Origin of the sequence: Streptomyces sp. NPDC059008, from assembly GCF_042749045.1 — a bacterium.
GTDB lineage: Bacteria > Actinomycetota > Actinomycetes > Streptomycetales > Streptomycetaceae > Streptomyces.
Map to the genome: position 1 here is coordinate 394,472 of NZ_JBHYJC010000002.1, position 55,415 is coordinate 449,886.

Here is a 55,415-nt window from a genome sequence, read left to right on the forward strand (position 1 = left end):
CGGCGGCGTCCTCGTCCCGCGCCTGCCGGGACTTCTTCTCGCCGCCCGTACGGTCGGCCGCCACCGACCGCTCGTCCAGGAGCAGATCGATCGCGTCCGGGACCGGCTCGGGCGTGCTGGACGGCTGGAGACCGAGCGGGCCGACCTCCGCCTCGTCCGTCAGGTCCAGCAGCCGCTCGTACTCGGGCGACAGCAGACGCACTTCGAGGCGGTCGAGGACGGAGTCCTGCAACTCGGGACCCATGCGGGCGAGTTGCATACGGACACGTCCGGACAGGTCGGCCGGGTCGCCACGCAGTGACCTCAGGACCCCGTTGGCCAACCGGTCCACCAGCGTCGCCGGGTCCACCTGCTCCATCCGGGAGCGGTCGGCGTCGACCGTCGCATACCGCAGCCAGCCGGGGGAGGCCTGCCCCTCCTCGACCTCGGCGGCCGGCTCCTCCTCCCCCCGTAAAGCCCCTTGCAGCGCCCCCAGCACCGACTCCCGCGCCGCCGACTCCGCCTCCCGCTCGACCGCCTCCTGCGGAAGGCTGACCGCACCCAGGTCGCGGCCCGCCCGCAGCGCGCCCAGACCGTGCGGGTTCTGGACCGTGTGCAGCAGCTCATGGGCGAGCAGGCGCTGCCCGTCGGCCGTGCCCGGGCGGTACGTGCCCTCGCGGAAGAAGATGTCCTGGCCGACGGCGAAGGCGTCCGCGCCCATCATCTCGGCCAGTTGGCCGGAGTCGCGGTCGGTGTGCAGGCGGACCCGGCTGAAGTCGTGGCCGAGCTGCTCCTCCAGCTCGCGGCGGACGCTCAGGTCCAGGGGCTGGCCGGCGCCGCTGACGATGTCCTTCGGCTCCGGGGTGCGGGCCTTGGCCGAGCGCTCCCTGCGCTTGCGGCGCTTGTCGTCGGTCGTCGAACGGGCGTTCTGGGCGGTCTGCGAGGTACTCATCGCACCTCCCCCCGCCCGGTCAGACCCGCGTGCACCGCCCGTGCCAGCGCCTCGCCCAGTCGTACGGGAGAGGTCGTCGAGGGCAGCGGCGGCAGGCCGCTGAGGGTGTCCAGCGACGCGCCCGACCCGTCCGCCGCCAGCGGCACCCCGCGCTCGTGCACCAGACGCGTCAACTCGGCCCGGAAGGCCGCCGACACCCGGTCCGGGTCGACCCGGGCCGCGTCGAAGCCGTCCAGGACCAGCTCGCCGATGTCGATACGGAAGGAGCGCGGCGGCGGCTCGGCTGCCGGCTCCCGCGCTGTGTTCCCGACCTCGTTCAGACCCATCCGTGGACCTCCGACGGCGTCAAGGAGCGTTCCAGCTTCAGGTATTCGGTACGGGCCGCCGCCAGCATGTGACGCATCTGGAGGCGGTCGCCCTCCTCGGCGGCGAGGAAGGCCCCGGACAGGGCGATGTTGCGGATCGAGCCGCCGGCCACGGTGAGCTGGGCCAACAACGACGGATCGATGCCCTTCACGGGGGCCTGGGCGGGCAGGACGCGGCTCCAGATCTCCGCGCGCTCCTTCTCGCCCGGGAAGGGGAAGTCGACGACGAAGCGGATACGGCGCATGAAGGCGGAGTCCAGGGCCTTCTTCATGTTCGTCGTCAGGACGGCCAGGCCGCGGTACGCCTCCATGCGCATCAGCAGATAGCTGACCTCCAGGTTGGCGTAGCGGTCGTGGCTGTCCTTGACCTCGCTGCGCTTGCCGAAGAGGGCGTCCGCCTCGTCGAAGAGGAGCAGGGCGCCCCCGCGTTCGGCGGCGTCGAAGACGCGACTGAGGTTCTTCTCGGTCTCGCCGATGTATTTGCTGACGACCTGGGAGAGATCGATGATGAACAGGTCCAGGCCCAGTTCCTTGGCCATGACCTCGGCGGCGAGGGTCTTTCCCGTGCCGGAGCCGCCCGCGAAGAGCGCGGTGACGCCCAGGCCGCTGCGCAGCGCCTTCGCGAAGCCCCAGTCCTGGTAGACGGTGCTGCGCTGGCGTACGTGGGCGACGATCTCCTGGAGGATGCGCAGCTGCCGGTCGGCCAGGACCAGGTCGCCCCAGCCGGCGCGCGGCTCGATGCGGCGGCCCAGCTCGTCCAGGCCCATCCGGGCCTCGGTCAGGCCCGCCTGCCAGGCCAGTTCGGCGGCGTCGAGCACGTCCGAGTCCGGCAGGTCGCGGCGTACGGCGGCGGCCGCCGACCGTACGACATGCGGCGGCAGCTGGAACTGGGCCACCAGCGACTGGATATGGCGATCGGTCACCTCCGGGACATCCGCGAAGGCGTGCGTCCACAGCGCCAGCTGCTCCTCGTCGGAGAGCTTCGGGACGGTCACCCGCTCGCCGCGCGGGTGGCCGGTCTGCCGCGGGTCCGGACTCGACACCACCAGCGGTACGGCCGCGCCCGCGATGAACGCGTCGGCGGCGGCGTGCTGGTCGCGGTCCATCTCGCCGACCTCGACGAGCAGGGCGGCGGGCAGGAGTACGGCCTCGCGCTGCCAGAGGCGGGCGAGGCGGTCGCGTTCGGCGGCGTCGGTGGGTATGTCGTCGGCGGCCATGGAGTACAGGCCGAGGCCGGCGCGGCGGGCCGCGGTCGCCGCGATGTCGGCGCGGGAGCGCAGATCGCCGCCGACCAGCTCCACCCGCAGCGGCGCATCCGGCCCGGCGCCCGCCCAGCCCGCGGCGACCCGGTGCGCGGCCGTGTCGTACGAGGGCGGCAGGGAGCCGGGCGCGGTGGTGCGGCGCAGCAGGCCGTGCAGCTTGGCGTCCAGGTACGGCGAGCCGACCAGGAAGTGCAGGATGCGTTCGTCGAGGCGGAGGCGGCTGGTGGTCAGGCGGGTCTCGTCGTCCAGGTCGATCAGGCGCCAGCGACGGAGCGGGGCGACGGGGGTCAGGGCGCTCCAGTGCGGGTCGCCGAGCGCGGCCAGGGCGAGGGCGAAGGTGGGGTAGGTGTGGCCGGGGTCGGTGCTCGCGGCGGCGCAGCGGGCGCCGGTCGTCGGGTCCAGTTCGGCCGCCGCGGCGAGCAGGACGATCTCCCGCTCGAAGGGGCTCAGGCCGAAGCAGGAGGTCAGCGAGTCGAGCGTGGCGACGGCGGGGAGCGGGCGGCCGGGGGAGGGGAGGACGGTCGCGGTGGCGGTTCGGGCCGGGGCCACGGGGGAGCCGGGGGCGGCCGTGGGAGCGTCGGCCGGAGCCTCGTCCGCTTCGCCGCCGTTGTTGCCGACCCGCGCGGCGTGCGCGTCCAGGCGGGCCAGTACGGACCGGACGGCGGCGGCCAGCGCGCTGCCGTCCGTGCCGTCGGCCGCCATGCCCGCCCCCGCTCCCTTGCCGCTGCTGCTGCCGCCGCTGCCCATGCCCTCGACTCCCCCCGTTGCCCGCACCCTGACTCAGCTCTCCCCGCCGGCGTCCGTACGGTCCGAGCCGCCCTTGCCGCCGGGGCCGGTATCCGAGCCGGTACCGGAGCCGGACCGTTTGGCCTGCTGCGCGGCGGCCGCACCGGTCGCCTTCCGGGCCCGCGTGGTGCGTGAACGTGCGGGCGCGGCACCGGACTTGGCATCGCCCCGCGGCTTGGCGTCGCCCCCCGGCTTCCTCTCGGCGGCAGGGGTCTTCGCCGTCGAAGCCTTCTCCTGTGGGGCCTTCTCCCGCGGAGCCTTCGCCGCAACGGCCTCGGGCGCGGGGGCTTCGGACGCCGTGGCCTTCGCCGCAGGCGCCCCGGGCCCGGCAGCTCGGCTGCCGCCGCCGTCCGCGACGGCCGGCCGCTCCGGCGCCCCCGCCGCCCCGAACGGCAGCACCGTCACCTCCGGCCGCTCCACCGGCTTCGCCGGCTTCGGCTTCTGATGGCCGTCGAGCAGGACCAGCGACGCCTGGTACACGACCGACAGCGAGTACGGCGTGTTGTGGAGCATCCCCCAGAGCTTGGAGGTCTCGTCGACGTCCATCTGGGTCGGTGTGAAGCGGACCCTCTGCAGCGACTCGGCGAGGTCGCTGCCCGCCAGATACGGCCGCTGCACCGCCTCGGCGATCAACTCCGTTGGCAGTACGGGTATTTCGTGCAGGGTGCGCACCACGCTCCCGATCAGCCGCTGCCCGACCAGCTCGGTCTCCTCGCCGTACGCGCTGATCACGAAGTGCAGGTCGAGCGCGGCCGCCGGCCGCTTCAGCAGCGTGCCGTCGGAGGCGCGGGTGACCAGGTCGTTGTTGCGCATCGAGGGGTTGTGGGTGACCTGGTAGAGGAAGACCGTGATCGTCGGGTCGGTCGGCGGATCGGCCGGTGGTTTGCGGGTCTCCACCGAGACCGCCATATCGATCTCGGGGTGCAGATTGTGCTCGATCAGCAGCGCAAGGGCCTGGGTGACCGTCGCGACGGCGAGTGCGTTGCTCATGAAGTCCGTCCCCCTGAGATCCCTGAAATCCGCGCCGGCCACATCGCCCTGTGCACCACCGTCAGCTCGTCCTTCCCCCGCGCGCCAGATAGTCCGCGAGGCTCAGCGACGGCTCCCGGCGCTCAGTGCGGGCCGGTCGGCCGCCCGGCGCGGGGCGCTCGGCACCGGCCGCGCTGACCTCCAGACGTCCGATCTGTACGTGCACCACCCGCTCGGCGCTGCGCTGCCCGCGCCGTCCGGCGGCCGCGGCCCGGGTGGCGTTGCGGGCCGCCGGCACCGCCTCGGTACGCGGGCGCAGCGCCGGGGCCACAGTGGGGGCGGCGATGTCCCTGCCGGGCGGGTGCGGTGCGCCCGCCGCCCGGCGTGCCGATCCGTCCTCCCTCGAAGCCCGCGCCGCGCGCGGTGGCCGCACGGTCTCGGCGGACGCGGCCGTACGCGGCCCGGTCTCCACCACCGCCGCGGGCCGCAGCAGCGGTGCCGCCGGCCGCGCCACCGGATCGACGAGGTCCGCGGGGGCGTCCCGCATGGCCTCGGCGCGTACCACGGTCTGCCGCTCCGTGGTCCTGATCTCCCGCTCGTACCGGACCTGTTCACCCCCGAAGGGCGAGGTCCCGGGCGCCTGCGGATACAGCGGAGCCGGTTCGTCCGCCTCCGCGGGCGCGCCGCGCAGCGCCTCGACGCGCTCGAACGGGCCCGGAAGCCGGGGCTGTACGAGCATGCGCCGGGCTCCGTCCGCACGGCCGCCGCCGGGCACGCCGGGGACGGCACCCCCGGTGGCCGGCGCATGCCGCGCCAGCAGCCGGTCGAAGTAGTCGGCCAGGTCAGGCATCTGCGCACAGCTCCAGGTAGTAGCGGCGCCGCAGCGGGCTCAGCGCCAGGATCTCCGGCTCGCTCCAGCCGTAGGCGGAGGCGAGCAGATGGACGTCCAGGAGCACATCGCGCGCCCAGGCGTCCAGTTCGGTCCACAGGTACGCGGCGATGTCCAGCTCAGCCGGGGTGGCCGCACCGCACTGTGGGCAGGCGATGTTCAGCGTCACCTCGGCGGCCGGATCGGCTTCCTCGGCCGCCTCGGCGAACCGTTTGAGCACCGGCTCGGGCAGTGCGGCCAACTCCTCCTGCGCGGCCGCCCGGCCGCCCCGCCGAGCCGACAGCACGCACCGGGCACCCAGCAGCCGCCGGGCGTCGACCGCATCGTCGGCCGGGGACGGGACCGCGGCGAGGTCGGCGACGGCGGCGAGATCGGCGGGGCTGGGCAGCCGGAAGTACACCACCCAGTCGCCCTCCGCCACCCGCAGACCGCCCTCCGGCAGCCGCGGCCGGGCGCCCATCGCCGTCGCGTCCAGCTCGAACTCCATCGCCTCGCCGCAGTCCGGATCGGCGCAGTCGAGCGTGACCTGCATCCGGTCGCCGAACAGCGCCCGGCGCAGCGCGAAGAGATCGGCCGCCCGCTCCCCGAGCGGCACCGACAGCAGTGCGTCGGTGCCGGCCCCCGGGCGGGCCGCCCGGTGCAGCAACAGGGCCCGGCCGCCACCCTGCTGGGCCAGCCCGGCTTCCCAGGTGGCCAGCAGTTCAGCGGGCCCGGTGACCGCCATTCCTCACCTCATCCGGTGCTTCGGTGCCGTGGTGGCCCGCCGTCGAGGCCGCCTCACGCCGGATGCGTGAACGACGGCTCCTCCGGCTCCGGGACCTCGTAGTCGCGCTCCCAGCCCTCGCACTCCAGCTTCAGACTCTGGATGGCGACGGCGTTGGCGTTGGCGTCCAGCTCGCCCAGGACCTGGTACTCGCTCGGCCAGGAGCGGTAGATCTTGTGCGAGACGGCGACCTGCCCGGCCTCGTTGAGGACCTGGATGACGATGTCCTTGCGGAAGTCGGCCAGTGACACCTCGGAGCCGAGACCGGCGCCGACCTGCCAGACCTTGTTGGCCCAGCGGTCGAACTCCGGGTCGTGGGTGACACCGCGCTCCAGGGTGATGCCCTCGAACTCGGAGCGCCCCGGGGACTTGCGCGGTGAGCTGGGGTCGCCGCCGTGCCGGTGCTTGACGACCTCGGTGGTGCGCTTCAGCGGACTGATCTTGCTGACGCCCGCGACCGTACGACCGTCCCACAGGACCAGGAACTTGAAGTTCTTGTACGGGTCGAAGCGATGGGCGTTGATCTGGAACTCAGCCATCGGATTCCTCCACTTCTCCTTTCCTGCTTCCGGTACGCCGCTAGAGGTCGAACTGCCCGGCCATCTGCTGGATCTTGACGATCACGAACTCGGCGGGCTTGACGGGCGCGATGCCGACCACGACGTTCACGACTCCGTTGTCGATGTCCGCCTCCGTCGTGGTGTCCTTGTCGCACTTGACGAAGTACGCCTGGCGCGGAGTGCCGCCCTTGAACGCGCCCTTCTCGAAGAGGGAGTGCAGATAGGCGGAGGCGTTGAGGCGGATCTGCTGCCACAGCTGCTCGTTGTTGGGCTCGAAGACGACCCACTGCAGCCCGCGCAGCAGGCTCTCCTCCACGTGCAGGGCCAGCCGCCGCACGGGGACGTACTTCCACTCGCTGTCCAGCCCGTCGGCGCCCTGCAGCGTACGGGCGCCCCACACCAGCGGGCCGGCCATCGGCAGCGTCCGCAGGCAGTTGATGCCCAGCGGGTTGAGCAGCCCGTTCTCGCGGTCGGTGAGCCTGACCGTCAGGGAGTGCACGCCCGCCAGCCGGGCCTCGGTTCCCGCCGGCGCCTTCCACACCCCGCGCTCACCGTCCGTACGGGCGATGACGCCGGCGACCGCACCGGACGGCGGGAAGGAGCGCAGCCGGCCGGAGAGCGGGTCGGTGAGCTGCAGGTGCGGGAAGTACAGCGCGGAGTGGTTGCCGCGGACCGGGTCGAAGGCGGTGATACCGGCCCGGGCGGCGTCGACGCTGCCCCAGGCGGCGGGCGCGTCGACCAGGAGGAAGATCCGCCGCTCCTTGCAGAGGCGCTCGGCCGCGGAGAGGACGGTGACGATGTCCCCGGTGTCGGGGTACGAGGCCAGCTCGGGCAGCGCGAGCAGGTTGACGTCGTGCACGTCGCGCAGCGCCTGGATGCCGCTCTTGCGGGCCTCGCTGCCGATGATGTCCCGCGGGCCGGGCGGATCGCCGTCCTCGCCGCCGCACAGCGGGAAGACGGGCGGGTTGACGGAGGCCTCCAGGCCGAGGTCGTTGGCGCACTCGCCCAGGAAGCGGACCACGTCGTCGGGGTCGGTCGAACCGGCGACGACCTGGATGCGGCGGCCGAAGGCGGTGACCTCGGCGCCCGCGAAGGCGTGCTTGCCGGGGGCGTCCGGCAGCGCGCGCAGCTTGTGCTCCAGCAGCAGCGCCAGCTCGGTGACGTTGCAGGGCGCCTCGCCGTCGCAGTCCGGGTCGTAGAGCGTGAACTCGCGCTCCACCTCGCCGATCTTGACGGTGAGGTCGACGGCCAGGTCGGGAAGCTCGTGGTGGAAGGCCTTGGAGACGGTGCCGGACGGGTCCGGGCGGCCCTCGCCGACGACCTCGACGCGGATCAGCGCGGACCCGGCGTTGATCACCGTTTCGGCGTAGCGGCCGTGGCCGGAATCCATGGACAGGCCGGAGAAGGACTCGCGGGCGGTGCCGCGGGCGTCCAGGACGTGCAGGTTGAAGGTGTCTTCCGGGGGAGAGGGGTGGCGCGAAGCGCCTCCTGCCGGGGTGGTGGTCGGGCGACGGGCGGGCGTGTCGTGGTCGACGGCCACCCGCAGGCCCGAGCCCCACACGCCCGGCTCCTTGGCGTGCACCTCCAGCACCGGGCACTGACTGTGGCCCTCGGTGGACTCCAGGGTGACGTGGGCTTCCTTGCCGCTGCCGGCCTTGGCGACCCGTACGACCACGGCGACCGTGCCACCGTTGCCGAAGAACTGGTGGACGGCGTAGGCGACCGGGCTCTGCGAGGTCAGCCCGCCGAAGCGGCGCTCGAAGTCGGCGAAGCTGGTGATCCGCACCGGCTGGTTGAGCGGGCCGCGCCGGGTGTGACCGACGAAAGCGGTCACCGAGGTGGTGACGGTGGTGATGCTGCGGATGCTGCTGGGAAGCTCTTCGACATAAACGCCGGGATAGGTCGTATGTGTCGGCATTCCCCCTCCAATCCCTTCAGGCACCAGGTGTGACGACACCAAGAAATCGAGAAAGCTGGGAGGGGTGGTGGGAAGAAGGGGGAGGGGCGGCGGGTACGAAAGAGCCCGCGGCCGCCCGCTGCCCGCGGCCGCGCATCCCCCCGCTACCCATCAAGTTCCCCCGTCTGCACCCGGTGCCGGGCGGTCTGCCGACCGGCCTGCACGGGACCAAGCCCGAAGCTTGTGACTCCTGATGCGTATGTGTGTGTGAGTGCTCAACGCAGTTTCTGCTGTGGGGAGTTGACGGGTCAAGAGACCTTTCAGGACACCGCCTGCGGAGGTGTTGTGACGGTGCGGCGCGGGTTTCTTCGCAAGCGGATCCCCTCGTCCGCGGAACCGGAACCACGTGAGATCGGACGCCCGGGGACGTACCAGGAGGAGCTCTCGAACGCCACCCGAAGCGGAGGTGTACGCCGAGCGGCACCGGAGCCCGCGCCCTACCAGACGGGTCACCGAAAACCGGCCGCCAACATGCGGAAATCCCACGGAGGCGTAACTCGGCCAAAAGATCTGTGACCGTAATCACCGCCAGAGTGTGATCTGCGATTTAGGGCCGCAGGTCCAGCGGCGATAACCTGCGAGACGGACATGCCGCGTATCCGGACACCGTGTACGCCTCCCTCAGTGACAGCGCCGTCACGTTGCCCTTCGCGGCACGCCCATCGCAGACAACGAACCGCGATCACTACGGCGATTCTGAGAAGACAAGGGACGGACGCGCGTGGACCTGTTCGAGTACCAGGCGAGGGACCTCTTCGCCAAGCACGGTGTACCGGTGCTGGCCGGTGAAGTCATCGACACGCCTGAGGCGGCCCGCGAGGCGACCGAGCGGCTGGGCGGCAAGTCCGTCGTCAAGGCGCAGGTGAAGGTCGGCGGCCGCGGCAAGGCCGGTGGCGTGAAGCTCGCCGCCACGCCGCAGGAGGCCGTGGACCGCGCCGGGGACATCCTCGGCATGGACATCAAGGGCCACACGGTCCACAAGGTGATGATCGCGGAGACCGCGCCGGAGATCGCCGAGGAGTACTACGTCTCGTACCTCCTCGACCGCACCAACCGCACCTTCCTGGCCATGGCCTCCGTCGCCGGCGGCATGGACATCGAGGAAGTCGCGGAGAAGACCCCCGAGAAGCTCGCCAAGATCCCGGTGGACGCCAACGAGGGCGTCTCCAAGGAGAAGGCCGCCGAGATCGTCGCCGCCGCGAAGTTCCCGGCCGAGGTCGCCGACCAGGTCGCCGACATCCTCGTCACCCTGTGGAAGACCTTCATCGCCGAGGACGCGCTCCTCGTCGAGGTCAACCCGCTCGCCAAGGTCGCCAGCGGCCAGGTCCTCGCCCTCGACGGCAAGGTCTCCCTCGACGAGAACGCCGAGTTCCGTCAGCCGGAGCACGCGGCCCTGGAGGACAAGGACGCAGCCAACCCGCTCGAGGCTGCGGCCAAGGCCAAGGGCCTGAACTACGTCAAGCTCGACGGCCAGGTCGGCATCATCGGCAACGGCGCGGGTCTCGTCATGAGCACCCTGGACGTCGTCGCCTACGCCGGTGAGAACCACAACAACGTCAAGCCCGCCAACTTCCTCGACATCGGCGGCGGCGCCTCCGCCGAGGTCATGGCGAACGGCCTGGAGATCATCCTCGGCGACCCGGACGTCAAGTCCGTGTTCGTCAACGTCTTCGGCGGCATCACCGCCTGCGACGAGGTCGCCAAGGGCATCGTCCAGGCCCTGGAGCTGCTCAAGTCCAAGGGCGAGGACGTCTCCAAGCCCCTGGTCGTGCGCCTCGACGGCAACAACGCGGAGCTGGGTCGCCAGATCCTGTCGGACGCCAACCACCCGCTGGTCCAGCGCGTGGACACCATGGACGGCGCGGCCGACAAGGCCGCCGAGCTGGCTGCGAAGTAAGGGACGAGGACACTTAAACCATGGCTATCTTCCTCACCAAGGAAAGCAAGGTCATCGTCCAGGGCATGACCGGTGCCACTGGCATGAAGCACACCAAGCTGATGCTCGGTGACGGCACCAACATCGTCGGTGGCGTCAACCCGCGCAAGGCCGGCACCTCCGTCGACTTCGACGGCACCGAGGTCCCGGTCTTCGGCTCGGTCAAGGAAGCGATGGAGAAGACGGGCGCCGACGTCTCCGTCCTCTTCGTGCCGCCGGCCTTCGCCAAGGCCGCCGTCGTCGAGGCGATCGACGCCGAGATCCCGCTGGCCGTCGTGATCACCGAGGGCATCGCGGTCCACGACTCCGCCGCCTTCTGGGCGTACGCGAAGTCCAAGGGCAACAAGACCCGCATCATCGGCCCGAACTGCCCCGGCCTGATCACCCCCGGCCAGTCCAACGCCGGCATCATCCCGGGCGACATCACCAAGCCCGGCCGCATCGGTCTCGTGTCCAAGTCCGGCACGCTGACCTACCAGATGATGTACGAGCTGCGCGACATCGGCTTCTCCTCGGCCGTCGGCATCGGTGGCGACCCGGTCATCGGCACCACCCACATCGACGCGCTCGCCGCGTTCGAGGCCGACCCCGACACCGACCTGATCGTGATGATCGGCGAGATCGGCGGCGACGCCGAGGAGCGGGCCGCCGACTTCATCAAGGCCAACGTCACCAAGCCGGTCGTCGGCTACGTCGCGGGCTTCACCGCGCCCGAGGGCAAGACCATGGGCCACGCCGGCGCCATCGTCTCCGGCTCCTCCGGCACCGCCCAGGCGAAGAAGGAGGCCCTGGAGGCCGCCGGCGTCAAGGTCGGCAAGACCCCGTCGGAGACCGCCCGTCTGGCCCGCGAGATCCTCGTCGGCTGACCCGCGCCTCCCGTCGCACCGCCGGACCCGTCCTGCGGCGCAGTGCACACGGACACGGGCCCGTACCCCTGGTGGGTACGGGCCCGTGCCCGTTCCGGCCTCACCGGGCCTCGGGGGTCAGGCGCGCCTCCCGGGCCGTGACCGCGGGGGACTTGGTGGTCCCCGGCCGCCGGTCGTGCGGCGGGGCGTAGTGGTCCGGCGCGGCGATCCCCACGAACAGGGTGAGCAGCGCGAACAGCCCGGTCAGCGCGAGCGCCGCCCGGGTGGTGCGGCGGGCGCTGCACTCGCCGCCGGCCCGTGCGCGCCGCGCGGCCGCAGCCGGGGCCGCCTCCTGATCGGCCACCACCCCGGCCTCCTTCGCCATCAGCCCGGCGAGCCGGGGCCGCAGGACCTCGCCGGGCCAGTCCTGCTCCACCGTCGGCCGCCCCGCCGGCACCAGCTCCGGCAGCCGTGCGGCGACCCGCCGGCGGGCCTGCGTCAGCCGCCCGGCCGCGGCCGCGGCACTCGCCTCGGTCTCGGCCGCGGTCTCGTCCAGCCCGAGCCCGACCCCGTCGTGCAGCAGCAGCGTTCGCCGGTGGACGGCGGGCAGGTCCAGCACCGCTTCCAGGAGCGCACGGTCCGCGGCCGGGACGGCCCCGGGGAGCCGCTGCGGTTTCCCTGCCGTGCGCAGCCAGGGGACCAGCCGGTGCCACGGCGTCAGCGCGTACTCGTACACCGCCGCCCGCACCCACCCCGCCGGATCCGGGTCCACCGCGACCGCCGGCCATCGCTGCCAGGCGAGCTGGAAGCCCCGCTCCACGGCCCGCCGCGCGAGCGCGGGCCGTCCGGTGAGCAGATACGCCTGCCGGGCCAGCGCCGCGGCGTGGCGGATGTGGAGGTCGTCGAAGGCGGAGGCGGCCGGGGTCTGCTCGCGCGGAGTCGTGGACGGCGGAGTCATGGACAGCAGTGTGGAAAGCCGCGTCGACGGATCCGCACCGACACACGCGACATGCGCGACACGTCGATCATTTGCCCAGTACAGGGATGAAACGGGTGTTGTTGGCAGCATGACCGCGTGAGCCAGTTGACCGACCGGGGCACCACGTTGTCCTCGCAAGGCCGGATCGCCGCCCAGCGGTCCTCCGCGATCGGCGCCGCCTTCCTCGGCGGGGTGACGGCCGCCGGTCTCGGCCTCGGCGCGCTCGCGGTCGCCGTACTGCTGCTGTGGGTCGCCTCGCCCTACCCCGGCAGCGACCCCTCCAGGGCGCTCCACCTCGCCGCCGACCTGTGGCTGCTGGCGCAGGGCGGCGACCTGGTGCGCACCGCGACGCAGTCCGCCACGCCCGCCCCGGTCGCCGTGACCCCGCTGCTGCTCGCCGTACTCCCGGTCTGCCTGCTCCACCGCGCCGCCCGCCACACCCTGGCGACCGCCGCCGGCCACACCGGGCCGCCCGCGGTCGGCGGCGCCACGGGATCCGGCGGCGTCGGCCTCGCCCTACCGGCCGGGCCGCGCCCCCTGCTCGGCGCGCTGCTCACCGGCTATCTGCTGGTCGCGGGCGCCGTACTGCTCTACGCCTCGACCGGCGGGCTGGTCGCCGAGCCGCTCAGCGTCCTGCTGTGCGTACCGGCCTTCACCGTCGCCACCCTGGCCGGCACCGCCTGGTCCCTCCTCGGGCCCGCCGGCGCCGATCTGCTGCCCGACCGGGTCCGGCGGACCTGGGGCAAGGTGCCCGACCGCCTGCGGGCCGTGCTCCGCGGCCCCCGCTTCGCCGCCGCCCGCCGGGCCGCCGCCACCGCGGCCGTCGCCCTGCTCGCCGCCGGCGCGCTGCTCACCCTCCTCGTCCTCGGCCTGCACGCGGGACAGGTGTACCGGGATCTGGTGCAGCTGGCGCCGGACTGGCAGAGCCGCGCCACGGTGCTGCTGCTGTGCCTCTTCCTCCTCCCGAACGCGGCCGTCTGGGGCGCCGCGTACGGCCTGGGCCCCGGCTTCACGCTCGGCGCGGGCAGCACGATCGGGCCGCTGGGCGCCACGGCACACCCGGCGCTGCCGCTCCTCGGCGGCCTCTCGGCCCCCGGCCCGGGTACCCCGCTGACCTGGGCGGCGGCCGTGGTCCCGGTGGTCGCCGGCGTGCTGCTGGCCCGCCATGTGGCCCGCGCGGCGGTGTCACCCGCGCCCTCGGTGGTGGGCGACCCGTGCTCCGCCGGCCCCGGCGGCCCCTGGTCGTGGTGGGCGACGGCCTGCGCGGCGGCCCTGGCGGCCGGTGTCTGCGGTGCCCTCATGGCGGCGCTCGCGGCCCTGGCCGGGGGCGCGCTGGGCACCGGCGCGCTCGCCGACTTCGGCCCGAGCTGGTGGCGCACGGGCCTGGCGGCGGCGGGCTGGACGGCGCTGATCGGGGTCCCGGGCGCGGTCGGGCTACGGGTCTGGTGGCTACGCGGACCGCTGGGGGCGGAGCACGAGGCGGCGTCCGGGGACGCGGGCGGCGCGGCATCCGAGGCCGATGCGCCAGAGGAGACCGGGGTGGCGAAACCGGCGGCACGGGAGTGCGAGGTGGCGTCCGGCGCCGAGCCGGATGCCGACCGGTGACCCCTACTCCTGCACGCTCAGCAGCGGGCGCAACTCCTTCGGCAGCAGGTTCTCGCAGGACTTGCCGGCGGACTGGGTCAGTGCGTCGTTCACGCAGGTGAAGTAGTCGCGGTAGACGATCTGCACGGTGAACGTCGCGGCCACCATCATCAGTGCCAGTGAGGCGGTCACCAGCCCCGCGATCGCCGCGGTGGTCTGCGGCCGGGTGGAGCCGGGCGCGGGCGGGGCGGCGGGGTGCTGCCCGGCGTCGGTGGCGGTGGTGGCAGGAGGCGGGGTCCCCTCCATGGCGGCGGTGGTCGCCGCGGCGGCCGCCTTTGCCGGATCGGGCTTGGCGCGCAGTGAGCTGACGCCCCAGTACAGCGCCAGCGCGGCCAGCAGCAGGGAGACCTCCGGCAGGCTGAAGAGCACGAAGAAGAACGACCACATACCGGCCAGCAGCGCGTAGCGGGCGCGGCGCTGGGCCGGGTCGGTGGGGTCCCAGCGCAGATTGCCGGGGCCGCCGGGGCCACCGGGGCCGCCCTGCTGTCCGTTGCGGCCGCCCGGTCGGGAGCCGAATCCGCCGCTCTGCCGGCCCGGCTGCCGGGGGCTCCACTGGCTGCCCCACCCGGGAGTCGGCTCGTCCTGCTGCGGCTGCTGCTCGCCGTCCCCGCCGCCGTTGCCCGAGGACCGGTCGTCGGCGTCCGGGGCCGGGTGGCGCGGTCGCCACTCCTGGTCGGGGGCGTCGGCCGGCGGTGGTGCGAAGGGGTTGTCGTCGCGGTCGGGGCCCGGAGCGCCCGCGGATCCCGGGGAGGCGGACTGCGAGGACGACGGCTTGCGCTCGCGCAGCAGCACCACCCCTGGGGCGGTGGCGGGCAGAGGGAGCAGGAGGGCCGCGCGGCGGCGTCGGTCCGTCATCTGGAGTGCGTCTTCCCCTTGTCTCGTTCCGTACGCGGGCCAAGTGACCGGCGGCCGGTTACCACGAACTGCATGCAGTCTTACGCCCGACGCTACCTTCCGTCCCCGCCCCCGTCCCGCGGGGGCCGCTCGGTGTGCCGGTATCGTTGCTGACGGTCGGCGCCTTCGTAGGGTTCCCTGGATTTGCGGTACCCGCGGCCTTGTACGACCACACAAAGCCTGTGAGCTCCACGCACGCGAGATCGGAAAAGAGCCCCGCCGTGGCTTCGTCCCCAGCCCCCGCCCAGCCCGACCAGCCCCGTTCCGGCGACTCCGTTCGCGCAGGGGGGACCCCTCTCGGCCGTCCGGCCCGCATCGTCGTCCTGGTCTCCGGTTCCGGTACGAACCTGCAGGCGCTGCTGGACGCCGTCGCCGAGCAGGGCCCGGACGCCTACGGCGCGCAGATCGTGGCCGTCGGTGCCGACCGCGGCGCCATCGTGGGCCTGGAGCGGGCCGAGTCCGCCCGGCTGCCGACGTTCATCTGCCGGGTCAAGGACTACGGCACCCGCGCCGAGTGGGATGCGGCGCTGGCCGAGGCGACCGCCGCGTACGAGCCGGACCTGGTGGTCTCGGCCGGCTTCATGAAGATCCTGGGCAAGGAGTTCCTGGCCCGGTTCGGGGGCCGGACCGTCAACACCCACCCGGCGCTGCTGCCGAGCTTTCCCGGTGCCCACGGCGTACGCGATGCCCTCGCGTACGGCGCGAAGGTCACCGGATGCACCGTCCACTTCGTCGACGACGGCGTCGACACCGGCCCGATCATCGCCCAGGGCGCGGTCGAGGTCCGGGACGAGGACGACGAATCCGCGCTGCATGAGCGCATCAAGGAAGTCGAGCGATCGCTGCTCGTCGAGGTCGTGGGGCGTCTGGCCCGGCACGGCTACCGCATTGAGGGACGAAAGGTACGTATCTCGTGACCGCCACCGAAGGCACCCAGCGGCCCATCCGCCGCGCACTGGTCAGCGTCTATGACAAGTCCGGGCTGGAAGAGCTGGCGCAGGGGCTGCACGAGGCGGGCGTCCAGCTCGTCTCGACCGGGTCGACGGCCGCGAAGATCGCCGCGGCCGGGGTTCCGGTCACCAAGGTCGAGGAGCTGACCGGCTTCCCCGAGTGCCTCGACGGCCGGGTCAAGACCCTGCACCCCAAGGTGCACGCCGGCATCCTCGCCGACCTGCGGCTGCCCGACCACCAGCAGCAGCTGGCCGAACTCGGCGTGGAGCCGTTCGACCTGGTCGTGGTGAACCTCTACCCGTTCAAGGAGACCGTCGCCTCGGGCGCCACCGCCGACGAGTGCGTCGAGCAGATCGACATCGGCGGTCCGTCGATGGTCCGCGCCGCCGCCAAGAACCACCCCTCCGTCGCGGTCGTCACGGACCCGGCCGCGTACGCCGCGGTCCTCCAGGCGGTCAAGGAGGGCGGCTTCACGCTGGGGGTGCGCAAGCGGTTCGCCGCGGCGGCGTTCCGCCACACCGCCGCCTACGACGTCGCCGTGGCCTCCTGGTTCGCCGAGGACTACGCGGCCGCCGACGAGTCGGGCCTGCCCGCCTTCCTCGGCGCCACCTACGAGCGCAAGAACGTGCTGCGCTACGGCGAGAACCCGCACCAGAGCGCCGCGCTGTACGTCAACGGCGAGGGCGGCCTCGCCGAGGCGGAGCAGCTGCACGGCAAGGAGATGTCGTACAACAACTACACGGACACGGACGCCGCGCGCCGTGCCGCGTACGACCACACCGAGCCCTGCGTCGCCATCATCAAGCACGCCAACCCCTGCGGCATCGCGGTCGGTGCGGATGTCGCCGAGGCGCACCGCAAGGCGCACGCCTGCGACCCGCTGTCCGCGTTCGGCGGCGTGATCGCCGTCAACCGCCCGGTGTCCGTGGCGATGGCCGAGCAGGTCGCGGAGATCTTCACCGAGGTCATCGTGGCGCCCGACTACGAGGACGGCGCGGTCGAGATCCTTGCCCGCAAGAAGAACATCCGGGTGCTGCGCGCCCCGGGAGCGCCGGCCAACCCCGTCGAGGTCAAGACCGTCGACGGCGGGGCGCTCCTGCAGGTCACCGACCGGCTGCAGGCCGAGGGCGACGACCCGGCGAACTGGACGCTCGCCACCGGCGAGGCGCTGTCCGCCGGCGAACTGGCCGAGCTGGCCTTCGCCTGGAAGGCGTGCCGCGCGGTGAAGTCCAACGCGATCCTGCTCGCCAAGGACGGCGCCTCGGTCGGCGTCGGCATGGGCCAGGTCAACCGCGTCGACTCCGCGAAGCTCGCCGTGGAGCGCGCGGGCGAGGAGCGGGCCCGCGGCTCCTACGCCGCCTCGGACGCGTTCTTCCCGTTCCCGGACGGCCTGGAGATCCTGACCGCCGCGGGCGTCAAGGCCGTGGTGCAGCCGGGCGGTTCGGTCCGTGACGAGCTGGTCGTCGAGGCCGCGCGGAAGGCCGGCGTGACGATGTACTTCACGGGGACGCGGCACTTCTTCCACTGATCCGCCGCCGTCCTGAAGACGGCGCGAGGCCCGCACCGGGTGTGTCCGGTGCGGGCCTTCGTGGTGCGGGGCGCGCGCGGTGTCAGTAACGCGGCCGGTTGAACCAGGCGTTGCCGTCGTCCTTGGAGACGAAGACCAGCACCAGGATGCCCAGGACCGTGTGGACCAGGCCGATGGGGAAGGTGAACAGGCTCAGCATGATGTTGGCGATGCCGAAGATGATGGTGCCGACGCGGACGCCCTTGCCGCCGTTGGCGAACTGAACGGCCAGCGTGATGGCGGCCGCGCTGAAGACCACGATGATCACGATGACGGCGATCAGCAGGCCCTTGCCGATGTTCATGGCCATGATGTCGTCCTCACCGGCGTACGGCGAGGCGTTGTGCGAGGCCTTGCTGACGCCGCCGAGCCCCATCACGGCGAGGACCAGGCCGATGAGGTTCAGGCCGGCGAGCACGAACAGCATCACCCGGGCGGCCTTGACCCCGCCGGGCATCACCGTCGGGTACGGCTGCTGCATCCCGGGCACGGGGCCGCCCGGGTACGGGCCGTAGGGCGACGGCGGCTGCTGCTGGGGGTAGCCGTAGCCGGGCTGCTGACCCGGCCCGTAGCCGGGCTGCTGGCCCGGCGGCGGACCGTAGGGGTTCTGATTGGGGTAACTCACGAGCAGTGTCCTTCAAGCGAGTTGGACGGAGCGGTGAAGGCCCCGACGCGCAGTTGCGAGGGGGCCTTCGACGAGTGGCGCTATGGGCCGGGGATCTCTCCCCGACGCCTTACTGGGACTTGACGACCACCGTGCCGGCGATCTTGTCCGCGAACGTCTGGGACTTCTCGTCCCACAGCGGCCACAGGTAGCCGATGTAGCAGATCCCGTCGAGGAAGTGGCACAGCTTGCGCACGAAGGCCATACCGAAGCCGATCGGCTGGCCGGTCGCCTCCTTGACCAGGCGGATCTTCAGGGCCTTCTTGCCCGGGGTCTGGCCCGTGGCGCCCTCCTTGACCAGGATGAAGATCCCGCCGGCGAAGGCGATCAGACCGGCGAGCACGATCATGATGATCGAGCCGACCGGCATGACGCTGGCCGAGTCGTAGGCGTCACTGATGCACTGGTAGTCGCCGGGCGGGCAGGTGGAGGTGTCCACGCTCACCGACGAGCTGCTGGCGATGATCACGGCGATGATGTAGAGGATGCCCGGGAGAGCACCCACGATCAGGCCGTCGATCAGGTACGCGCCGACCCGCGCGCCCCAGCTCGCGTAGCCCGTCGGCATCCCCGGCATGCCGGGCTGGCCGTAGGGGGCCGCCTGCTGCGGGTAGGCGCCGTAGGGCTGCTGCGGCGCGGCCGGCTGCTGGGGGTAGCCGTACGGCTGCTGCGGCGCGGCCGGCTGCTGCTGCGGGTAGCCGTAGCCGGGTCCGCCCTGCGGGGGGACCGGCGGCTGCTGCCCGTAGGGCGCCTGCGGGGCCTGCGGCTGCTGGCCGTACGGGTTGTTCGGGTCACCAAAGCTCATCTGCTGTTTTCCTCCGTTGTGTCAGTGGGGGACGACGCGGCGTGACTCGGAGGAAAAACAGGTTGCACTGGCCACCCCCCGACGAAGCCTGCGGCACTGCGCGTCAATCCTTCTAGTTGCGCATTCACTCTGTCCAGTCAAGAGCCCCAGCTGTTGTGCAAGTGCAATGATCAATTCCGGCCAGCGGCGTCCCGCGTGCCCTGATTGGAACGTGGCCGCCCTCATCCGGGAGGATGGAGGCATGACTGCCCAGATTCTGGATGGCAAGGCCACCGCAGCCGCTATCAAGTCCGAGCTCGCCACCCGCGTCGAGGCGCTGAAGGCCAAGGGCGTGCAGCCCGGCCTCGGCACTCTCCTGGTCGGCGACGACCCGGGCAGCCGCTGGTACGTCAACGGCAAGCACCGCGACTGCGCGCAGGTCGGCATCGCCTCGATCCAGCGCGAACTGCCCGCGACCGCCACCCAGGAGGAGATCGAGGCGGTCGTCCGGGAGCTGAACGAGGACCCGGCCTGCACCGGCTACATCGTCCAACTCCCGCTCCCCAAGGGCATCGACGCCAACCGGGTCCTGGAGCTGATGGATCCGGCCAAGGACGCCGACGGGCTGCACCCGATGAGCCTGGGCAGGCTGGTGCTGGGCATCGAGGGGCCGCTGCCGTGCACCCCGTACGGCATCGTCCAGCTGCTGCGCCGGCACGACGTCGAGATCAAGGGCGCGCATGTGGTGGTCGTCGGCCGCGGCATCACGATCGGCCGCCCGATGCCGCTGGTGCTGACCCGCAAGTCGGAGAACGCCACGGTCACCCAGTGCCACACCGGCACCCGCGACCTGTCTGCGCACCTGCGGCAGGCCGACATCATCGTCGCCGCGGCGGGTGTGCCGCACATCATCAAGCCCGAGGACGTCAAGCCCGGCGCGGCGGTGCTGGACGTCGGCGTCAGCCGGGACGAGAACGGCAAGATCGTCGGCGATGTGCACCCGGGTGTCGCCGAGGTGGCCGGCTGGGTCGCCCCCAACCCGGGCGGCGTCGGCCCGATGACCCGCGCCCAGCTGCTGGTCAACGTCGTCGAGGCCGCCGAGCGCGCGGCCGGCTGAGCCCGCGCCCCGGATCTGCGATCCTGTCCTTGACAGGCCAGACGGCCCACGCCATCGAACCAGCCACCGGAAAGGGACTGTCAGCCATGGCTGCCGAAGCGCATTCGGACGGAGCCTCCGAGCCGCAGCGCACCTCGCGCCGCTTTCCGTCGCTGACCCGCGACACGGCCCGCCCCGAAGGCGGCGGCCGGGCCGCGCCGGGCGACTACCCCGCACCGGCCCGCCAGTGGCCGCTGCTCGCGGTGATGGGCGGTGTCGCGGTGGGGCTGCTGCTCGTCGCGCTCGACGCGTTCCGGGTCGGGTCGCTGGTGATCGGCCTCGCGCTCCTGGCGGGCGCGGTGCTGCGGTGGGCGCTGCCCTCGGTGGGCATGCTGGCCGTCCGCTCCCGCTTCACGGACATGGCGACGTACGGGGTGCTCGGCTTCGTGATCGTGGTGCTGGCGATGATGGTCCAGCCCAAGCCGTGGATCCACATCCCGTTGCTGGACGACATCGTGCACTTCACCGTGCGCTAGCGGCGCCCCCCCGGAGAGGCACCCCTCGGGCAGACCCTCCGGCACGTACGACGGCGGCCCGCCCTCTCCCCCGTGGGAGGGCGGGCCGCCGCATTTCAGGTCCGGCTCAGTACCACCTGCAGGTCCGGCTCAGCACCACTTGTTCGAGTAGATGGTCATGAGGTTGGCGCCGATGTACGCCCAGCCCGTGCCGCGGTTCAGCTTCGCGTGCCCGCCGCGGTAGTTGGGCTTCTCGTAGACCGTCACATTGCACTGGGCGCCGTTGTTGTACGCCGACAGCGGGTAGTTGAAGGCGCCGCCGTAGCGGCGCAGGTCGCGGTTGTTCTGCGCGACCTTCTTGGGCGTCCCCTTGTAGTTCGCCTTGGGGTAGACGCACAGGTAGCCGCGGGGGCAGTTGGACGGCGCGCGCTGGGCGGTGACCGAGCCCCGCTCGGCCTTCGCGGGGGCGCCGGCCGCGCCGGCGGCCGGCGCCAGCGCCAGGCCTCCGGTGACGGCCGCGGCGGCCGCGGTGAGCGCAAGGCGCCTGCGAGCGTTCATATGTGGAATTCCTCCCCGTTGTGTGGTGGCGGCGCGGGGTGGACCGCGCCGCCCTGTGGTGCGCCACTGACTGTGCGCCCCCGTGTGCGTCGACGGCCACACGGAGCGCGGTGCTGGGGAGCTGGTGGGACGTCCCAGCCTCTGACCTGCCGGGACGTCGCTTTTGCGGAGGTCGCGGTGGGATGCGGAACAACAGGGTGCGCATGTCCGGATACCGTGCGGAAAGAGTAAAACCGGGAACCGGGGGCCGGGCGCGCGTCATCATCGGCGGCACAGGGGGCTCCTGGCCTCGGGGGATCGAACGCGTATGGGGTGGAACATGTCGCGTTGGAAGGGGCTGCCCGCATCGCTTGACCAGCGGGTGCGGCAGCTCGTCGTGCAGTTGCGGAGACTGAAGGACCACAGCGGGCTGAGCCTGGCCTCGCTCGCCGCCAAGACCGCGTACAGCAAGTCGTCGTGGGAGCGGTACCTCAACGGCAAGAAGCTGCCGCCCAGGGAGGCGGTGGAGGCGCTCGCGCGGGTCTGCGGCACCGATCCGACCCGGCTGCTGGCGCTGCACGAGATCGCGGCGCAGGCCTGGGAGGCGGGCCCGCCCCAGCCGGCGGTCGCGCCCCCGGAGCCCGCCCGCCGCCGTCCGCGCACCCTCGGGCCGGTCGCCCTCGGTGCGCTGGCCCTGCTCGTCGTGGCCGGTGTGGCGCTGCTGCTCGCCCGGCCCTGGCAGGGCGACGGCGCGTCCGGGCCCGCCCGGGGCGTCGCGTCGGCCGGTCGCGCCCCTGGTGCCGCGCCGGCGTTCACCCATCGGGCGGGGGAGACCTTCGCCTGCCACGTCCGGCGCACGGGCGACGGCCTGTACGCCGGACGCAGCCGTACGGCCACGGCGATCCTCGGCAACGGCACCAGCGGCTGGGAGGCGGTGGAGGCGCAGTGCCTGCTGCGCCACCGGGGGTACGACCCGGGCCCGGTGGACGGCATCGTCGGCGAGAACACCATGCGCGCCGCCAAGCGCCTGCAGGCGGCGGCCGGTCTGCCGTCGGACGGGATCGTGGGCCCCGACACCTGGAAGGTGCTGCGCCGGTGAGCGGGCGGGGCAGTGAGCTGTGCGAAGGGCTGGAGTGCGCCCGACTGGCGACGGGGATGCGGGAGTTGCGGGCGCGTACGGGCCTGAGCCTGGCTGCGCTCGCCGCCAGGACCGCGTACAGCAAGTCGTCGTGGGAGCGGTACCTCAACGGCAAGAAGCTGCCGCCCAGGGACGCGGTGGAGGCGCTGTGCCGGCTGGCGGGTGAGCCGGCCGGGCGGCTGGTGGCGCTGTGGGAGCTGGCGGACGCGGCGTGGAGCGGGCGGGCCGCGCCGGCCGAGGCCGCCCCGGGCCCGTCCGAGGGCGGGCCGGGTGCCGCCGGACCGGCCGACACCGGGCCGGGCCCCGGTTCCGGGACGGGCCGGGCGCGGCGGCGGCCGTGGTGGGCCGTGCCCGTGGCGGCCGGGGGCTGCGCCGGTGTGCTGGCCCTCGTCGCGGTGCTGGTGCCGCGGCCGGCGGCGGACGGGGCCGGCGGCGGTCCGGCCGCGCGGCCCGCGCCGACGTCCTCCGCGGTGACCGGCTGCCGGGGGGCGGCGTGCGACGGCAAGGACGCCCGTTCGATGTACTGCGGCGGTCAGGGCCTGGTGGCGACGGTCGCGGAGCGGACCGCCGCCGGGGGCCGGCATGTGGAGATCCGCTACGCCGAGTCCTGCAAGGCCGCCTGGGCACGGCTTCGCGGCGGCCGGATCGGTGACCGCGTCGAGGTGTCGGCCCCCGGGGCGAAGTCGCGGTCGGCGCGGGTGAAGGACCGCTTCGACGCCGAGGGGTACCTCGTCACGCCGATGACGGCGGCCCGCGGCCCGAGCGGCGTCCGGGTGTGTCTGCATCCGGCCGGCGGCGCGGCCGCGGAGTGCTTCCCGAGGTAGCCGGCGCGGCGGACCGGACGGCTGCATTCCCTACCCCACTGTGGCCGGTTCTTATCGAGTTACGTACAGAAGTCGTAGAGGGTGCGGTGGAAATGTCACACTGCTGGGGGCCCACGGGGCGTGCGCGGGCGAGCCGGTATGCCCCTGAATGCTCCCGTGCGCCTCGAAATGGGGAACTGCCTCCTGGCCGGAAGCATCCCTACGGGTAGTCAATGAGGGCGGGCGCACCAGGGGGAGTTGCGCCGTCGCGTGTACATGTGGGGATAGGGGGGGCCATGCCTCGCTGGAAGGCGCTGCCGGAGGAACTCGATCCGCAGGTGGGCGAGTTCACCGAACGGCTGCGCACACTCGTGGACCGCAGCGGCCTGAGTGTGGCCGCCGTCGCGGACCGCACGGGCTTCAGCAAGACCTCGTGGGAGCGGTATCTCGACGGCCGGCTGCTGCCGCCGCAGCGCGCGGTGCTCGCGCTCGCCGAGACGACCGGTACCCACCCCGGGCACCTCACCACGATGTGGGAGCTGGCCGAACGCGCCTGGAGCCGGGCGGAGATGCGGCACGACGTCACCATGGAGGCGATACGCGTCGCCCAGGCGCGGGCCGCGCTGGACATCGAGGCGCAGTCGGCGGAGGCGAAGCAGCCGCTGAAGGCCGCGAAGTCGGCGAAGGCCGCGCGGTCGGCCAAGGGCGTGCAGGTCGCGGATCCGCCGCGGACCGCATCCGGGCCCAGGATCCCGCCGGTGCCGCACCAAAGGACCAGCGAGACGCCCTCGGCGTCGGACTTCCCGGAGTGGGCGCAGGCGGTGCCGTCCCCGGCCCCGCCGGCCGCGCCCGCCGCGGAGGGCGGGAAGCCGCCCGCCCGCCGTGGCCGGGTGCTGATGGGTGTCGTCGGTGCCGTCGGCGCGCTGCTGGTGGCGGGCGCCGCGGTACTGCTGCTGAATCCGGAGACCGGTGGCGCCAAGAAGGCGGCGGCGGCGCCCGCGCCGAAGGCGACGCCGAGCGCGCGGCCGGCGCTGCCCGCCGGGGTGCGCTGCGACGGGGCCGCGTGCGCGGGCAAGGACCCGGAGGCGATGGGGTGCGGGGGGACGCACGCCGTCAGCCCGTCGCGCGGGATGGCCGGCGGCGCGCTGATCGAGGTCCGCTACAGCTCCGTCTGCCACGCGGCCTGGGCGCGGATCAGCGGTGCGGCGCCCGGTGACCAGGTCACCATCGGCGAGGCCGGCCGCGGCCTGTCGGCGCGGGTCGAGCGCGGCGGCGCCGCGTACACGGCGATGGTCGAGGTGACGGGCGACCCGGCGAAGGTCACGGCCTGCGGTACGACCATGCGGGGCGCCAAGGGCTGCGTCCAGCCGACGTCCCGCTAGCCGCCGGTCGGCCGTCCCACCGGTCAGGCTGTCCCGCCGGTCGGTCGGTCGTTCCGCCGGCGTGCGCCCGCCACTGGCCGGGAATCGCCGTACGCGGGAGCGCTTCGGGAACTGGGGGGCATGCCCGCGGATATCGGGGGCATGCGACCGGTACCCCCCACGGGTGTGCACAACTCGGCGGCCGCCCGCGCCCCTCCTACAGCGGGCGGCCGCCGCACCCGCCCCCTCCCAGGGGCGTACGGCCGAGCGCTCGACGGCCCTGCGTACGCCCCGATGGACGGCCGTACGGATGCCCCGACGCACCCGGTGAGGTGTGCCACACCGGCCCGTCGCCTGCCACCGGCGGGGGTCCGATAGCCTGGCGGCCGGTCTCTCGATACCAAGAGACCTTGAGAGGCCTAGATAAATGGGCAGGGACACCCACCGCCACCCATGGTGGTCTGGGGCTTGCCCCCAGAAAACGTCGCGCAGGAGATCGCCATGACCCGCACTCCCGTCAATGTCACCGTCACCGGCGCCGCCGGCCAGATCGGTTACGCACTCCTCTTCCGCATCGCTTCCGGTCATCTGCTCGGCGCGGACGTGCCGGTCAAGCTGCGCCTCCTGGAGATCCCGCAGGGTCTGAAGGCCGCCGAGGGCACCGCGATGGAGCTCGACGACTGCGCCTTCCCGCTGCTGCAGGGCATCGACATCTCGGACGACCCGAACGTCGCCTTCGACGGTGCGAACGTCGCCCTCCTCGTCGGCGCCCGCCCCCGCACCAAGGGCATGGAGCGCGGCGACCTGCTGGAGGCCAACGGCGGCATCTTCAAGCCGCAGGGCAAGGCCATCAACGACCACGCCGCGGACGACATCAAGGTCCTGGTCGTCGGCAACCCCGCCAACACCAACGCGCTGATCGCGCAGGCCGCCGCGCCGGACGTACCGCGTGAGCGCTTCACCGCGATGACCCGCCTGGACCACAACCGCGCCGTCTCCCAGCTCGCGCAGAAGACCGGCACCCCGGTCTCCGAGATCCGCCGGCTGACGATCTGGGGCAACCACTCGGCCACCCAGTACCCGGACATCTTCCACGCCTCGGTCGCCGGCAAGAACGCCGCCGAGACCGTCAACGACGAGAAGTGGCTGGCCGACACCTTCATCCCGACCGTCGCCAAGCGCGGTGCGGCGATCATCGAGGCCCGTGGCGCGTCCTCCGCGGCCTCCGCCGCCAACGCCGCCATCGACCACGTCCACACCTGGGTCAACGGCACCGCCGACGGCGACTGGACCTCCATGGGCATCCCCTCGGACGGCTCCTACGGCGTCCCGGAGGGCCTGATCTCCTCGTTCCCCGTCACCACCAAGGGCGGCACGTACGAGATCGTCCAGGGCCTGGAGATCAACGACTTCTCCCGCGCCCGCATCGACGCGTCCGTCAAGGAGCTCACGGAGGAGCGCGACGCGGTCCGCGCCCTCGGCCTGATCTGAGCCACCGCCGCTGCCGCCCCGCGCGGGCGGCGCCGCGCCACCACGAGCCCGCACGGTCCGCAACGGCCGTGCGGGCTCGGCCGTGTCCGGCCACCTATCCGGCCACCTACGGGCCACGGCCGGTGCTACCCGGGGTGGGGGTGGCGCCGGATCTCGACGTTGCAGTCGGTCGCCGCCGACCGGTCCCCGATGGCGTACGCCCCCGCCCGCTGCCGGGCCAGCGCCCCGCACACATCGCACCCGGCAACCGGCGCAGGATCGGGCTCCGTTGACGGTTCCATCAGGTGAACGGGGCGGCACTCACGGCCCATCAGCCCACCACCTGCCCCTGGCGACGCCAGTATTCGCGCCGCCGCTGCCGCCGCTCATACGCGATCAGGTAGGGGAGTACGAGGGCATACTCCTCTTCCCGCTGCGCCTCCGAGTGACGTACGGGAGGCAGGAAGGGCGGCCGCGCCGACGTCGGCCCCTCCGCGCACCTCGCGCAGGGCGGCGGTACCTCGTCATGCCGATGACGCCCCGCGCCGGGGAGCAACAGCCGTAGCAGGGGCTCGAAGAGCCGGATAACGTGGTGCATGTCGTCAATCTCTCTGGGTTGGAGACCACGCCCCCGGACGTCTGCCAACGTCGCGGGGGTTCTGCGTGTTCGGGCATGCGGGAGCACGCCGCGATTGTCAGTGCGGCCTTTTACTCTGGGTGTGTTCATCGTTGCTCAGTGAGATCGCCGATCACAACGCTGAGCGCGTGACAATGGCCAACTGTCACAAAGGGGGGCGGGGTCGATGGGTCGACGCAACGGCATGGGAGGGATGGCCGGTACCACCGCGGCCGTGTTCGGCGAGGTGCTCAAACACCACCGGGAAGCGGCGCACCTGACCCAGGCCGCCTTGGCGGCCAAGATCCCCTGCGACCGCTCCCATGTGGCGCGGGTCGAGGCGGGCACCCGCGTACCCCAGGAGTCCTTCGCCAGGGCCTGCGATGAACTCCTGGACACGGGTGGGGTGTTGCTGCGGTTGTGGGGGCGGATCGACTGGTATCCGGAGGTGCAGCATCCGGACTGGTTCAAGCGCAGGGCTGAGATGGATGCGGTGGCGATCGCCCTGCGGGAGTATCAAGAGCGCGTGATCCCGGGTTTGTTGCAGACGCCGGACTATGCGCGTGCGCTGTTCAGCCGTCGTTCCGCGAGCGTCGATGAGGTCGAGGAGCGCGTCCGAGCCCGACTGAGTCGACAGCAGCGCTTCCGCGCGGACGACGGTCCGTTGTATGTCGTCGTTCTGGACGAGAGCTGCCTGCGCAACGTGGTGGGCAGTCCGAAGCTTATGCGCGACCAATGTGCGCATCTCTTGAGTGTCGGCAGGCGCCCCAACATCCGCATCCAGGTGGCCCCAGCAGGCATCATCGGGCTTGCCCGGCCGAGAGGCTCCATGTCGCTGATAGAGCTGCCAGACGGGCACAGGTGGGTCTACTCGGAGTCGCTGGACCGTGGGCACTTCAACGACGATCCAGCCGCCTACGCGCGCCACTTCCGGACCTATGATGTGCTCCGGGCGGACGCTTGTTCGCCCCGTGAGTCCGCCGCTCTGATCAGCGACGCGATGGAAGGGTACGAGCATCATGAACAGGCACGAACTCAGCGCCGCGACCTGGATCAAGAGCACGTACAGCGACGACAACGGCGGCAACTGCATCGAAATCGCCCCCGGTATCCCCGGCGTCGTCCCGGTCCGCGACAGCAAGAACCCTGACGGGCCCGTGCTGCTCCTCCCGGCGCCCGGCTGGGCGTCCTTCCTTGCTGCCGTCAAGGATGGGGAGTTCCGCGCGGGCCTCTGACCCGGGCGGCGACCACCTTCCGTTATCGCGCTGACACGGAGTGGTCCCCTGGCCTATGCTGCGGCTTCCGTGTTGCCGCGGCCGTCGCTGGCGCCTCGTTCGCCAACTCCGCTGCCGTGGCAGTCCATTGGCGTATATGGGGGAGGCCGATGACCCGGACGAGTGTGCCCGCGCAGCCCGAAGGCCCCGACGACCACTCGCGGTTGGAGAAGAAGCCGCCCGAGCCGCCCGAGTCCGCGACTTACGCTCCGCCTCCTCCACTGCCCGTGACCCCGCCGGGTGCCAGCGATGCCACCCGGTTGCTGTGCGCCGGTGCGTACATGGACGAGCCGTTCCGGGACGCGGTCATCGACGAGCTGTACGTCCATGAGGAGCGGTTCGCCGCCCCCTCGATGGGCATCGACGCGGCCCGGGTGCTCGCCCACGCACTGCGCGCCCGCCGGCTGGAGCTGGGCTGGGCCGCCGCGATTCTGGGCGTGTGGATCGTGGCCATTCCGATGTCGTCGGGCCTGGCGATGCTCTACCTCTTCCCTGTCATCTTCATGGCGCTGTCGCGCCTCGTCCGCAGGGCGCCCATCCCGGCGTGGTTGGCGCGCGGCCTGTCCTTCCTGCTGCGGTGGTACGGACGGCTCCAACTGCTCTTCTTCATCGTGGCGTTGGTGATGGCGATCATCATCGGCGAGGCCCTGGGCGGCGCCTGGCGGATGCTGCCCACCAGACTGCTGACGAACCTGCTGCCGTTCGGCTCGTCCTCCTCCGACGAGCCGGACTTCGGCTGGTCCGGGGACAGCGGCTCGTACGGCGGCTCGTACGACGGCTGGGAGTCCGCGGCCGGGTACGCCGATCCCGGCGGCGGCTCCGGCATGCTCCAGGTGTGGATCGCGCTGCTGCTGCCGCTGGTGCTGGCCACGCTGGTCGCCCTGCAGCGCGGGCAGTTCGCGCGGGCGCTGGCCCGCGAGCTGTCCAAGGAGCGCTTCCCCGATGTGATGTCCGATCCGGCGGAGCGGGCCGAGGGCCTGCGCTTCCGGCGGTTGCGGGAGCGGGTGCGGATCGAGCAGCACGGGCCGTTGGTGATGTACCGGGCCGCCAACCCGTTCTGCGGCGCGGGCTGGCCGTACAAGACCTGGTCGCTGTCGGTGGAGCTGAACCCGCGGCCGGACCGGAAGGTCGAGCCGCTGGACAACGCGGCCATCCTGGAGCGCATCGTGCCCCTGGTGGCGGCGCTGCGGGTGCCGTCCCCGCACGGTTCGCCCGAGGTGGCGGCCGCGGTGCGCGACCGGCTGCGTGCGATGGAGATCGACGAGTGCGTCTTCCTGCCGGCGGAGGGGCTGCCGACCCGTGCGGCGGCGCCGTACGCGCCGGAGGCGTTCGAGGAGCACCGGGCCGCGGCCGTCGAGGAGGGCGGGGAGACCCGGCGGCACTTCCTGCGCATCCGGGTCGGCGGCTGGAACGAGGGCATCGTCACCACGGTCTTCGTGCGGGTGCACACCCAGGGCGGGATGCTGATGCTGGAGGTCGCGCCGCATGTGCTGTGGCCGCTGCGGCAGCAGTTCCAGGACGCCGACCGGCTCGCCCACCAGTACCGGCACCACCACCACTTCGGCAAGGCGGTGTGGGCGCTGAGCCGTACGCCGCGCTCGGCCGGCGCCGCCGTGCTCACGCTGGTGCGCGGGCTGCTGTCGGCCTGGCGGCTGGCGACCGCGGGGCACGGTGCGGCGCTCCCCGAGGGCCCCGGTGCCGCCGTACGCGAGCTGGGCTCCTACGGGGAGTCCTCGCTCTTCCAGGACATGGACGTGGCCCGCTATCTGAAGACGATTCAGCAGCGGGTGGCGGCCGGGGTCACCACGGCGCTGAGCGAGGCCGGCTACCGGACCGAGGAGTTCGAGCAGCGGATCGTGCATGTCGCCGAGGGCGGCGTGTACGTCGAGTCCGCCCAGGGTGCCGTCGGCATCGGCGACCACAACACGATCACCCACAACACCACCGAGCGGGGCTCCGCGACGAAGGGAAGTACCAAGCGTGGCAGCAACGGCTGACGAGCGCGGCAAGGGCGGCATCCACATCGGCAGCGTCCAGGGTGCCTTCGCCATCGGCGACCACAACACGGTGACCCACAACGAAGGCGTCGCCGGGCCCGCGACGGACCCGGCGCAGCAGGAGCTGCTGCGCGCCGTCCTGGCCCTGCGCGACGATCTGTCCCGGGCGGTGGAGACCCCGCAGGTCACGGCGCTGAGCGGGGAGCTGGCCGACACCGAGACGGAGATCACCGACACCGGGGCGGCCGGACCGGGGCGGCTGGCCCGGCTGCGTACGGCGCTCACGGACGCCAGCGCGGTGGTGGGGCTGCTGGCCTCGGGGGCCGCGGTCGGCCAGGCGGTCGCGGCCCTGGTGGGAGGCTGACGATGAAGGGCCGCGGCCCGGCCCGCTGGAACAGCGAGACCCAGAGCTGGGAGGACGGCACACCGCCGCCCGCCCCCTATACGGGACCGATGCCGCCCCGGCCGGACTTCGTGCCGTCGGCGGGGGCCGGGCCGACCGGGGCGTTACCGCACGGCGCCGGCGGGCCGTCTGCGGATGCTCCCGCCGGGCCGCCTGCGGGCCCCTCCGCCGGTCGGGTGGCCGGCTCGGGGGCCGGTCCGGTGGTCGACCCGCTGGTGGTGCCGACGCCCGTGCCCCCGCCCGCCCCGGGGCCCATGGGCGGCGGGCAGCGGCGCCGTACCGCACTGATCGCCGGAGTGGCGGCGGCCGTGATCGCGGCGGGTGTCGGCGGCGGCTACCTCCTATGGGGACGCGGCGACGATCCGGCCGCCGCCCGCCCACCGGCCCGCACCAAGGCGTCCGCGCCGGAGGACCCCGCCACCGGCACCTCGGCGCCGCCCACCGACGACACCGGCCCCACCGCCTCCACCGATCCCACCGACCCCTGGGGCACGGCACCGCCGGACGGCTACCGCCTCGTCCACGACGACAAGGGCTTCACCACCGCGGTACCGGACGGCTGGCGGCGCAGCGTCCGCGACACCGGCGTCTTCTACACGGCGCCGGACGACCGGGGACTGGTGCAGATCTTCGAGATCACCGAACCGGACACCGCCCCGGAGGCGGCGCTGCAGAAGGCCTCGGAGGGGCTGGCGAACAACCCCGGATACGAGGAGATCAGCCTCGGGGCGTTCGACGGCCCGGCTCCCGGGACGGACGCCGCCCAACTGGTCTATGCCTATGACAGCGAGCGGATCGGCGAACGGGTCAAGGTCGTCGACTGCGCCTTCACCGCCGACGACGGGCGTCAGTTCGCCGTCCTGGTCCTGGGCACCGAGGCGGACTGGCCGGAGCAGCAGCGCACCCAGAAGATCGCGTTGCAGGCCTTCGCCGCCACCCCCTGAACCACCGTCCCCGTCCGGGCTGCGCTAGCCGGGCAGCTCCGTACGCTCCCACCACTCGTACACGGGCAGGGCGCCCTCGGCGGTGTGCTGCTGCCGGCTGGTGGCCCGGAAGTGCTCATAGCCGTTGCGGTACGGGATCTTCAGCTCGTCCCCGGGCGGATCGATCGGCACGATCCGCTCGGGCAGCTCCTCGGGTCCGCCCACCAGCACTGCCTTCGCCGCTTTGTCAGCCATGCCTGCATTCTCGCCCCGGCATGTCACATCGGCCCGCCCCCGGTACGTCAATGGAGTGAGAAGGCAGCTACGAACCAGGAGGCACCCGTCATGGCCCGCATCTCCCTCACCCCGCGGCGCACCCTCACCGTCCGGTTCGCGCAGTGGTACTCGCGGCGCGCCTACGGCAAGGTCATGGAGCCCGCCCTGGCCATGGGCCACCACCCCAGGATCCTGCGCTCCTACTTCTCCTTCGAGAACAAGGTGGCGCGCTGGAAGGCGCTGGACCCCGCCCTGAAGCACCTGGCGGAGCTGGTGTCGGCGGCGGCCATCGGCTGCTCGTGGTGCGTGGACTTCGGCTACTGGCAGGCCGACCGGCTGGGACTGCCGCTGGAGAAGATCAGCAAGGTGCCCGCCTGGCGGGACCACCAGGAGTCCTTCACGGAGCTGGAGCGGGGTGTCATGGAGTACACGGAGGCGATGACCGCGACCCCGCCGGCCGTGACCGACGAGCTGGCCGAGGGCCTGCGCGGCCGCCTGGGCGAGGCGGCGTTCGTGGAGCTGACCATGATGGTGGCCGTGGAGAACCTCCGCTCCCGCATGAACAGCGCCATGGGGCTGCACAGCCAGGGCTTCTCCGACAACTGCGCGATTCCGCTGACGCGGGGGTCGGGGCGGGGCTAGGGGCTAGGCCGTTTCTTTCGGATCACCTTGCTGACCAGATGAAGATGGCTGCGAGGTGGAGTCCGGCGAGGTAGCTGGTGGCGGTCTTGTCGTACCGAGTGGCGAGCCCCCGCCACTGCTTGAGTTTGTTGATGCACCGCTCGACGGTGTTTCGCTGCTTGTATGTCTCGCGGTCGAAGGCCGGCGGGCGGCCGCCGAGGCGGCCGAGCCGCTTGCGGTTGGCGGCCTGGTCGGAGGGCTGCGGGATCACCGTCTTGATCCCTCGTTGCCTGAGCAGCTGGCGGATGGCGCGGGACGAGTAGGCCTTGTCGGCCAGGACCACGTCCGGCGTGACCCTGGGGCGGCCGATCCGTCTGGGCACCCGTAGCCGGTGCATGACCTGGGTGAACGCGGGAGCGTCACCGGCCTGACCGGGCGTGATGACGAACGCGAGCGGTCGGCAGCGGCCATCGGCAGCGAGGTGGATCTTGGTGGTTAGTCCGCCGCGGGAGCGTCCGAGGGCATGGTCGGCCGGCTCGCCGTCCGGGGCCCCTTTTGACGGGCCCCGGCGGCGTGCTGGTGGGCGCGGACGATGGTGGAGTCGACCGCGACGACCCAGTCCAGGTCGCCTTCGGCGTCGGCCTGGGCGAGCAGGGCGGTGAAGACCTTCTCCCAGGTGCCGTCGGCCGCCCACATTCGTAGTCGGTTGTGGGCGCCTTTCCACGAGCCGAAGTGCTCGGGCAGGTCCGTCCACGGTGTGCCCGTGCGGTACTTGAACGCGATCGCGTCGATCACCTGCCGGTGATCCCGCCACCGCCCGCCCCGTCGAGGTGTCCGGTCCGGCAGCAGCGGCTCAATGCGTGCCCACTGGGCGTCAGTCAACGACACACCGGACCAACGATCCGATGATCCGCAAGAAACGCTCTAGGGGGCCTCGCGGGGGAATCCCTCGGTGGAGATGGTGAGGTCGACGATCGTCTTGGTGAGGTCGATCGGCAGGCCGTAGGCGAGCGTGGTGTCGATCCTGTACTCGCCGTCCTGGGGGTGGGTGAAGACGCGGCAGCGACCGATGTAGGGGTCGGCGATCATGTAGACCGGGATTCCGGCCTCGGCGTAGATCGTCTTCTTCGGGCCGTAGTCGTTTGCCGCGGTGCCCCTGGAGATGACTTCGGCGAGGAACTCGATGTCCTGGTGGCGCCAGCGGCCCTCCCCGTCCTCCTTGGCGCCGGCGGTGAACTTGGCGACGTCCGGGCAGAGGCCGTTCTCCTGGCCGGGGAAGTCGACCCTGACGTCCGATGTCACGTGGACGTCCATCCCGTACCGGTCTTCCAGCGCCCGCAAGATCCGGCGGATGGTCTGCCAGTGGACGTCCCGCTGCGGAGTCAGGAAGACGGCGCCCTCGACGATCTCGATCCGGTACCCCTCGGGGGCGGTCTCCAGCCACTCGAACAGCTCGTCCAAGCGTCGCTGGTTCTCCGTGGGCTCCGCCATCCCCATCCCGCCGGTCTCGATCGTCTCGGCCCGTCGTGGGCAGTTACAGACTGTAGCGGCATATGCCGCTGATCATCATGTGTGGGCGTTGTTCGGCCCCTCCAGCATGTCCTCGAAGACCGCGATGTCGACGGTATCGGCCGGGGCGGGGGTCTTGGTGGGAACCGGGCGGTCGTAGTTGCTCAGCAGGATCGTGCCCGTCTCGTGGTCGATCTCGGTGGTGAGCTTGAGGGGGTAGGGCTTGCCCTTGATCGCGACGTAGAGGGTCTGGACGGCTCCGTCGAACTTCCTGACGACGGGCAGGACGCGGGTGCCCTCGTGGACGGTCGGGCGGCCCTTGGTGAGGGTGGAGGTGATCGAGGGGGACGGGGTGTTCGTGGGCGGCTCGTCGGTGCCGGCGGCGGACTTCTGGAAGGCGGTGAGGTCGCAGGCGGCGGACAGGCTCTGCAGGAAGCCGTCGTGGGTGGTGCCGTGCAGGAAGGTGTCCTTGTACTTCGCGGCCGCCTCGGTGCCCTGGGTGCCGGGGAACTGGCTCTTCCAGAAGGCCGCATCCGGCTTCATCCAGACCTGGTCGCCGCGCTTGATCATCTGCACCCGGCCGAGCGCCCCCTTGCTGATGGCGCCGGCGCAGTTGCCGGCCTGGTCCAGGGTGATGTCGAGCTTGGTGGGGCCGGCGGTGGTCAGGGTGCGCAGCCGCAGGGATTTCGCGGCGACCAGTTGGTCGAGCGCGTCGTCGGAGATCTGCTGGGCCGACTTGCCGGCGAGGTCGCCCTCGCCGTCGGGGTCGGCGGTCGCCGCCGCGGCGCCGGTGCACACCGCTCCGGCGAGCAGGGCCGCGGTGCAGCTCAGGGCGGTGGTGGCGGTGACGGTACGGCGTCTGCAGGTCATCTCGGCACCTCCGGTCCGGAGGGGGAGTACGAGGGGACATACCGCAGGGGCATCCGCGGGGACATACAGCTATTCAGGGTAGGTTCCAGGACATTCGTTCGCACTTTGAGTGAGTCGGCTCACTTTCCATGAATGTTTGGGCATAGGTGGGCCGCTTCCGGGGAGGGCTCCTTGTTGCTGGTGACGCCAGTGGTTGCACCAGTGGGAACAGATCGGTAACCGGAAGGCAGAACGACGTGTCGTCAATCGAGACCATTCACGTAGACGGGGTGTGGCTTGCCGCCGCATCCGGCGCCACGCGGGAGGTCCTCGACCCCGCCGACGCGACGACGCTCCAGCTGGTGTCCGAGGGCGGCGCCGACGACGCCGACGCGGCGGTCGCGGCCGCCCGTCGCGCCTTCGCAGGCGGCGCCGGCGCCTGGCCCCGCACGGCCGTCGCCGAGCGCTCCGCGCTGCTGCGCCGGGTCGCCGACCTGCTGCAGCGCGACCGCGAGGAGATCGCCCTCATCGAGAGCCGGGACACCGGCAAGACGCTGGAGGAGGGCCGGGTCGACGTCGACGACGTCACCAACGCCTTCCGGTACTTCGCCGACGTGGTGATGAACGAGAGCGGCGGGCGGGTCGTCGACGCCGGGTCGGCGGATGTGCACAGCGTCGTCGTACACGAGCCGGTCGGCGTCTGTGCGCTGATCACGCCATGGAACTACCCGCTGCTCCAGGCGAGTTGGAAGATCGCGCCGGCCCTTGCGGCCGGCAACACTTTTGTGATCAAGCCCAGCGAGGTCACCCCGCTGTCGACCGTGCACCTGATCAAGCTGCTGGTCGAGGCCGGGCTGCCGGCCGGTGTCGCCAACATCGTCACCGGCGCGGGCCTGCCGGTCGGCCAGCGGCTGGCCGAGCACCCGGATGTGGATCTGTTCTCCTTCACCGGCGGCCTCGCCAGCGGTACGAAGGCGGGCGCGGCGGCGGTCTCCGGCGCCAAGAAGATCGCGCTGGAGCTGGGCGGCAAGAACCCCAATGTGGTCTTCGCCGACGCCTGCGCCACCGAGGAGGGCTTCGACACCGCCGTCGACCAGGCGCTGAACGCCGCGTTCATCCACAGCGGGCAGGTCTGCTCGGCCGGTGCCCGGCTGATCATCGAGGAGTCGGTGCGCGACCGCTTCGTCGCCGAACTCGCCCGCCGCGCCGAGCGGATCAAGCTCGGCCGGGGCACCGAGGACGGTGTGGAGTGCGGTCCGCTGGTCTCCCAGCAGCAGCTGGAGAAGGTGGAGGCCTACGTCGCCTCCGCGCTGGCCGAGGGGGCGCAGCTGCGCTGCGGCGGCTCCCGGCCCAAGCCCTCGGACGTGCGCCCGGCCACCGGCTACTTCTACGCGCCGACCGTGCTGGACGGCTGCCACCGCGAGATGAAGGTGGTCCGCGAGGAGACCTTCGGCCCGATCCTGACGGTGGAGACCTTCACCACCGAGGACGAGGCCGTCGCGCTCGCCAACGACACCGAGTACGGCCTCGCGGGCGCCGTCTTCTCCGCCGACACCGCCCGTGCCCGCCGGGTCGCCGCCCGGCTGCGGCACGGCACGGTCTGGATCAACGACTACCACCCCTACCTCCCGCAGGCGGAGTGGGGCGGCTTCGGCAAGTCCGGCATCGGCCGGGAACTGGGCCCCACGGGTCTGGACGAGTACCGCGAGAGCAAGCACATTTACGAGAACCTGCGGCCGGCGCCGGTGCGGTGGTTCACGGGCTGACCCCAGGCCCGCGCACACCACCCGCACCACGCACTTCGCAGTAAAGGAGTACCCCTCATGCCCGTGTACGACTATGTCGTCGTCGGAGGCGGCACCGCCGGCTCCGTCATCGCCTCCCGCCTCACCGAGGACCCCGCCGTCTCCGTCGCCGTCATCGAGGGCGGCCCCTCCGACATCGACCGCGAGGACGTGCTGACGCTGCGCAAGTGGCTCGGCCTGCTCGGCGGTGAGCTGGACTACGAGTACACGACCACCGAGCAGCCGCGCGGCAACTCGCACATCCTGCACAGCCGCGCCAAGGTCCTCGGCGGCTGCTCCTCCCACAACACCCTGATCTCCTTCAAGCCGCTGCCGTCCGACTGGGACGAGTGGGAGGCGGCGGGGGCGGCCGGCTGGGGCGCCAAGGAGATGGACCCCTACTTCGGCAAGCTGCGCAACAACATCGTGCGGGTGGCGAAGAAGGACCAGAACCAGATCGCGACGGACTGGATCGAGGCCACCAAGACGGCGCTCGGCGTCCCCGAGGTCGTCGGCTTCAACGACAAGCCCTTCGACGAGGGCGTCGGCTTCTTCGACCTCTCCTACCACCCGGAGAACAACAAGCGGTCCTCCGCATCCGTCGCCTACCTCCACCCGCACATGGAGGCCGGCGACCGCCCGAACCTCACGCTGATGCTGGAGACCTGGGCGCACAAGCTGGAACTGGACGGTACGACCGCCAAGGGCGTCCACGTCCGGACCAAGGACGGCGAGGAGGTCTACGTCGAGGCCGCCCGCGAGGTGCTGGTGTGCGCCGGCGCCGTCGACACCCCGCGGCTGCTGATGCACTCCGGCATCGGCCCGAAGAAGGACCTCCAGGCGCTGGGCATCGACTGCGTGCTCGACCTGCCGGGCGTCGGTGAGAACCTCATCGACCACCCCGAGTCGGTGATCGTCTGGGAGACGAACGGACCGATCCCGGGCAACTCCGCGATGGACTCCGACGCGGGCCTGTTCGTCAAGCGGGACCCGGAGCACAAGGGCCCCGACCTGATGTTCCACTTCTACCAGATCCCCTTCACCGACAACCCCGAGCGGCTGGGCTACGAGCGCCCCGAGCACGGCGTGTCGATGACCCCGAACATCCCCAAGTCCCGCTCCCGCGGCCGCCTCTACCTCACCTCCGCCGACCCCGAGGTCAAGCCGGCCCTGGACTTCCGGTACTTCGAGGACGAGGACGACTACGACGGGCGGACGCTCGTCGACGGCATCAAGCTGGCGCGCGAGGTCGCCAAGGCCGAGCCGTTCGCCAAGTGGCTCAAGCGCGAGGTCTTCCCCGGTCCGGACGTGACGGACGACGAGGAGATCGGCGAGCTGGTGCGCAAGGCCGCGCACACCGTCTACCACCCGGCCGGCACCTGCAAGATGGGTGCCTCCGATGACCAACTGGCCGTCGTCGACCCGCAGTTGAAGATCCGCGGGCTGGACGGCATCCGTATCGCCGATGCCTCGGTCTTCCCGACGATGCCGGCTGTCAACCCGATGCTGGGCGTGCTGATGGTGGGGGAGAAGTGCGCCGAACTGCTCCGTAAAGACCCGACCCAGGGAGGTGATGCGTGATGGCTACCACCTCCGCCGGCGCATCCGAGATACCCAACGCCCACAAGACCGCCGCCGACACCGAGCAGGACGGCCGTGAGGTCGTCTTCTCCGTCCGCAACCTCTGGAAGGTCTTCGGCCCCAAGGCCGACAAGATCCCCGGGGACTCCTCCGTCGCCGGCCTCAACGCCCAGGAACTGCGCGAACAGACCGGCTGCACCGCCGCCGTCCGCGATGTCTCCTTCGACGTCCACAAGGGCGAGGTCTTCGTCGTGATGGGCCTGTCCGGCTCCGGCAAGTCCACCCTCGTGCGGTGCCTGACCCGGCTGATCGAGCCGACCAGCGGCAACCTCGAAATGGACGGCGAGGACGTGCGCGCCATGGACCGCGGCGCGCTGCGCGAACTGCGCCGCCGCCGCGCCGCCATGGTCTTCCAGCACTTCGGCCTGCTGCCGCACCGCTCCGTCGTCGACAACGTCGCCTACGGCCTGGAGATCCAGGGCGTCGGCAAGGCGGAGCGCCGCGAGAAGGCCGGCGAGATGGTCGACAAGGTGGGTCTGGCCGGTCTGGAGAAGCGCCGTCCGGGCCAGCTCTCCGGTGGCCAGCAGCAGCGCGTCGGCCTGGCCCGGGCGCTCGCCGTCGACCCCGAGGTGCTGCTGTTCGACGAGCCGTTCAGCGCGCTCGACCCGCTCATCCGCCGCGACATGCAGGAAGAGGTCGTCCGCCTGCACCGCGAGGAGGGCCGGACGATGGTCTTCATCACCCACGACCTCGCCGAGGCGCTGCGGGTCGGCGACCGGATCGCCCTGATGCGCGACGGCGAGATCGTCCAGCTCGGCACCCCCGAGGAGATCGTCGGCTCCCCGGCCGACGACTACGTCCGCGACTTCGTGCGGGACGTCCCGCGCGAGCAGGTGCTCACCGTCCGCCGCGCGATGCGTCCGGCCGAGGACGGCGAGAGCGACCAGGGCCCGGCGCTCGGCCCCGACACCCTGATCTCCGACGCCATCGAGGCGGTCGCCCGCTCCGGCGGCGCGGCTCGCGTCGTCGACGACGGCCGCTGCCTGGGCGTCGTCGACCACGCCTGCCTGCTCAACGTGGTCGCCCGGATCGAGGACCCGCAGCACGGCGAGGTGGCTGCCTGATGTACGTCGCGACCCCCCGAAGCGGCGCCCTGCGCGCCGTCGGCTCCAGAGCCCCCGCGGCCTCCCCCCGCATGCGGCTGCGCACCGCGCTGCTGCGGCAGTGGCGGGAGGCGCAGCGCGCCGCCGCCATGAACGTGCCGGTCGGCACCGTCAAGCGGGGGCGCGCATGAGCAGCGCAGCCCCCACCCCGGTTTCCGCCCGCGGCACCCTCGGCGTCGACACCCCCAAGGGCCCGGCCCAGGCCCTGCTGCAACGCCGCGGCCTGGCCAAGCTGCTGCTGCTCGTCGTCGCCGCGGCCGTTCTCGTCCCGCTGCTGGCCGCCGAGTACGGCGCCGCCTGGCCGTCCTCGCTGACCGTCGACGTCTCCGGCCCGCTCGGCCGGACCAGCGACTGGATCATCGACAACCGCGACAGCCACTGGCTGTTCGTCTACTTCCTCGGCCACCTCTCCAACGGCGTGGTCATCTCCGTACGCGCCGTCTACCTGCTGCTGCTCGCGCTGGGCTGGACCGGTGTGACGGCCGGCGTCACGCTGATCGCCTGGCGGGTGGCCGGTGTCCGCATCGCCGCCGTAGCACTGCTGTCCTTCCTGGTCAGCGGCCTGCTGGGGATGTGGGTCCCGACCATGCAGACACTCGCGCTGATGGTCGTGGCGGTCGTCGTCTCGGTCGCCGTCGGCGCCCTGCTGGGCCTGGCCGCCGGTCTGTCCGAGCGCCTCTTCAAGATCCTGCGCCCGGTCCTGGACACCATGCAGGTCCTCCCGGCCTTCGCCTACCTGCTCCCCGTGGTGCTGGTCTTCGGCATCGGCGTACCGGCCGCGCTGCTGGCCACCGTCGTCTACGCGGCGCCGCCGATGGCCCGCCTGACCGCCCTCGGCCTGCGCGGCGCCGACCCCGGCGTGCTGGAGGCCGTCTCCTCCCTCGGCGCCACCGGACGGCAGCGGCTGCTGACCGCCCGCCTGCCGCTGGCCCGCAAGGAACTCCTCCTCGGCGTCAACCAGACGATCATGATGGCGCTGTCCATGGTCGTGATCGCCTCGATGATCGGCGCCGCCGGCCTCGGTGACCGCGTCTACCAGGCCCTCGCCTCGGTCGACGTCGGTGCCGCGCTCGCCGCCGCGATCCCGATCGTGCTGCTGGCCATCGTCATGGACCGCACCACCGCCGCGGCCGGCGCACGCATCGGCGCGGCCGGCACCGCCGCCGGCCCGACGTGGCTGCGCGGCTGGCGCGCCTGGGCCGGGGTGGCCGCGGTCACCGCCGCGCTCGCCGCCGTCGGCCGGGTGACAGGCTCGCTGGTCTGGCCCGACGCCTGGGCGGTGAACATCGCCGCCCCCGTCAACGACTTCAAGGAGTGGATGGTCGACCACCTCTACTCCGGCGTCCCCGTCGTCGGCGGCACCGCCGACTGGGCCGCGCACTTCACCGACTGGGTCCTCAACCCGCTGCGCGACGGCCTGACCGCGCTGCCCTGGTACGGCACGCTGCTCATCGTCGCCGCGCTCGCCTGGCTCATCGGCACCTGGCGCACCGCCCTGACCGCCGTCCTGGCGATGGCCGCCATCGGCGTGCTGGGCGTGTGGAAGCCGTCGATGAACACCCTCTCCCAGGTGCTCGCCGCCCTGGTGGTGACGCTGGTGCTGGGCTTCGGCGTCGGCATCCTCACCGCGGGCAGCAAGCGCTTCGAGGCGCTGCTGCGCCCGGTGCTGGACGTCATGCAGACCATGCCGCAGTTCGTGTACCTGATCCCCGTGGTGGCGCTGTTCGCCGTGGGCCGCGCCCCGGCCGCCGCCGCGGCGGTCGTCTACGCGCTGCCGGCCGTCATCCGCATCACCACCCAGGGCCTGCGCCAGGTGGACCCCGCGGCCGTGGAGTCCGCCCGCTCCCTGGGCGCCACCCGCTGGCAGATGCTGCGCCAGGTCCAGCTTCCGCTGGCCCGGCCGGCGCTGCTGCTGGCCGTCAACCAGGGCGTGGTGCTCGTCCTCGCCGTCGTCATCATCGGCGGTCTGGTCGGCGGCGGTGCCCTCGGGTACGACGTCGTCACCGGGCTGGCCACCGGAGACCTGGCCCTCGGCCTGGTCGCGGGTGTGGCGATCGTGTGCCTGGGCCTGATGCTCGACCGGGTCACCCAGCCCACGGAACGCCGTACGACGGGGAAGGGAGCCTGACCATGTCCCGTAAGCGCACCACGATCGTCGGGACGGCCGCGCTGGCCGTCACGGCGGCCCTCTCCCTGTCGGCCTGCGGCAAGGCCGACATGACCAAGCAGTCCTCGCCGTTCGCCGCGGCCGAGGGGTCCAAGTCCGTCACGCTGTCCGTGCAGACCTGGGTCGGCGCCCAGGCCAATGTCGCGGTCGCCAAGTACCTGCTCGAACACGAGCTGGGCTACCACGTCGACACCGTCCAGGTGGACGAGATCCCCGCCTGGGACGCGCTGAGCCAGGGCCGGGTCGACGCGATCCTGGAGGACTGGGGCCACCCCGACCAGGAGCAGCGCTACGTCAAGGACAAGAAGACGATCACGGCGGGCGGCGGCAACGGCGTCACCGGCCACATCGGCTGGTACGTCCCCAAGTACTGGGCCGACGCGCACCCCGAGGTCACGAACTGGAAGAACCTCAACAAGTTCGCCGACCAGCTGCGCACCCCGGAGAGCGGCAACAAGGGCCAGCTGATGGACGGTTCACCGTCCTACGTCACCAACGACAAGGCGCTGGTGAAGAACCTGGACCTGAACTACGAGGTGGTCTTCGCCGGCTCCGAGGCGGCGCAGATCACCCAGATCCAGCAGTTCGCCAAGGAGAAGAAGCCGTTCCTGACGTACTGGTACGAGCCGCAGTGGCTCTTCAACCAGGTGCCGATGGTGGAGGTCGAACTTCCCAAGTACACCGACGCCTGCGCGGAGAAGGGCACCAAGGACCCGCAGTCCATCGACTGCGCGTACCCCACGACCCCGCTCCAGAAGTACTTCAACACCGACTTCGCCAAGAGCGGCACCAGCGCCGCGGCGTTGTTGAAGAACTTCAAGTGGACCAAGGACGCCCAGAACGAGGTGTCCGAGTCGATCGCCTCGGAGGGCCTGTCGGCCGATGAGGCGGCCAAGCGCTGGGTGCACAAGCACCCGGACGTCTGGAAGGCCTGGCTGCCCAAGAAGTAGCCGGCACGGGTTCACGTCCGACGCGGGCGGTCGCACGGTGTGCGGCCGCCCGCGCGGGCGTTCGTGCCCGCCGACCCTGGTCGCCCACCGGCCCCGGCGTGGCGGCATAGTAGAGCCCAGTCCGACGCGGGACATGAACACATCACGGCGCGGCGCCGCTGCGGCGCCGCCACGTATCGGGGGGACTCGCTCCATGCCATCCATCCGCCGCTCCACCGTCGCGGCCGCCGCACTGGCCGCGCTGCTCGCGGTCACCGCCACCGCCTGCGGCCCCGGCGACGACAAGGCCGCCGCGTCCGGCGGTTCGGCCGCCGCCGACCACAAGGAACAGGGCGACGGGGGCCTCAAGCTCCCCAAGGGCGTGCCGACCAGCATCGACGAGCTGAAGAAGTGGCAGGACGGCGGCTGGCGGAACTGGGACAAGTGGGCCCGCGAGGCACAGGACTTCGCCAACCCGATCATCAAGGACCACTGGAAGAACGACCGGCTGGCCAAGGCGAAGGCCGCCCCCGAGATCGGCGTCAAGGCCACCGGCGCGGGCAGCGAGTTCGACGCCACCGACCCCGAGCCGCGGCCCGTGAACGCCATCCAGGTCGGCCGCCCGTACCACCGGAACATGGCCCCGGTCGGGAAGATCTTCTTCGACAGCCCCAAGGGCCCGATGGTCTGCTCCGGCACGGTCGTCCAGGACCCGGCACACCCGGGCAAGTCCAACCTCGTGTGGACCGCCGGGCACTGCGTGCACTCCGGCAAGCGCGGCGGCTGGATGCGCAACATCGTCTTCGTGCCGTCGTACAACGACAACGGCGCGCCGATGAGCCAGGTCGGGACCCTGCCCGCGCAGCAGGTCACGCCGTACGGCCGGTTCTGGGCGGACTGGATCACCACCTCCGGTGAGTGGATCAACATGGGCAGCGAGGAGAGCGGCAACGGCGGCTCCGCGTACGACTTCGCGGTGCTGCACGTCAAGCCGGAGAACGGCGGCGGCAAGTCCCTCCAGGAGACCGTGGGCGTCGCCATCCCGGTCTGGTTCAACGCCCCCTCCGCCGCGGGTGTCAACTTCGTGCGGGCCGTCGGCTACCCGGCGGCGCCGCCGTACGACGGCGCGCAGATGATGGCCTGCCAGGGCCGCCCGGGTCGCCTCGTCATGGAGCAGGGCACGCCGGCCATGGACCGCATCGGCTGCACCATGACCGGGGGCACCTCGGGCGGCGGCTGGTTCGCCGAGCGCGGCGGCAAGCTGGCCCTGATCTCCAACAGCTCCATCAGCTCCAACGCCCACACCTGGCTGGCCGGCCCGCACCTGGGACCGGAGGCCAAGCGGGTCTTCGACGGCATCAGCCGAAAGTTCGCGAACCAGTAGCGGCCGCCGTCCGCGGCTCCGGCGGCAGCGCCCGGCACAGCGCCTCCAGGGCGCCGGGGAAGGCGCTGTCGGCCGGGGCCGCATAGCCGACGACCAGGCCGTGGCGGGGCGGCATCGTGGCGGCCGGGTGGCGGTAGTCCGACAGCACGTCCAGGGCCAGGCCCTGGAAGCGGGCGGCGCGCAGCGCGGCGCGCTCGTCGGCCTCGGTGGCGCCGCCGGGCAGCTGGAGCACGGCGTGCAGGCCGGCGGCGATGCCGGTGACGCCGAGGTGCGGGGCCTGGCGGGTCACCGCGTCGACGAGCCGGTCGCGGCGCCGGCGGTAGCGCTGGCGCATCCGGCGGATGTGGCGGTCGTAGGCGCCGTGGGTGAGCAGCTCCGCCAGGGTGAGCTGATCGGTGACGCCCGCCCAGGCCTCGCGTTCCCCCTTGGCCGCGAGGACGGCGTCGACCAGGCGGCCGGGGAGCGCCATCCAGCCCAGCCGCACCGCCGGCGACAGGCTCTTGCTGACCGAGCCGAGGTGGACGACGCGTTCCGGGTCCAGCCCCTGTAGGGCGCCGACCGGCTTGCGGTCGTAGCGGAACTCGCCGTCGTAGTCGTCCTCCAGGACGTAACCGCCGGTGGCCCGCGCCCAGTTGACGGCGGCGGCCCGGCGGTCGGGGTGCAGCGCGACCCCCGTCGGGAACTGGTGCGCGGGGGTCAGCAGCACCGCGCCCACGTCGTCCAGGGCGCCCAACCGCTCGGTGTCGGCACCGTGTTCGTCGAGGGGAAGCGGGCGGGTGTCCACCCCCGCGGTCGTCAGAAGCTGCCGGTGGAAGGGCAGGCCGTAGGACTCCACGGCCAGCGGGCCGGGCAGCACGGCGGGGAAGAGCAGCCGCAGCGCGTGCGCGAAGCCGGAGCAGATCACGATGAGCTCGGGGTCGGTGCGCACCCCGCGGGTGCGGGCCAGGTAGTCGGTCAGCGCGCGGCGCAGCTCGATGCGGCCGCGGGGGTCGCCGGGCCCGAAGGCGTCGTTGGGGGCGGCGGTCAGCGCGCGGCGGGCGGCCGCCAGCCAGGCGGTGCGGGGGAAGGACGCGGCGTCCGGCTGCCCCTGGAGGAGGTTGTGCACGGGGCGGGCCACCGGGGCGCTACGGGCCGGGGCACGGGTGGGCGTCAGCGGTTCGGCGCGCTCGGCGACGCGGGTGCCGGAACCCTGGCGGGCGCTGAGCCAGCCCTCCGCCACCAGCTCGGCGTAGGTGTCGGCGACGGTGTTGCGGGCGATGCCGAGGTCGGCGGCGAGCGAACGGTAGGGCGGCAGCCGGGTGCCGGGGGCCAGCCGCCCGGACCGTACCGCGTCGCGCAGCGCGCGCAGGAGCACGGCGCGCCGGCTACCCGGTCCGCTCAGCTCCAGATGGAGATCGCCACCCAGGATCTCGGCTGGATTGACCCATGATTCCGGCATGGAAATGCACCCTACAGCCGGTCGCTGACGCCCGTAGATTTCCTGGCATGACGAACGAAACGCAGCTCACGCACAGCGACCACGACCTGAACGACGCGGCGCCCCGCAGCCCCCGGGTCGACTTCGCCAAGGCCGCCCCCAAGGCCTTCAAGGCCCTCATCGGCTTCGACGCCGCCGCCCGCGAGGGCCTGGACCACTCCCTGGTCGAGCTGGTCCAGATCCGCTCCTCGCAGCTCAACAAGTGCGCGTACTGCCTGCACATGCACACCACCGACGCCCGCAAGGCGGGCGAGAGCGAGGAGCGGCTGCACATGGTCGCCGTCTGGCAGGAGGCGGCGCACTTCTTCACCGCGAAGGAGCGGGCGGCGCTGGCCCTCACCGAGGCGGTGACGCTGGTCGCCCAGGGCGGCGTACCGGACGAGGTCTACGAGCGGGCCGCCCGGCACTTCGAGGCCGACGAACTGGCCCGGCTGCTCGCCCTGATCTTCACGATCAACACCTGGAACCGGATCGCCATCAGCACGGGGAAGGTGCCGGGGACGGACGAGCGGTGAGGGGTGGGTGGTGGGGGCGGGGGCGCCTCAGGTGGGCTGCTCCCGTTCCCCTAGCTCTTCCCGTTATCCCAGCTGCTCCCGTTACCCCAACTCCTCCCGCAGGCCCTGGGCGATGCCCGCCACCGCCGCCATGGCCCCGTGCTGGAGCCCCGGGCCGAAGGTGACCCGGGCCGCGCCCAGGTCGCCCAGCGCGCGGGGGCCGGGGCCGTCCGGCAGCACCACGGCGTTGACCGGGAGACCGATGGCGCCGGCCAGGTGGGCCAGTTGCTCGGGCGGCGCGGTGATCGGGTAGACGCAGTCGGCGCCCGCCGCGGCGTACATCCGGCCACGGCGCACCGCCTCCGCCGGGTCCGCGACGCCGCGCAGATAGGTGTCGATCCGGGCATTGATCACCAGGTCCTCACCCGCCTCGGCGCGCACGCTCGCCAGCCAGTCCGCCTGTTCCTGCGCGTCCCGCAGCGTGCCGGTGGCGTGGTCGGTGTCCTCCAGGTTGCAGCCCACCGCCCCGGCCTCCGCGAGCCGGCCCACCAACTCCTTCGCGGACAGCCCGTATCCGGCCTCCACATCCGCCGAGACGGGGATGTCGACGGCCCGGACGATGCGGGCGACGGCGGCGAACATCTCGTCGGGCGGCGTCCGGCCGTCCTCGTAACCGAGCGAGGCCGCCACGCCCGCGCTGGGCGTGGCCAGTGCCGGGAACCCGGCGTCCGCGAAGACCCGGGCGCTGGCCGCGTCCCAGGGACCGGGCAGGACCAGCGGCAGGCCGGGGGCGTGGTGCAGGGCGCGCAGCGCCGCGGCCGCGGTCACGCCTGCCCCGGGGTCATGCGGGTGGAGACGCCGAAGCGGTTCCAGGCGTTGATCGCGGTGATCAGGGCGATCAGCTGGGCCAGTTCGGCGTCCTCGAAGTGGGCGGCGGCGCGGTCGTAGACGGCGTCGGGCACGAACCCCTCGGTCAGCACGGTGATCGCCTCGGTGAGGGCGAGCGCGGCCTGCTCCTTGGGGGAGTAGAAACCGGTGGCCTCCTCCCAGGCGTTGAGGAGGTGGATGCGCTCCTCGGTCTCGCCGGCCTTCCGGGCGTCGGTGGAGTGCATATGGATGCAGAACGCGCAGTGGTTGAGCTGCGACGCACGGATCTCGACCAGCGCGACCAGCGCCGGATCGAGGCCCTTCTTCGCCGCCGCGTCCAGCGCGATCATCGCCTTGTAGACGTCGGGTGCGAGCTTGGCCCAGCGAAGGCGGGGCCCGTGCTGGTGGGTCTGTGTCGTCATGGGTACGACGCTACGGCGCCATTGGCACAGCTGTATGGTCCACTTCCATGGAGGAATCCTGGGCCACTTTCGGCCGTGACCTGCATCTGGACCTCACCGGCCCCGGCGGGCTGCGGGCCGCCCTGCTGCGCGCGCTGCGGGACGCGGTACGGTCCGGGCGGCTGGCCCCCGGCACCCGGCTGCCGTCCTCCCGCTCCCTCGCCGCCGACCTCGGCATCGCCCGCAACACCGTCGCCGACGCCTACGCCGAGCTGGTGGCGGAGGGCTGGCTCAGCGCCCGCCAGGGCTCCGGCACCCGCGTCGCCGAGCGGGTGCTGCCGCGCACCAGGCCCGCCGCCCGGCGCGCCCCCGGCCCGGCCGGACCTGCCGGCCCACCGCGCTTCGACCTCACCCCTGGCACCCCCGACGTCGCCGCCTTCCCCCGCACCGCCTGGCTGGCGGCCGCCCGCCGCGCGCTGACCGCGGCCCCCAGCGAGGCCTTCGGATACGGCAGCCCGGCCGGCCGCCCGGAACTGCGCACCGTCCTCGCCGACTATCTGGCCCGCGCCCGCGGCGTGCGCGCCGACCCCGAGCGCATCGTCGTGTGCACCGGCTTCATGCAGGCACTGGCCCTGCTCGGCCGGGCGCTGGGCGGTGGGGCGGGGCGGCTGGCCGTCGAGTCCTACGGCCTGGACTTCCACCGCGAGGTCATCGCCCGCGCCGGTCTGCGCACCGTCCCCCTCGCCGTCGACGAACACGGCGCCCGGACCGCGGAGCTGACCGCCCACGACGGCCTGCGGGCGGCCCTGCTCACCCCCGCCCACCAGTTCCCCACGGGGGTTCCGCTGCACCCCGACCGCCGGGCCGCCGCCGTCAACTGGGCGCGGGCCACCGGCGGTTACGTCCTGGAGGACGACTACGACGGCGAGTTCCGCTACGACCGCCAGCCCGTCGGCGCGCTCCAGGGGCTCGACCCCGACCACGTCGTCTACCTGGGCACCGCCAGCAAGAGCCTGGCCCCCGCGCTGCGCCTGGCCTGGATGGTGCTGCCGGACCGCCTCCTCGACCCCGTCCTCACCCTCAAGAGCGCCGGCGAATGGTCCTCCGGCACGCTGGAGCAGCTCACCCTCGCCGAGTTCGTCTCCTCGGGCGCCTACGACCGGCACCTGCGCGGTATGCGGCTGCGCTACCGGCGCCGCCGCGACCAGCTGGTCGCGGCCCTGGCCGAGCGCGCCCCGCACGTCCACGTCTCCGGCATCGCGGCCGGACTCCACGCCGTACTGGAACTCCCGCCCGGCACCGAACGCTCCATCGTCCAGGCCGCCCGCTGGCAGGGCCTCGCCCTAGAAGGCCTGACCCGCTTCCGTGCCCCCGCCACCCCCACACCCCCACGCGACGCCCTGGTGGTCGCCTACGGCACCCCACCCGACCACTCCTTCACCGGCGCCCTGGACGCCCTGATGAGGGCGCTGCCGCCGGGGGAGTAAGGGGTGGGCGGCGGCCCTGCGCCGCAGGTCTTTCGCGGTACGACCAAGGGGCGCGACCGGCACAGGCCCAGGAACGCCAGGCCGTCGCCCTGTGCGGCGACTTTCGGTCTTCCGGCCCGTCCACCGCCCTCCCACCTGGGTCACCTCCTGGCGGAAAGTCGCCGAAACGATCTTCCTGCTCCTTCGAGTGGCATTCCGAGCACACCCGACCCCACCCACGCCGCCCGGATGACCAGGCTCGCAGAACAGGCCATTTCCGCACCTGGCCTGTTGTGCCACCACCACACCATGGACCGGTTGATGCACTTCCGCACCAGCCGCCACACTGCGATTCAAGGCCGACTCTCCTGCACAAGTGCCACGCTCGACGTCCTGATGCGCTCCGAGAAACCGCACCGACGCCCGCCGGGTGCCAACACCTCGTACGCACAGGCTCAACGTGCGCACGAAATCCGCGCGCACACCTTCGGAGCATCCCTGGCTAGCTGGTACCGGCCACGTCCCCAGCCGATCCGTGAGTAACTCCCCGGCGCATCGCGCCCGTCGAACGCACCCGATCAGGAGAATCGTCATGTCTCAGACGCTGCCGTCACCGCTCGGGCTCGACCTCGCCAAGCTCAGGGCCGACCTGCACGACTGCGCTCAGGCCGTAGAGGTGCCCTTCAACGCCCCGGCCGTCGACCGGCTGCTCAGCACGCTGGCCGACCTGTGCACCGACGCATGGCTCGGCATGCGCACCACCACCCGGCCGGCCGGGAGGCGGGACCTCAACCTCCGCGTGTGCTACCGCCGGCCCGTCCACCCTGTCCCGCTGCTGCGCGAGGCCGGACTGCTCACCTTCGACGGGCACCCCATGGAGAGGCTGCTCGACGAACTCGTCGACGCCTTTCCGTTGTGGTGGGGCATCGACGCGTCCGTCAGCGGCTCGGTCGACAAGTTCTGGCTCGTCTTCGACAACGGTGTCCCGCTCGCCGATGTCCTGGCCCTACCCCATCTGCCACCCGCCGTTCGCGCCTCCCAGGACCACTTCGAGCGGGCCGGCATGGACAGGGTCGGCCTGATCGCCCTGGACTTCGGGCATCGCACCGTCAACGTGTACTCACCGGTCTTTCCGCCGGGGACACTGACGTACGAAACCGTCACCAGCCTCATCTCCGGCCTCGGCTTTCCCCTCCCCGCCGAGGAGGAACTACAGCGCAACACCGATGCGTTCGACGTCTATCAGACGTTCAGCTGGGACGAACCCGGTGTGCTACGCCTGTGCTTCCCGGTTCGGTACACCGCCGCGGACTTCCCCACGCACTGCCACCCGGTCCTCAAGCAATTCGTCGAAACGGCCCCCTTCGCGGTTGATCAGCGGTCCTTCGTCCACTACACCACCTACGGCCCACGCGGCGGCTACTTCAAGGTCCAGTCCGACTACACGGGAAACCACCGGGACACGTTCCTCCCTCAATGACGGCGCGCCTGCGCCTACTCCGCGACCTCCGTAGGGGGTCCCATCCAGAGGCCGGCCCCCAGCCCGGCGACGGCGTGTGCCCATGCGGAGCCGCTCGTTCAGGAACTCTCGGGCGCCTGGGGCCGAGCCGGGACCCGCCCTCGCACACGAGCGGGCGGCGGCCTCCGGCAGAAGATGGCGGCTCTCGCTGTTGGACGGCTATCCCAGATATGGAGTTGGACGGTTCTCCAGGAAGTGCCGAATCCGCAGCCGCTGAGTGTGATGCATGGGAAGTTCATCAATTTCGCTTGGGGCTACGAATCGAATCTCTGAGGACTCATCGGAGATCGCCAGCGAGCCGCCGACGATGTGCGCGGTGAAGCACACATTGAACTGTCGCCTTACCTCCCCGTTGCTGTACGCGATGACATGACGTGGATCCGTATAAGTGCCGACGAGCCCTGTGATCTCTACGTCCAGTCCGGTCTCTTCCTTGACTTCCCGCACGGCCGTTCCCGGCAGGGAGTCCGTCATATCCATTCCGCCACCAGGGAGCGCCCACAGGCCGTTGTCGGTGCGCTGTTGCAGCAGAACGCGTCCATCGTCATCCGTGACGACGGCCGACGCCGCGACGATCAGACTGTTCGGTTTGGGTGCACCAGGGTCGTCGTAATATTCGGTCCGTGACACTGCTCATCCTCCTTGTATGGGTGTTGCGGTAGCCCATACGGCATCGAAGCTCCCTGCGTAGCCGTCGAACATGCCCCCGTCGTCGTTGCGCCGGAGGTGCCACACGGGCGCAGCATAGGCATTCGCACCCCACACATGGGAATTCACCAGCATCTGGTCGTCGGCGCGGTAGATGCTGTTGTAGAGGGTTGTTCCGTGTGTCCGGAGCTCGATTCCTGGTGTGTCTACGAGCGCCCGGTAATGCATGATGGCCAGTCGGCAGCGTGATGCGATCCCATGGCCGAACGCCTCCTCCCTGCCGCGCTGTTGAACGTTGGCGCTGCCTGCGTCGCCTACAGCAATCCGTACGGTGCAGCCTTCGGCGGCGCGCTCGCGCAACAGGTCATTGAGGCGCGGGTATGCCTCATGCAGGAATACGGCCGCGTAAACGAGTACATCAATCTGTTGGCGTGCCTGAGTGAAGAGACCGATGAAGGTGGAAACGGGGAGATCCGCCCGCTGGGTGTAGAGCGCGACAAGTTCGGGACTGACGGCCCTTGCTGCGTGTGCTTGCCTCAGCTTTGGCCAGAGTGCAAACACGTCTTCTCCTATTGTCTCGGCGGCCCGCATGGCGGTTTCCCTGCGCGGCGTGCGGCCCAGGTTGACCCACCGTTCTACTGACTTGGGATCAACATCAACCTTCGCTGCCAGGCTCGCATGAGTCCAGCCGCCTGCCATCATCGCGGCCCGAAGTCGTTCGTTTGGCACTCAGCCCCTCCCTGGACGTTGGTAGGGACGCTCTACCCGTCGCGGGACGTCCCTAAGTGTCCGTTGTCCGAGGTTCCGGCGTCCCCTGAGAGCCAGCGATGCTCGCGGACAGCAATGACCCCCGCGACGCGCTGCGTGCGTCCGGGGGCATGGCCATCAACTACTGAGGAGTTGACGACATGACCAACGCTACAGCGAGGTTCTTAATCCCGCTGCTGCGACTGCTGTTTCCCCCACGAGGCTGCCACCGGTCGGCTGGCGCACCGCCCGCCGCGAGGCGCGGGGATGAGCCGACGCTCATGGCTCCCCGTGTCCCCGTGAGCCGGCCACGCTTGCTGCGCGGCGAAGACTCGGCCCTGATCCGCCCATACGTCCTCACGCCCGAGGAACGACAGGAACGGCGGTTGCAGCGCGGCCGGCGGCGGTCGTTGTGGCTCACCGCGTATGGAGTCGATGCCGGTCCGCGCTGGATCCACGGTGTGGAGGTGACGGGCTGATGGCCCGCGTCTGTCAGCCCGTTCACCTGATGCAACCGCTGTCGGCGCCGGAGCCCGAGCCGGTTGCCGGGTGTGATGTATGTGCCGCCCTTGCAGAGCAGCGCGCGAGGGCGCAAGCCGCCGGGGACAGGTCCAAGGCGATCGACTGCAGCGTCGAGATGCGCCGCCACCCCCACGAGCCCGCCTCGCCTGTCGAAGTCCGGGGCACACCGCGCGAGGGGGCCGCACTGCCTCCGAGGCAGGGCCACCACCGATAGACCCCCGCGCCCGGCTGCCCTGGGGTGGGCATCGGCTGGGGCGGGTCCACTCTCCGCGCGTGTCAGGCGCGGGGACTGTCCATCCATCACCGTACGCAGGGAGGAGGTAAGACCATGAGGGTTGACGAGCTGTTCACCGGAGAACTGATCACCGGTGTCCCGAGCATGGACGCGGCGCTGCTCGACAAGATGCCTGGCGGTGGCGACGACAACGGCGACCACTGCAAGTGATCCATTCCTGGCAGAGGCGGGGCGAGGCTGAGGCTGATCGGGCCTCGCCCCGTAGCGTCCCCGTAGCAGCATCAAGGAGATGATCACGTGCTCTCGTTGCGCCTGAGGCTGGCAGACCTCGCGTCGCCCAACTGGCAATGGAGTAACGACCGGTGGGTCAGCGGAGACAGCTGGATCAAGCCTGCGGGCTCTGCGGCGCTCGCCTCGAAGCTCGTCGCCACCGAAGCTCATCACTTCACTGCCTCGGTGCAGGAACGCAAAGAGGGCGAGGCGGAGTTCACCGCGCTGGACATGCGACCGCGGCGGGTTCGTCTGACGGCAGGCGTGTTCGGCACGGCGCCGCTGTATCTCATGGCAACCGGTGACGAGCTGCGTGGCGAATGGGACCTCTCTGAGCTGCGGTCCCGTCTGCGGACGGATCGGCTTGTTCCGCGGGTGGTCTCCCGGACCCTGAGCCGACAGCATCGGTACACCATGGACACCCTTTTCGAGGGGGTGTACCGGCTGACCGAGCGCGCTACAGCCGTGTTTACTTCGGATGGGCTCAGCGTGACGTACCCCGAGCCCGCCGAGCATGTGCTGAAGCCCCGCACGCTCCGGGCCGACGTGGACCCGCTCACCGCGTTGGACTCTCTCCTCTCCGGTGTGGTCGACCAGGCGCCGGCGCCCACGGGACGAGTGGGGCTCGAACTCTCGGGAGGGGCCGACTCGGGCAACGTGGCCGTGTCGGTCTCCGCGCGCGGCGACGGTGTGATCCACAGTTTCGGGCTGGTGCTCGGTGGCGCGCTCGGCGTTCAACAGCGGGAGAGGCGCCGGGCGCTGACTGGCCATTTGGGCTTCCGTGACACCGCAGTTCCTGCCGTGCAGCATCCGCCGTTCGTACCGGGTGGCGTGCGCGCCCGGGGCGTGCCGCACGACCCGGCGGGCGAGTTCTATCAAGAAGCCTTCGACGTACTGCGCGAGCAGGCAGCCCTGCGGGGCTGCGAGGTGATCTTTACGGGGCACGGCGGGGACGAGGTCAACGCTCATCATTCGAGGACGAGCGCCGAACTCCCGCCGGTGGAACATGTGCCCTGGCTGGGCCCAGTAGCGACGGAGGCACTCGCCGAGGTGGATGAGGATCTGGCGCCGATCCCGGTGCTCCCCATACCGACCCTCATGGCGTTCGGCCGCCACAATCCGGGCTATCTGCGCGCCGGCGTCTGGCCGGTCGCCCCGCTCGCACATCCCCGCATCGTGCGCTTCATGGAGCAGCTACCCGCCGCGTACAAACGAGGAAAGACGCTGTTTCGTGATCGGCTGCGGCGGGCTGGACTGCCCGAGTCGGTTGCCGCGCCGGCCGAGCCGGAGAACTTCCTGCCGCTCATGGAGGCGGGGTTGCGCACGTACGGGCTTCCCGCCCTCGATCGCATGGCACGGGATTCGCTGCTCGTCGATCTCGGCTACGTTGATCCCAAGGCGCTCGCTCTCGCCTGCGAGCATGCCCGGCATGTACCTGTGGTGCCCGACCTGCTGTGCGACACGCTCGCTCTGGAAATCGGGCTGCGGACCTTCGCATGACCAGCTCCGACGTGGAAGCCGAGCGACATGGAAGCTACGAATGTCTTCTACCGGGATCCCGCGCTGTACGACGCGGTACAGGCGGACAGCGGCAGCGCCGAGACGTGTCAAGCTCTGATCGAGCGTTACCGCCCGGACGCGGCCGCACTGGTGGACTTCGGATGCGGCACGGGGCGCGACCTGGAAATCCTGGCCAAGCGATTCGAGTGCACCGGCGTGGACCTGCAGGCGCGCATGATCACGTACGCCCACCGCGTCCGCCCCGGCCTCGACGTCCGCATCGGCGATATGCGGTCGTACCGGCTCGGACGGCGTGTCGACGTCGTGACGTGTCTCGGCAACTCCCTGGCTTACGTGCACGACAACAGTGGGATCCGGGACGTGTTCGCGACGTTCGCCGCACATGTGCTCCCCGGCTCGGTCCTGGTGCTCTGCTCGCCCGTGTCGCCGATCATCCGGACCGAGCCGACAACCGCCACCGTCGAGACACCGGGAACGCGCGCCACGGTCACCGTCCGCTACGAGTGGGAACTGCGGACACAGATCAACACCATGCATCGGCATTGGGCGTTCGCATCAGGCGACGAAGCATGGGACGTGGTCCGGCGCAGAGTCCTGTTTCCGCGTGAGCTGGAGCACTACGCATCGGGCGCAGGGTTCGAGGTTGTCGACATGGTGAACGGGGTGGGGAACAGGGCACTGATCGGTCCGACGGCCTACACCGTGGCCCGCTACCGTCCTTGACAACGCTGGCCCCCGCTCCGCGACGGCGGGGGCCACACCGCATGCGCGAAAGAGAGCGAAAGTGCCGACCGTCGAAGAACGCCTCTGGGACACCTGGGTCGAAGCGGCCTCCGGGCGGGCCGACCAGGCGCTGACCAAGATGCGTTGGACCCAGTACGGCGACCACGGCCCCGGCCACGAGCTGCTGGGGGATGCCCGGCGCGTCCTGGAGCTCGGCTTCGGCACCGGCCGCCATCTCACGTTCCTGCTGGAACAGGGCTTCGACGTCCTGGGCGTGGACCTGTCCCCGCTGGGAGTCGAGCTGGCGCGGCAGCGATACCCGGAGGTGGACGCGTCACGGTTTTCCTGTGCGGACGTCCGCGACTACCTGGACGGCACCAGTGAGTGCTTCGAGGCGATGTACTCGGTCTTCGGCGCCTGCTGGTTCACCGATCCGCAGGATCTGATGCCCCTGATCCGCAAACGGCTCGCCCCCGGCGGCCGACTCGTCTTCTCCCAGCCGCCGGCCATCCCCGGCTGCTACGGCGCGCAAGGCATGTTCAAAGGCGGATTCGCGGGCGAACCCATGTTCCTGCGCCGCTACGACTACACCCCAGAGGCCTGGGCCGACATGCTGCGCGCCGCCGGCTTCGGCCAGGTCGAGGTGGTGATTCTGGACGCCCCCGTGGCAGGGAACATCGGGACCCTGCTGGTGCAGGCGTCGTGATCGCTTGCCGCGCGGAGCGGCAGCGCCGGGAGGTGCCGAGCCGAGCCCACCGGCTCGGCGGGTGACTACTCCGCGACCTCCGTAGGCGGTCCCATCCAGATCGCGTCCTCGCAGACGCTCAGTTGGGTGCGGCGGCCCGTCTCGTCCCGGGCCGATATCGGATGGCGGCCCTGGGGGTCGCGTGGTGCGGCGATCACGGCGGTGTCGACGCTGACCATGCAGCCTTCGGGCTGGGTGGCCCGGTCGGAGTCCTTGTAGCGCAGCGCGGTCGTCAGGGTGCCGCCGCGGCTAAGGTCGATGGGCATCGTCCGGCCGTGCCCCTGTGCGTCGGACATGGGGCCCTTGCCGACGTGCACCTCGAAGACCGGGAAGCCGCGGAAGACACAGGTTCCCGGGCCCTTGTTGGCGATGGACAGTCGCGCGTCGCGGTGGGTGCTGTGCGGCTTCTTCTTCAGCACGGTGAGCTTCCAGCGCAGGCTCTTCGTCGTGCAGTCGGCGTGCAGGGCCGCCATCCGGGGCGAGCCGCAGCCGAGCAGGCCCAGGCCGAGGGTGACGGTCAAGGTGAGCGCGGCCGCCGCCGCGAGAAGTGGACGCCGGCGCACGACTCCCCCTGGTGGTTTCGCTGTTCTTTCCGCTGTTCTTTCCGGATGTCGCATAGGACTTCTGTTGAGGAGGAA

53 protein-coding genes (1 of these 53 cut by a window edge) are annotated in these 55,415 nt (G+C 71.7%); 30 read left to right on the forward strand and 23 right to left on the reverse strand.

All coding sequences use genetic code 11. The annotated features are described in order from the left end of the window. From ACFWZH_RS04590 to ACFWZH_RS04625, 8 genes are all read right to left on the reverse strand, one after another. Positions 1-931 carry the start of a DUF4157 domain-containing protein gene (locus ACFWZH_RS04590; RefSeq protein WP_384425283.1) on the reverse strand. Its footprint begins 5,717 nt before the window's first position, so the window shows 931 of its 6,648 coding nt (coding positions 1-931); the start codon lies at positions 929-931; its stop codon lies off the left edge, out of view. Further along, positions 928-1,257 carry a hypothetical protein gene (locus tag ACFWZH_RS04595; protein WP_384425286.1) on the reverse strand — a complete coding sequence of 110 codons (330 nt, stop codon included), beginning with the start codon at positions 1,255-1,257 and terminating at the stop codon, positions 928-930. The genes ACFWZH_RS04590 and ACFWZH_RS04595 overlap by 4 nt, the downstream gene beginning before the upstream one ends. Then, entirely contained in the window at positions 1,248-3,305 is a 2,058-nt protein-coding gene (locus ACFWZH_RS04600) for an ATP-binding protein (protein ID WP_384425289.1), read from the reverse strand. Before ACFWZH_RS04600 ends, ACFWZH_RS04595 begins: the two co-directional genes overlap by 10 nt. A 33-nt stretch (positions 3,306-3,338) precedes the next feature. Next, positions 3,339-4,334: a DUF4255 domain-containing protein gene (locus ACFWZH_RS04605; RefSeq protein ID WP_384425292.1), complete on the reverse strand. Its 996-nt coding sequence runs from the start codon at positions 4,332-4,334 to the stop codon at positions 3,339-3,341. 61 nt (positions 4,335-4,395) lie between these two features. Beyond that, positions 4,396-5,163: a hypothetical protein gene (locus tag ACFWZH_RS04610; protein ID WP_384425295.1), complete on the reverse strand. Its 768-nt coding sequence runs from the start codon at positions 5,161-5,163 to the stop codon at positions 4,396-4,398. Continuing rightward, on the reverse strand, positions 5,156-5,926 hold the full coding sequence (locus ACFWZH_RS04615) for a hypothetical protein (protein ID WP_384425297.1): 771 nt from the start codon (positions 5,924-5,926) through the stop codon (positions 5,156-5,158). The genes ACFWZH_RS04610 and ACFWZH_RS04615 overlap by 8 nt, the downstream gene beginning before the upstream one ends. Before the next feature lie 53 nt (positions 5,927-5,979). After that, positions 5,980-6,504 carry a phage tail protein gene (locus tag ACFWZH_RS04620; RefSeq protein WP_384425300.1) on the reverse strand — a complete coding sequence of 175 codons (525 nt, stop codon included), beginning with the start codon at positions 6,502-6,504 and terminating at the stop codon, positions 5,980-5,982. A gap of 40 nt (positions 6,505-6,544) precedes the next feature. Then, positions 6,545-8,443: a phage tail sheath family protein gene (locus tag ACFWZH_RS04625; protein WP_384425303.1), complete on the reverse strand. Its 1,899-nt coding sequence runs from the start codon at positions 8,441-8,443 to the stop codon at positions 6,545-6,547. A 760-nt stretch (positions 8,444-9,203) separates the two neighbouring features. On the opposite strand from ACFWZH_RS04625, the gene sucC reads away from it, so the two are divergent. Both sucC and sucD read left to right on the forward strand, forming a co-directional pair. After that, positions 9,204-10,379 (forward strand): ADP-forming succinate--CoA ligase subunit beta, encoded by a 1,176-nt coding sequence (sucC, locus tag ACFWZH_RS04630; protein ID WP_384425306.1) that lies wholly within the window; start codon positions 9,204-9,206, stop codon positions 10,377-10,379. A gap of 20 nt (positions 10,380-10,399) precedes the next feature. Further along, complete coding sequence (gene sucD / locus ACFWZH_RS04635; RefSeq protein ID WP_069572393.1) at positions 10,400-11,284, forward strand: succinate--CoA ligase subunit alpha; 885 nt, start codon at positions 10,400-10,402, stop codon at positions 11,282-11,284. A gap of 100 nt (positions 11,285-11,384) precedes the next feature. Here the strand turns inward: sucD and ACFWZH_RS04640 are convergent, their stop codons facing one another. Beyond that, entirely contained in the window at positions 11,385-12,221 is an 837-nt protein-coding gene (locus ACFWZH_RS04640) for a hypothetical protein (protein WP_384425310.1), read from the reverse strand. Between the two features lie 117 nt (positions 12,222-12,338). Here ACFWZH_RS04640 and ACFWZH_RS04645 point away from each other — a divergent pair, with 117 nt between their 5' ends. After that, positions 12,339-13,847, forward strand: coding sequence for a DUF6350 family protein (locus ACFWZH_RS04645; RefSeq protein WP_384425313.1), 1,509 nt, complete (start codon positions 12,339-12,341; stop codon positions 13,845-13,847). A gap of 3 nt (positions 13,848-13,850) precedes the next feature. On the opposite strand, the gene ACFWZH_RS04650 is transcribed toward ACFWZH_RS04645, so the two are convergent. After that, positions 13,851-14,741 (reverse strand): hypothetical protein, encoded by an 891-nt coding sequence (locus ACFWZH_RS04650; protein WP_384425316.1) that lies wholly within the window; start codon positions 14,739-14,741, stop codon positions 13,851-13,853. A 260-nt stretch (positions 14,742-15,001) separates the two neighbouring features. On the opposite strand from ACFWZH_RS04650, the gene purN reads away from it, so the two are divergent. After that, positions 15,002-15,697, forward strand: a complete 696-nt coding sequence (purN, locus tag ACFWZH_RS04655) for a phosphoribosylglycinamide formyltransferase (RefSeq protein ID WP_384425318.1) — start codon at positions 15,002-15,004, stop codon at positions 15,695-15,697. Continuing rightward, the gene (gene purH / locus ACFWZH_RS04660) at positions 15,694-17,259 is read left to right on the forward strand and encodes a bifunctional phosphoribosylaminoimidazolecarboxamide formyltransferase/IMP cyclohydrolase (RefSeq protein ID WP_384425321.1); all 1,566 of its coding nucleotides are present in this window, start codon (positions 15,694-15,696) and stop codon (positions 17,257-17,259) included. The genes purN and purH overlap by 4 nt, the downstream gene beginning before the upstream one ends. Positions 17,260-17,341: 82 nt before the next feature. Here purH and ACFWZH_RS04665 read toward each other — a convergent pair whose 3' ends face one another. After that, positions 17,342-17,923: a hypothetical protein gene (locus tag ACFWZH_RS04665; protein ID WP_384425324.1), complete on the reverse strand. Its 582-nt coding sequence runs from the start codon at positions 17,921-17,923 to the stop codon at positions 17,342-17,344. A gap of 109 nt (positions 17,924-18,032) precedes the next feature. Further along, positions 18,033-18,767 (reverse strand): RDD family protein, encoded by a 735-nt coding sequence (locus tag ACFWZH_RS04670; protein ID WP_384425327.1) that lies wholly within the window; start codon positions 18,765-18,767, stop codon positions 18,033-18,035. 241 nt (positions 18,768-19,008) lie between these two features. Between ACFWZH_RS04670 and ACFWZH_RS04675 the strand changes: the two genes are divergently transcribed. Both ACFWZH_RS04675 and ACFWZH_RS04680 read left to right on the forward strand, forming a co-directional pair. After that, positions 19,009-19,863, forward strand: a complete 855-nt coding sequence (locus ACFWZH_RS04675; protein WP_384425330.1) for a bifunctional methylenetetrahydrofolate dehydrogenase/methenyltetrahydrofolate cyclohydrolase — start codon at positions 19,009-19,011, stop codon at positions 19,861-19,863. Between the two features lie 86 nt (positions 19,864-19,949). After that, complete coding sequence (locus ACFWZH_RS04680; RefSeq protein ID WP_384425333.1) at positions 19,950-20,378, forward strand: DUF3017 domain-containing protein; 429 nt, start codon at positions 19,950-19,952, stop codon at positions 20,376-20,378. Positions 20,379-20,507: 129 nt separating this feature from the next. Here the strand turns inward: ACFWZH_RS04680 and ACFWZH_RS04685 are convergent, their stop codons facing one another. Then, positions 20,508-20,915 carry a peptidase inhibitor family I36 protein gene (locus tag ACFWZH_RS04685; RefSeq protein WP_384425336.1) on the reverse strand — a complete coding sequence of 136 codons (408 nt, stop codon included), beginning with the start codon at positions 20,913-20,915 and terminating at the stop codon, positions 20,508-20,510. A gap of 319 nt (positions 20,916-21,234) precedes the next feature. Between ACFWZH_RS04685 and ACFWZH_RS04690 the strand changes: the two genes are divergently transcribed. The 9 genes from ACFWZH_RS04690 (at position 21,235) to ACFWZH_RS04730 (ending at position 30,900) form a co-directional block, all read left to right on the forward strand. After that, positions 21,235-21,993 (forward strand): helix-turn-helix domain-containing protein, encoded by a 759-nt coding sequence (locus tag ACFWZH_RS04690; protein ID WP_384425339.1) that lies wholly within the window; start codon positions 21,235-21,237, stop codon positions 21,991-21,993. Further along, entirely contained in the window at positions 21,990-22,856 is an 867-nt protein-coding gene (locus ACFWZH_RS04695) for a DUF2690 domain-containing protein (protein WP_384425341.1), read from the forward strand. The genes ACFWZH_RS04690 and ACFWZH_RS04695 overlap by 4 nt, the downstream gene beginning before the upstream one ends. Positions 22,857-23,131: 275 nt before the next feature. Beyond that, a complete protein-coding gene (locus ACFWZH_RS04700; RefSeq protein WP_384425344.1) occupies positions 23,132-24,217 on the forward strand; it encodes a helix-turn-helix domain-containing protein in 1,086 nt (361 codons plus the stop codon). A gap of 480 nt (positions 24,218-24,697) precedes the next feature. Then, on the forward strand, positions 24,698-25,687 hold the full coding sequence (locus ACFWZH_RS04705; RefSeq protein WP_384425347.1) for a malate dehydrogenase: 990 nt from the start codon (positions 24,698-24,700) through the stop codon (positions 25,685-25,687). Between the two features lie 782 nt (positions 25,688-26,469). Further along, positions 26,470-27,432, forward strand: coding sequence for a Scr1 family TA system antitoxin-like transcriptional regulator (locus tag ACFWZH_RS04710; RefSeq protein ID WP_384425350.1), 963 nt, complete (start codon positions 26,470-26,472; stop codon positions 27,430-27,432). Next, positions 27,380-27,517: a DUF397 domain-containing protein gene (locus ACFWZH_RS04715; protein WP_384425657.1), complete on the forward strand. Its 138-nt coding sequence runs from the start codon at positions 27,380-27,382 to the stop codon at positions 27,515-27,517. Before ACFWZH_RS04710 ends, ACFWZH_RS04715 begins: the two co-directional genes overlap by 53 nt. A 149-nt stretch (positions 27,518-27,666) precedes the next feature. Continuing rightward, complete coding sequence (locus ACFWZH_RS04720) at positions 27,667-29,553, forward strand: hypothetical protein (protein WP_384425353.1); 1,887 nt, start codon at positions 27,667-27,669, stop codon at positions 29,551-29,553. Continuing rightward, entirely contained in the window at positions 29,537-29,917 is a 381-nt protein-coding gene (locus ACFWZH_RS04725; RefSeq protein ID WP_384425356.1) for a hypothetical protein, read from the forward strand. Before ACFWZH_RS04720 ends, ACFWZH_RS04725 begins: the two co-directional genes overlap by 17 nt. A 2-nt stretch (positions 29,918-29,919) precedes the next feature. Further along, positions 29,920-30,900, forward strand: a complete 981-nt coding sequence (locus tag ACFWZH_RS04730) for a hypothetical protein (RefSeq protein ID WP_384425359.1) — start codon at positions 29,920-29,922, stop codon at positions 30,898-30,900. A gap of 24 nt (positions 30,901-30,924) precedes the next feature. On the opposite strand, the gene ACFWZH_RS04735 is transcribed toward ACFWZH_RS04730, so the two are convergent. Further along, positions 30,925-31,134, reverse strand: coding sequence for a DUF5988 family protein (locus tag ACFWZH_RS04735; RefSeq protein ID WP_384425362.1), 210 nt, complete (start codon positions 31,132-31,134; stop codon positions 30,925-30,927). Positions 31,135-31,224: 90 nt separating this feature from the next. Between ACFWZH_RS04735 and ACFWZH_RS04740 the strand changes: the two genes are divergently transcribed. Next, on the forward strand, positions 31,225-31,797 hold the full coding sequence (locus ACFWZH_RS04740) for a carboxymuconolactone decarboxylase family protein (RefSeq protein ID WP_384425365.1): 573 nt from the start codon (positions 31,225-31,227) through the stop codon (positions 31,795-31,797). Between the two features lie 22 nt (positions 31,798-31,819). Here the strand turns inward: ACFWZH_RS04740 and ACFWZH_RS04745 are convergent. The 3 genes from ACFWZH_RS04745 to ACFWZH_RS04755 all read right to left on the reverse strand — a co-directional run bounded on the left by ACFWZH_RS04745 (position 31,820) and on the right by ACFWZH_RS04755 (position 34,155). Further along, a protein-coding gene (locus ACFWZH_RS04745; protein WP_384425368.1) for an IS5 family transposase occupies positions 31,820-32,664 on the reverse strand; the annotation gives its coding sequence in 2 pieces (ribosomal slippage) (positions 31,820-32,308 and positions 32,311-32,664; 843 coding nt in all). Positions 32,665-32,700: 36 nt separating this feature from the next. Beyond that, entirely contained in the window at positions 32,701-33,267 is a 567-nt protein-coding gene (locus ACFWZH_RS04750; protein WP_384425371.1) for a Uma2 family endonuclease, read from the reverse strand. Between the two features lie 75 nt (positions 33,268-33,342). Continuing rightward, the gene (locus ACFWZH_RS04755) at positions 33,343-34,155 is read right to left on the reverse strand and encodes a hypothetical protein (RefSeq protein ID WP_384425374.1); all 813 of its coding nucleotides are present in this window, start codon (positions 34,153-34,155) and stop codon (positions 33,343-33,345) included. Between the two features lie 236 nt (positions 34,156-34,391). On the opposite strand from ACFWZH_RS04755, the gene ACFWZH_RS04760 reads away from it, so the two are divergent. The 7 genes from ACFWZH_RS04760 (at position 34,392) to ACFWZH_RS04790 (ending at position 43,142) form a co-directional block, all read left to right on the forward strand. Beyond that, positions 34,392-35,900 (forward strand): aldehyde dehydrogenase family protein, encoded by a 1,509-nt coding sequence (locus ACFWZH_RS04760; RefSeq protein ID WP_384425376.1) that lies wholly within the window; start codon positions 34,392-34,394, stop codon positions 35,898-35,900. A 57-nt stretch (positions 35,901-35,957) separates the two neighbouring features. Next, entirely contained in the window at positions 35,958-37,499 is a 1,542-nt protein-coding gene (locus ACFWZH_RS04765) for a GMC family oxidoreductase (RefSeq protein ID WP_384425379.1), read from the forward strand. After that, a complete protein-coding gene (locus ACFWZH_RS04770; RefSeq protein WP_384425382.1) occupies positions 37,499-38,623 on the forward strand; it encodes a glycine betaine/L-proline ABC transporter ATP-binding protein in 1,125 nt (374 codons plus the stop codon). Before ACFWZH_RS04765 ends, ACFWZH_RS04770 begins: the two co-directional genes overlap by 1 nt. Continuing rightward, the gene (locus ACFWZH_RS04775) at positions 38,623-38,793 is read left to right on the forward strand and encodes a hypothetical protein (protein ID WP_384425385.1); all 171 of its coding nucleotides are present in this window, start codon (positions 38,623-38,625) and stop codon (positions 38,791-38,793) included. The genes ACFWZH_RS04770 and ACFWZH_RS04775 overlap by 1 nt, the downstream gene beginning before the upstream one ends. Further along, complete coding sequence (locus ACFWZH_RS04780) at positions 38,790-40,790, forward strand: ABC transporter permease (protein WP_384425388.1); 2,001 nt, start codon at positions 38,790-38,792, stop codon at positions 40,788-40,790. The genes ACFWZH_RS04775 and ACFWZH_RS04780 overlap by 4 nt, the downstream gene beginning before the upstream one ends. 2 nt (positions 40,791-40,792) lie before the next feature. Further along, complete coding sequence (locus tag ACFWZH_RS04785) at positions 40,793-41,779, forward strand: ABC transporter substrate-binding protein (protein ID WP_384425391.1); 987 nt, start codon at positions 40,793-40,795, stop codon at positions 41,777-41,779. Between the two features lie 193 nt (positions 41,780-41,972). Next, on the forward strand, positions 41,973-43,142 hold the full coding sequence (locus tag ACFWZH_RS04790) for a trypsin-like serine peptidase (RefSeq protein WP_384425392.1): 1,170 nt from the start codon (positions 41,973-41,975) through the stop codon (positions 43,140-43,142). On the opposite strand, the gene ACFWZH_RS04795 is transcribed toward ACFWZH_RS04790, so the two are convergent. Further along, positions 43,117-44,580: a PLP-dependent aminotransferase family protein gene (locus tag ACFWZH_RS04795; protein WP_384425395.1), complete on the reverse strand. Its 1,464-nt coding sequence runs from the start codon at positions 44,578-44,580 to the stop codon at positions 43,117-43,119. The two genes, ACFWZH_RS04790 and ACFWZH_RS04795, sit on opposite strands and share 26 nt — an antisense overlap. 47 nt (positions 44,581-44,627) lie before the next feature. Here ACFWZH_RS04795 and ACFWZH_RS04800 point away from each other — a divergent pair, with 47 nt between their 5' ends. Next, a complete protein-coding gene (locus ACFWZH_RS04800; RefSeq protein ID WP_384425397.1) occupies positions 44,628-45,134 on the forward strand; it encodes a carboxymuconolactone decarboxylase family protein in 507 nt (168 codons plus the stop codon). Between the two features lie 81 nt (positions 45,135-45,215). Here ACFWZH_RS04800 and ACFWZH_RS04805 read toward each other — a convergent pair whose 3' ends face one another. Together ACFWZH_RS04805 and ACFWZH_RS04810 are read right to left on the reverse strand one after the other, a co-directional pair. Beyond that, positions 45,216-45,941, reverse strand: a complete 726-nt coding sequence (locus ACFWZH_RS04805) for an isocitrate lyase/phosphoenolpyruvate mutase family protein (protein WP_384425400.1) — start codon at positions 45,939-45,941, stop codon at positions 45,216-45,218. Further along, positions 45,938-46,402 (reverse strand): carboxymuconolactone decarboxylase family protein, encoded by a 465-nt coding sequence (locus ACFWZH_RS04810; protein ID WP_384425403.1) that lies wholly within the window; start codon positions 46,400-46,402, stop codon positions 45,938-45,940. Before ACFWZH_RS04810 ends, ACFWZH_RS04805 begins: the two co-directional genes overlap by 4 nt. Before the next feature lie 47 nt (positions 46,403-46,449). Between ACFWZH_RS04810 and ACFWZH_RS04815 the strand changes: the two genes are divergently transcribed. After that, positions 46,450-47,868, forward strand: a complete 1,419-nt coding sequence (locus tag ACFWZH_RS04815) for a PLP-dependent aminotransferase family protein (RefSeq protein WP_384425406.1) — start codon at positions 46,450-46,452, stop codon at positions 47,866-47,868. Positions 47,869-48,439: 571 nt separating this feature from the next. Continuing rightward, positions 48,440-49,327 (forward strand): aromatic prenyltransferase, encoded by an 888-nt coding sequence (locus tag ACFWZH_RS04820; RefSeq protein WP_384425408.1) that lies wholly within the window; start codon positions 48,440-48,442, stop codon positions 49,325-49,327. 198 nt (positions 49,328-49,525) lie between these two features. Here the strand turns inward: ACFWZH_RS04820 and ACFWZH_RS04825 are convergent, their stop codons facing one another. Continuing rightward, positions 49,526-49,996, reverse strand: coding sequence for an NUDIX hydrolase (locus ACFWZH_RS04825; RefSeq protein ID WP_384425410.1), 471 nt, complete (start codon positions 49,994-49,996; stop codon positions 49,526-49,528). 3 nt (positions 49,997-49,999) lie between these two features. After that, entirely contained in the window at positions 50,000-50,716 is a 717-nt protein-coding gene (locus ACFWZH_RS04830; RefSeq protein ID WP_384425660.1) for an XRE family transcriptional regulator, read from the reverse strand. Positions 50,717-51,815: 1,099 nt separating this feature from the next. Between ACFWZH_RS04830 and ACFWZH_RS04835 the strand changes: the two genes are divergently transcribed. From ACFWZH_RS04835 to ACFWZH_RS04845, 3 genes are all read left to right on the forward strand, one after another. After that, the gene (locus ACFWZH_RS04835) at positions 51,816-53,288 is read left to right on the forward strand and encodes an asparagine synthase (protein ID WP_384425413.1); all 1,473 of its coding nucleotides are present in this window, start codon (positions 51,816-51,818) and stop codon (positions 53,286-53,288) included. Positions 53,289-53,315: 27 nt separating this feature from the next. After that, positions 53,316-54,032, forward strand: a complete 717-nt coding sequence (locus tag ACFWZH_RS04840) for a class I SAM-dependent methyltransferase (protein WP_384425416.1) — start codon at positions 53,316-53,318, stop codon at positions 54,030-54,032. 61 nt (positions 54,033-54,093) lie between these two features. Then, positions 54,094-54,738, forward strand: a complete 645-nt coding sequence (locus tag ACFWZH_RS04845; RefSeq protein ID WP_384425418.1) for a class I SAM-dependent methyltransferase — start codon at positions 54,094-54,096, stop codon at positions 54,736-54,738. 65 nt (positions 54,739-54,803) lie between these two features. On the opposite strand, the gene ACFWZH_RS04850 is transcribed toward ACFWZH_RS04845, so the two are convergent. Further along, complete coding sequence (locus ACFWZH_RS04850; RefSeq protein ID WP_384425420.1) at positions 54,804-55,340, reverse strand: DUF4232 domain-containing protein; 537 nt, start codon at positions 55,338-55,340, stop codon at positions 54,804-54,806. Positions 55,341-55,415: the final 75 nt, after the last annotated feature.

What these genes read in the sequence shown, in the direction of transcription:
- ACFWZH_RS04675 (WP_384425330.1), top strand. Translation starts at nt 19,009, where the DNA reads ATGACTGCCCAGATTCTGGATGGCAAGGCCACCGCAGCCGCTATCAAG.
- ACFWZH_RS04700 (WP_384425344.1), top strand. Translation starts at nt 23,132, where the DNA reads ATGCCTCGCTGGAAGGCGCTGCCGGAGGAACTCGATCCGCAGGTGGGC.
- ACFWZH_RS04605 (WP_384425292.1), bottom strand. Translation starts at nt 4,334, where the DNA reads ATGAGCAACGCACTCGCCGTCGCGACGGTCACCCAGGCCCTTGCGCTG.
- ACFWZH_RS04600 (WP_384425289.1), bottom strand. Translation starts at nt 3,305, where the DNA reads ATGGGCAGCGGCGGCAGCAGCAGCGGCAAGGGAGCGGGGGCGGGCATG.
- ACFWZH_RS04770 (WP_384425382.1), top strand. Translation starts at nt 37,499, where the DNA reads ATGGCTACCACCTCCGCCGGCGCATCCGAGATACCCAACGCCCACAAG.
- ACFWZH_RS04830 (WP_384425660.1), bottom strand. Translation starts at nt 50,716, where the DNA reads ATGATGGCAGGCGGCTGGACTCATGCGAGCCTGGCAGCGAAGGTTGAT.
- ACFWZH_RS04730 (WP_384425359.1), top strand. Translation starts at nt 29,920, where the DNA reads ATGAAGGGCCGCGGCCCGGCCCGCTGGAACAGCGAGACCCAGAGCTGG.
- ACFWZH_RS04595 (WP_384425286.1), bottom strand. Translation starts at nt 1,257, where the DNA reads ATGGGTCTGAACGAGGTCGGGAACACAGCGCGGGAGCCGGCAGCCGAG.
- ACFWZH_RS04610 (WP_384425295.1), bottom strand. Translation starts at nt 5,163, where the DNA reads ATGCCTGACCTGGCCGACTACTTCGACCGGCTGCTGGCGCGGCATGCG.
- ACFWZH_RS04785 (WP_384425391.1), top strand. Translation starts at nt 40,793, where the DNA reads ATGTCCCGTAAGCGCACCACGATCGTCGGGACGGCCGCGCTGGCCGTC.
- ACFWZH_RS04800 (WP_384425397.1), top strand. Translation starts at nt 44,628, where the DNA reads ATGACGAACGAAACGCAGCTCACGCACAGCGACCACGACCTGAACGAC.
- ACFWZH_RS04765 (WP_384425379.1), top strand. Translation starts at nt 35,958, where the DNA reads ATGCCCGTGTACGACTATGTCGTCGTCGGAGGCGGCACCGCCGGCTCC.
- ACFWZH_RS04705 (WP_384425347.1), top strand. Translation starts at nt 24,698, where the DNA reads ATGACCCGCACTCCCGTCAATGTCACCGTCACCGGCGCCGCCGGCCAG.
- ACFWZH_RS04815 (WP_384425406.1), top strand. Translation starts at nt 46,450, where the DNA reads ATGGAGGAATCCTGGGCCACTTTCGGCCGTGACCTGCATCTGGACCTC.
- ACFWZH_RS04640 (WP_384425310.1), bottom strand. Translation starts at nt 12,221, where the DNA reads ATGACTCCGCCGTCCACGACTCCGCGCGAGCAGACCCCGGCCGCCTCC.
- ACFWZH_RS04810 (WP_384425403.1), bottom strand. Translation starts at nt 46,402, where the DNA reads ATGACGACACAGACCCACCAGCACGGGCCCCGCCTTCGCTGGGCCAAG.
- ACFWZH_RS04710 (WP_384425350.1), top strand. Translation starts at nt 26,470, where the DNA reads ATGGGTCGACGCAACGGCATGGGAGGGATGGCCGGTACCACCGCGGCC.
- ACFWZH_RS04720 (WP_384425353.1), top strand. Translation starts at nt 27,667, where the DNA reads ATGACCCGGACGAGTGTGCCCGCGCAGCCCGAAGGCCCCGACGACCAC.
- ACFWZH_RS04615 (WP_384425297.1), bottom strand. Translation starts at nt 5,926, where the DNA reads ATGGCGGTCACCGGGCCCGCTGAACTGCTGGCCACCTGGGAAGCCGGG.
- ACFWZH_RS04625 (WP_384425303.1), bottom strand. Translation starts at nt 8,443, where the DNA reads ATGCCGACACATACGACCTATCCCGGCGTTTATGTCGAAGAGCTTCCC.
- ACFWZH_RS04740 (WP_384425365.1), top strand. Translation starts at nt 31,225, where the DNA reads ATGGCCCGCATCTCCCTCACCCCGCGGCGCACCCTCACCGTCCGGTTC.
- ACFWZH_RS04840 (WP_384425416.1), top strand. Translation starts at nt 53,316, where the DNA reads ATGGAAGCTACGAATGTCTTCTACCGGGATCCCGCGCTGTACGACGCG.
- sucD (WP_069572393.1), top strand. Translation starts at nt 10,400, where the DNA reads ATGGCTATCTTCCTCACCAAGGAAAGCAAGGTCATCGTCCAGGGCATG.
- ACFWZH_RS04775 (WP_384425385.1), top strand. Translation starts at nt 38,623, where the DNA reads ATGTACGTCGCGACCCCCCGAAGCGGCGCCCTGCGCGCCGTCGGCTCC.
- ACFWZH_RS04680 (WP_384425333.1), top strand. Translation starts at nt 19,950, where the DNA reads ATGGCTGCCGAAGCGCATTCGGACGGAGCCTCCGAGCCGCAGCGCACC.
- ACFWZH_RS04750 (WP_384425371.1), bottom strand. Translation starts at nt 33,267, where the DNA reads ATGGCGGAGCCCACGGAGAACCAGCGACGCTTGGACGAGCTGTTCGAG.
- ACFWZH_RS04620 (WP_384425300.1), bottom strand. Translation starts at nt 6,504, where the DNA reads ATGGCTGAGTTCCAGATCAACGCCCATCGCTTCGACCCGTACAAGAAC.
- ACFWZH_RS04755 (WP_384425374.1), bottom strand. Translation starts at nt 34,155, where the DNA reads ATGACCTGCAGACGCCGTACCGTCACCGCCACCACCGCCCTGAGCTGC.
- ACFWZH_RS04685 (WP_384425336.1), bottom strand. Translation starts at nt 20,915, where the DNA reads ATGAACGCTCGCAGGCGCCTTGCGCTCACCGCGGCCGCCGCGGCCGTC.
- ACFWZH_RS04690 (WP_384425339.1), top strand. Translation starts at nt 21,235, where the DNA reads ATGTCGCGTTGGAAGGGGCTGCCCGCATCGCTTGACCAGCGGGTGCGG.
- ACFWZH_RS04795 (WP_384425395.1), bottom strand. Translation starts at nt 44,580, where the DNA reads ATGCCGGAATCATGGGTCAATCCAGCCGAGATCCTGGGTGGCGATCTC.
- ACFWZH_RS04650 (WP_384425316.1), bottom strand. Translation starts at nt 14,741, where the DNA reads ATGACGGACCGACGCCGCCGCGCGGCCCTCCTGCTCCCTCTGCCCGCC.
- ACFWZH_RS04780 (WP_384425388.1), top strand. Translation starts at nt 38,790, where the DNA reads ATGAGCAGCGCAGCCCCCACCCCGGTTTCCGCCCGCGGCACCCTCGGC.
- ACFWZH_RS04735 (WP_384425362.1), bottom strand. Translation starts at nt 31,134, where the DNA reads ATGGCTGACAAAGCGGCGAAGGCAGTGCTGGTGGGCGGACCCGAGGAG.
- ACFWZH_RS04820 (WP_384425408.1), top strand. Translation starts at nt 48,440, where the DNA reads ATGTCTCAGACGCTGCCGTCACCGCTCGGGCTCGACCTCGCCAAGCTC.
- ACFWZH_RS04790 (WP_384425392.1), top strand. Translation starts at nt 41,973, where the DNA reads ATGCCATCCATCCGCCGCTCCACCGTCGCGGCCGCCGCACTGGCCGCG.
- ACFWZH_RS04670 (WP_384425327.1), bottom strand. Translation starts at nt 18,767, where the DNA reads ATGAGCTTTGGTGACCCGAACAACCCGTACGGCCAGCAGCCGCAGGCC.